Here is a 54,484-nt window from a genome sequence, read left to right on the forward strand (position 1 = left end):
CATACGCTTTGAAGTCACCGAAATACTTGGTGATCGCTGCGGTCAGCGTCGTTTTACCATGGTCAACGTGGCCAATCGTGCCGATGTTGACGTGCGGTTTTGTACGCTCAAACTTTTCCTTTGCCATTCCTCAGGCGCCCTTTTGCGATTTGGGGGACCCTTGGTCCCGTGGTTACATCTGCGCGCGCGAGATATTTGGTTCAAAGGGGAAAATCAAGCACATCCTGCCTTAAAATCCGTTTATGACGCCGGATTTTGCGTGACTTCGACGGATTCCAGCGGCTGGATCAGGTCTGGTCGCTTGTCGAACCAGCCATTGTCCTTGTGTTCTTCGGCCAACCACTCTTCGACACGGTCGGCAACTTTCAGTGCAAGACCGTCCATTTGCTCTTCCCGCGTGCGAGAATGACCCGAGCCGGCAAGGGCACTTTCGCCCGTGGTGTCTTCCAGAACCTGAAACTGTTTGCCCTTGGCCAGAAACTCTTTCTGGCGGACATCGTAGACATTCACGAGAACGATCGCCGTGCTCTTTGGGTTGTAGATCACAGGCACGCCGGGAGGTGCGAGCATGTAACCTTCCAGGCTGATGCCAATGTCGTATTCTTGTGCGCCCTCATATCGACCGAGACGGATGTTCACGGCGTTCTGAATCGCATCTTCCCATTCTTTAGGGGTCGCATCCCGCGACACCGGACCCTGCCGGGCCTTTTCCGCAAAGGCGTAGTTGACGCGCAATTTGAACTCGCCCAGCGACTCAGGTGCTTCATAAACCTGCGTCTGAGCGCAGGCGCCCATCAGGGCCAATCCGGTAATCAGGGTGAATGCTCGCAACATGTCTCTCGTCTCGATAGGCCTGTTTTTCTTTGATCTAGCGCACCGATACGGCCTGTGCCAAGCCGTATCGGCAGAAATCCACCCGCAAGCGTGGCTTGCTCACGAGAATTTATAGTCACGCGGGAAGCCGTAGGGGGCCTTTTTCCCGACGCTGGCCCGCTTGGCCAACCACTGGGACATATCAGCCTCGTGCCGGGTCTTGTCACCGCCCATAGACCATTTCAGGCCATCTTCCCAGTTGAAGGTGGTGATGTCGGACAGGCCGCCATCCAGTTCCAGTGTCCCCTGTCGGCCGCGCGCCATATTGTATTTCTGCAGACGTACGCCCTTGCCGCGCCCCATTTCGGGCAGTTCCTCAGTCGGGAAGACCAGGAATTTGCCGTTCTGGGACACCACAGCCACGTGATCGCCTTCAACGGGCTTACAGATCATCGCCGTCTCGTCGCCTTTGACGTTCAGCACCTGTTTGCCGTTCCGGGTCTGGGCCAGCACGTCATCTTCGGGCACCATAAAGCCGTTGCCTGCATCCGAGGCGACCAGCAACTTGCGTCCCGGCTGGTGGATCAGAATGTCGATGATCTGCGCTTCGTTCGGCAGGTCAACCATCAGGCGCAGCGGTTCACCCATGCCCCGCCCACCAGGCAGGTTGGCAGCGCTGACCGTGTAGAATCGCCCGTTCGAGGCGAAGACCAGCAGCCGGTCTGTCGTTTCTGCGTGGAAGATGAAGCGCGGGCCGTCGCCGTCCTTGAACTTCAGCTCACGCTTCAGGTCGATATGACCGGTCATGGCGCGAATCCACCCCATCTGAGAGCAGACGACCGTGATCGGTTCTTTGTCGATCATCGCCTCAAGCGGAACTTCTTCGACCTGCCCGGCTTCGGCAAACTGAGTCCGACGCGCGCCGCCTTCGTAGTCTTTGCCGAAGGTCTTCTTGGTCTCTTTGAGCTGCTCGGCAATCTTGGCCCATTGCAGACCTTCATCGGCCAGCAGATCTTCAAGGTTGGCGCGTTCCAGCATCAACTCGTCACGCTCACGCACCAATTCCATCTCTTCGAGACGGCGCAGGCTGCGCAAGCGCATGTTGAGGATGGCGTCGACCTGCACCTCGGACAACTCGCCCTCACCCGGTTTGGGCGAAACATAGTCGGATTCGTCGGTCGCACGGACATGGTCAATGCCCCAATCCTCGCGCATCAGCGCGGCTTTGGGGTCATCGTCATAACGGATAATGTCGATCACGCGATCGAGGTTGAGGAAGGCGACGATAAAGCCCTCCAACACTTCCAACCGGTGGTCGATCTTCGCCATGCGGTGGCGCGAGCGGCGCAGCAGCACCTCTTGCCGGTGATCGAGGAAGGCGCGCAGCACTTCCTTCATCGAGCAGACCTTGGGCGTCACGCCGTCGATCAGCACGTTCATGTTCAGGCTGAACCGCACCTCAAGGTCCGAGTTGCGATAAAGCATGCCCATCAGCACCTCGGGGTCCACGTTCTTGGAGCGTGGTTCGAGGATCAGCCGGATGTCATCGGCGGATTCATCGCGTACATCGGCGAGGATCGGGATTTTCTTGGTCTGGATCAGTTCCGCGATCTTTTCGATCAGCTTGGATTTCTGAACCTGATACGGAATTTCGGTGACCACGATCTGCCATTGGCCGCGACCCAGATCCTCGACCTCGAACTTACAGCGCAGACGGAACGAGCCACGTCCGGTGCGATAGGCCTGCGCGATGTTCTCGGGCGGCTCGACGATCACACCGCCGGTCGGGAAGTCCGGTCCGGGGACGTAGTTTAACAGCGTGTCGTCGCGCGCGTCCGGCGTTTTGATCAGGTGCAGACATGCATCACAGAGTTCAGCGATGTTATGCGGCGGAATGTTCGTGGCCATACCCACCGCAATACCGCTGGCACCATTTGCCAAAAGGTTCGGGAACTGCGCGGGCAGCACAACCGGCTCGGTCAGTGTGCCGTCATAGTTGTCTCGGAAATCGACAGCGTCTTCGTTCAAACCCTCAAGCAGCGCCTCGGCCACAATGGTCATCCGCGCCTCGGTGTATCGCGAGGCCGCCGGGTTATCGCCGTCGATATTGCCGAAGTTCCCCTGCCCGTCGACCAGCGGATAGCGGACGTTAAAGTCCTGCGCCAGACGCGCCATCGCATCGTAAATCGCAGCGTCGCCATGCGGGTGATAGTTACCCATCACGTCGCCGGAAATCTTCGCGGACTTCCGGAATCCGCCCGTCGCACTGAGTCGCAGCTCGCGCATGGCATAGAGGATTCGCCGGTGAACCGGCTTCAACCCGTCGCGGGCATCGGGCAAAGCCCGGTGCATAATGGTGGACAGCGCATAGGTCAGATAGCGTTCGCCAATCGCGCGGCGCAGCGGTTCAGCTACCTCGCCCCCACCCTCGGGGGCCTCCATGTTGGGGTCGTCGATCGTATCGTTCATATATGATGTGATACGCCGCAAGAGCGCGCTGGTAAAGCAACCAGCAGGTATTTTGCTGGGGACAAGTCGCGCTTTTTGCAACAGGGGGAGGCAAGTCCCGGATTTCCCCCATTTTTCGACTCGGACCCCGAATTATGCTAGGCTGTCTTCATTAGACTGCTGCCTATTTCTTGTACCTTATGATTGCCGGGGGATGCGCCATGACGCGCCTTATTGTTTTGACTTTCGCTGCACTGGGCTGGTGCTTTTACGTGATGAGCGGCGGGCCGAATTTCGAACCGCGTGGCCTGCGAACCGAACAACCAGAGCGCGTAGCCTCGGTGCCGAAACCTGCGCCTGTTGCACCGGCGCGGGTCGAAGAGTTGGTCACCAATGTCGCCGTGCGCACCCCGTCAGAGCGTGTACAAACGCCCCTGCAAACCGAAGAGGTCGTTCAGATCGTCACCGAACCGGCCAATCTGCCCAGCTTGTCCGGTGTGTCGGTCTTTGACGATCAGAGCGCCACCATCACACTGGCCTCACTGGAAGACGGTGTGGCAGGTCTGCGGCAAGTTGCCGAAGAGCCTGTGGAAGTCGAAGCGACACCCGAGCCCGCGCGGGATATCCGCGAAATCACTGGCACACGGGTCAATATGCGCGACGGACCGGGCACGATCTATCCGATCATTGGCAAGGCTACCATTGGACAGCAGGTCGAGGTGCTGAGCGAATCCGGCACCGGTTGGTTGCGCCTGCGCGTGTTGCCCGAGCAACAGGTCGGCTGGATTTCCGCCTCGTTGGTTCGAAAAATCGAAAACTGACGTAGTGCCATCATTGTCCTGCCCCAATCCCCACAATAGCTTTGACGTGGGTTAACGGTCAGGAAGATCATGCAGAAAACCATTCTTATCACCGGCTGCTCGTCCGGTATCGGCCTGGACGCAGCACACGGTATGCGTGCGCGCGGCTGGCGTGTTTTTGCGTCGTGCCGACAGCAGCGCGACTGCGACCGTCTGCGGGCGCAGGGTTTTGAAAGCCCGCGCATTGACTATACCGACGCCGAAAGCATCACCGAAGGCCTGGCCGAAGTCCTAGAGGCCACCGGTGGCACGCTAGACGCGCTGTTTAACAATGGGGCGCATGGCCTGCCCGGTGCGGTCGAAGATTTGCCGACCGAGGGGCTGCGCCAGATTTTTGAGGCCAACTTTTTTGGCTGGCACGAGCTGACCCGGCAAGTGATTCCAGTCATGCGGGCGCAGGGGCATGGGCGAATCGTTCAGAACTCGTCAGTGTTGGGATTTGTCGCGTTCCCATGGCGGGGTGCCTATGTCGCCACGAAATACGCGATCGAAGGTCTGACCGACACCCTGCGGCTGGAATTGGCCGATACGGACATCAAGGCGATCTTGATTGAGCCCGGTCCGATCACCTCGAAAATCCGCGAAAACTCGATCCCTTTCTTCGAGCGGTTCATCAACTGGGAGTCCTCGGCCCTGCGGGACAGGTACGAGTCTTCGCTATTGAAAAGACTATACGAATCCTCCGGACCCGACCGTTTTGAGCTTCCCGCATCTGCTGTGACCGACAAGCTGGCCCATGCGGTCGAATCCAAAAGACCGCGACCGCGTTACTACGTGACCACGCCGACCTATATCGCCGGTTACCTGCGCCGCCTTTTGCCGACCCGGACCATCGACCGCATCTTGTCCGACGTCTGAGGCGAAATTACCCGTTCGCTTTTCACACGTGGGGGTCTAGATGGTACCCTCAGGAAACAAGAGAAGCGGACGGTGTACCCATGGACCTTTTGATGGTCGTTTTGTTGTTGGCCATGGCGGCGGTTGTCGTTGTGCTGGTGATTGGCATCTCGAACTTCGGCAAAGCCGGTAAAAGTGCCGCGCTCAAAAGCAACAAGATGATGCAACTGCGAATTCTGTTCCAGTTCATTGCCGTGGTGCTGATCGTGCTCTACGTCTGGCTGCGCGGACAAGGAGTTCAATAAATGGTCGTACTCAACAAGATCTACACGCGCACCGGCGATGACGGGAAAACTGCTTTGGGCAATGGCGAGCGTGTCGCCAAGTATTCTGGCCGTGTGACGGCCTATGGGACGGTTGACGAGCTGAACGCCTTTGTCGGCGTGGCCCGGACCGAGGCCGAGGGCGAAGTGGACGCCGCACTCGCCCGTATTCAAAACGACTTGTTCGATTTGGGCGCGGATTTCTGCCGTCCAGACATGGAAAAGGACGCCGAGGCCGATTACCCGCCGCTGCGGATCGTTGCAGCTCAGATCGACCGGCTGGAAGCCGAGATCGACGTGATGAATGAAACGCTGGAACCTCTGCGCAGCTTCATCCTGCCCGGCGGCTCCCGCCTGGCGGCCCATCTTCATGTCTGCCGGACCGTGTCGCGCCGAGCCGAACGCTTGGCCGTCGAATTGACCAATATGGAACCCGTGAACGAGGTCGCGGTGAAGTACCTCAATCGGTTGAGCGACTGGTTTTTCGTGGCCGCGCGCTGCGCCAACGACAACGGCACGGCGGACGTTTTGTGGGTTCCCGGCGCGAACCGCTGAGCCGTGGCAAAGCAATTTAGTTTCGCGCCGTTGCGTCAAAATATACGAAACGCGACGTCTCAAGTTCATGACGTGACGATTTTGCCCTGTTGCAGCGTGAATTGAGACGCTATTCAGTCGTCCGAGAGCATTGGTGGAGTCGCAACGCGGCTTACCGTTATTTGTGAGGAGCAAGCGCAAAATGAAGGTACTCGTGCCTGTCAAACGCGTGATTGACTATAATGTGAAGGTCCGCGTGAAAGCGGACGGTAGCGGTGTCGATCTCGCCAATGTCAAAATGTCGATGAACCCGTTCGACGAGATCGCCGTCGAAGAGGCGATTCGTCTGAAAGAAGCTGGCAAGGCTGACGAAGTCGTTGCGGTTTCGATCGGTGTGAAGCAGGCGCAGGAAACCCTGCGTACCGCGCTGGCCATGGGCGCCGACCGCGCCATTCTGGTTGTTGCCGCCGATGACGTGCACACTGATATCGAGCCTCTGGCCGTTGCCAAGATCCTGGCCAAAGTGGTCGAGGAAGAGCAGCCCGGTCTGGTTCTGGCCGGTAAGCAGGCAATCGACAACGACATGAACGCCACCGGTCAAATGCTGTCGGCCCTGCTGGGCTGGTCGCAAGGCACCTTTGCCTCCGAAGTCGACATCGAAGGCGACAGCGCCAAGATCACCCGTGAGGTAGATGGCGGTCTGCAGACCATCAGCGTCAAGATGCCGACCATCGTGACCGTTGACCTGCGCCTGAACGAGCCGCGCTATGCGTCGTTGCCGAACATCATGAAGGCGAAGAAAAAGCCGCTGGACGAGAAAACCGCCGCCGATTACGGCGTCGACGTCACTCCGCGTCTGGAAGTCGTCAAGACCGAAGAGCCGCCGGCACGCGCCGCTGGTATCGTCGTGGGCTCAGTAGACGAGCTGGTCGAGAAACTCAAAGAAGCGGGGGCTGTGTAATGGCTGTTCTTCTTCTCGCAGAAGTCAACAACGGCGAACTGGCGCTGGACGCCACCGCCAAGGCTGTCACCGCCGCCAAGGCGCTGGGTGATGTGACCGTTCTGGCCGCAGGCGGTTCCGCCGCTGCTGCCGGTGAAGCCGCCGCCAAGATCGATGGCGTTTCCAAGGTTCTGGTTGCCGAAGACGACTCGCTGGGCCATCGCCTCGCGGAATCGACCGCAGCCCTGATCGTCGGACTGGCCGACGGGTACGAGCACATCGTTGCCCCCGCCACCACCGACGCGAAGAACGTGATGCCCCGCGTCGCGGCTCTGCTGGATGCCATGATCATCTCGGATGCATCCGGTGTGGTTGACGGTTCGACCTTCGAGCGTCCGATCTATGCAGGCAACGCGATCCAGACCGTAAAGTCGAGCGACGCCAAGAAAGTCGTCACCTTCCGTACTGCTTCGTTCGACGCGGCTGGCGAAGGTGGTTCGGCTGCGGTTGAGACCATCGCAGTTGGTGACAACCCCGGTCTGTCTTCGTGGGTCGAGGACAAGGTTGCCGAAAGCGATCGTCCGGAACTGACTTCGGCTGGCGTTGTTGTTTCGGGCGGCCGTGGGGTTGGCTCGGAAGAAGACTTCAAACTGATCGAAACACTGGCCGACAAGCTGGGTGCCGCTGTTGGCGCGTCGCGTGCCGCTGTTGACTCGGGCTATGCTCCGAACGACTGGCAGGTTGGTCAGACCGGTAAGGTTGTTGCACCTGACCTGTATGTTGCGGTCGGCATCTCGGGCGCGATCCAGCACTTGGCTGGTATGAAAGACTCGAAAGTCATCGTTGCGATCAACAAAGACGAAGAAGCCCCGATCTTCCAGGTTGCGGATTTCGGCCTCGTCGCAGACCTGTTCCAGGCTGTTCCTGAGCTGACCGAAAAACTCGGCTGATCCTGGCCCAGGAAACTCTTTTGAAGAAAATGGAAAGGCCCGCCAAATGGCGGGCCTTTTTCAGTTCAGGTTCCGTACTGAAGCGACCAGTTCATCAGCAATGGCCCTATGCGCCGCCGGGCCTATCATGTGTTCGGCCATCGGCTGCTGCAGCGTTCCAAACAGCATGTCCTCAATCTCATCCGACTGGCCGCAGACCCGTGTTGTAACGTCAACGCATTGGGCACAGAACGGGCGGACATCCTCGATCATCGCATCCGTCACATTGAGGTCTAGAAGATCTGCACCATCGGGATCGCGAAGCACCTGAAGCCTTAGCAGGATCACCGGTACGTCTAAACGGCGAAGAAGGTCGCCGACCTGACGCACCCAGTTGCGGCGCAGCTCATCCAGAACAACCTCGACACGTGCGTCCGGAAACCTCTGAAGGCTTGTCATCAGGTGGCGCACAAAATGCACTTCGGTAAAATCAACCTCGGGATAGAGGCGGATCAGATCACCAGTCGGTTCAAGAAAGCGATCGTTGCGCCTGGGATGCACGCGATAAAAATGATTGGTCTGCCCCAACAATCCAGGCACCTGCAAGACGCATAGATCGGCCGTTTTCAGCAAATCGAACAGCCCGCTGTCCAGACATAGGGCATCCACCCCGCTGAACAGGCAACCAAGGTTCAGAACCCGCCTGTCAGTGCGCTCCTCCAGCAGGGTTGCAAAGGGGCGTTGTACAAACCGCCCAAATGTCTCATCCCCACCGGCGCAAGCCATATAGGGCTGATCCAATACACGCCGTGTGCCCCGAAACCACAGCCGCGACCCGTCATATTGACAGACTTCATGCCCGGGTTCCCCCGAGCCTGTTTGATGATAGCTCATAACACTCACCCATTTTCACCCGGTTGCCATCTTGCAGCCGCAAATCTTGAGAAATTCCTAATGTGCGCATTTGAAGCAAATTCGAACGGACTGATCCCCTTGCCGCCCGCCCCGATCTGTCGATACTGTCGCCATATCGCGGGACACAAAGGCACCTGAACATGGATGTAAAATCAGTCGGAGTGATTGGCGCAGGTCAGATGGGCAATGGTATCGCCCATGTTCTGGCCTTGGCGGAGTATAACGTTCTTCTGAACGACGTTTCCGAAGACGCGCTCGGCAAAGCGTTGACGACGATTGAGGGCAACCTGGCACGACAGGCATCGCGCGGAAAAATCTCGGACGACGAGATGCGCGCGGCGCTGAGCCGGATCACCACGACCCTGGAATTGCCCCAGCTTGGTCAGACTGACCTGGTGATCGAAGCCGCAACCGAGCGTGAGGCGATCAAACAGGCCATCTTTGAGGATCTGCAGCCCCACTTGCTGCCACACACGATTCTCACATCCAACACGTCTTCAATTTCGATCACACGGCTCGCCAGTCGGACCGACAGGCCCGAGCGTTTCATGGGGTTCCACTTCATGAACCCTGTGCCTGTGATGCAGTTGGTCGAATTGATCCGCGGCATCGCCACCGATGAAGAGACGTTCAAATCCTGCAAGGCCGTGGTGGACCGTTTAGGCAAAACGGCGGCCAGCGCCGAAGATTTCCCGGCCTTTATCGTGAACCGCATCTTGATGCCGATGATTAACGAAGCCGTCTATACGCTTTACGAAGGCGTGGGCAGCGTGCAGTCGATTGACCAGTCGATGCGCTTGGGTGCAAATCACCCGATGGGTCCACTGGAGCTGGCGGATTTTATCGGGCTAGACACCTGTCTGGCGATCATGAACGTGCTGCATGATGGTCTGGCGGACACCAAGTACCGGCCGTGTCCCCTGCTGACAAAATATGTCGAAGCCGGGTGGCTGGGGCGCAAGACCGAACGCGGGTTCTATGACTATCGCGGTGAAACCCCGGTTCCAACACGGTAAAAGGGGGCCAGCCCCCTCGCCCGGATTTCATCCGGGCTCACCCCCGGGATATTTTTAGCCAGATGAAGAGCGGATCAACGCTTGAGCGTTTCACCCAACGCCATGGTGCGTTTTCTGAGCCATGACATAAAGCCGCGCGGATCGCGTTCCAGCAGTTTCATGTCTTCGTCCGAGATTGGCTCTCCGATCACTGGGGACTGCGGTTTATTGCAGGAGCGAACGATTTCATGAAGCAGCAGGCCCTGCCGCAGGATCGGTGACAGCTTGTTGGCAATCTGATAAGCGCGCGAGTTTCTTCCGGGGAAGAAAATCGGCACCACCTGAGCGCCGGACCGACGGATCATTTTGGCGGTGAATACATTCCATTCACGCTCTTGCGCAGGGCCAAACCAGTCGTCTGAGGACATGACCACGCCCGACGGGAACAGCGCGACAACCCCGCCGTCCTTCAGATGGTCCATCGCCTTGCTGCGCATTTCCAGCATCTTGGTCTGCGCCTCTGGGTCGTGTGGGAATGGTACCGGAATCATGAACGATGTCGCAGCCTCATCCAGCCCGGTCAGGACCGAGCGGGTCAGAATGCGATAATCACTGCGAACCTGTCCAATCAGTTCGGCCAGTATCATGCCGTCGACCATTCCGTGCGGATGGTTTGCTACGACGACCACAGGCCCCTTTTTGGGAATTCGCGCGATCTGTTCCTGCGGCGTGGTGAGGTTGATTCCCATAACCTCAAGCGCGCCGCCCCAGAACCGTTGGCCCCGATAGTATTCATTCTTTTTTTCGAACTTATTGACCATGCGCAGAATGGTCAGCTTACCTGTGCACCATTCAATGGCCCGAATGGCCGTGGACGTCCAGGCGTCGTCGAACGAGTTCGCATAGGTCAGGGTTCTACGGTCGTAGACTTCACCCTGGTCATCTGTCCCATCCACAACCGGGCCTGTCTTGGTCTCGTGCGTTGTTTCCGCCAATTCCTGGCCTTCCCGTTTTTCGTGTCGCGACCGAGCCGTTCAGAACCCTTCCCCGAACTTGTCGTTCACCAGGGTTTCCAATGCATCTGCCAACGCCTCAGCATCCGGTCCGGACGTCTCGACGTCAATAGTCGTTCCGCGCGAGGCTGCCAACATCAAAAGCCCCATGATACTGTCCCCTGAGGCAGAAAGTCCGTCTTTGGACACCTCTGCCTGCGCATCAAAGCCCTCAACCACCTCAACCAGCTTAGCCGAGGCGCGGGCGTGCAAACCCTTTTCGTTTATTATTTTCAAGCTTCGGTTGGTCATTCTTAATCAATCCGGTCTTAGTCCAACGTCACATTTTGCGCGTTAATATATTTTCGTCCAGCCTCCATCGCGCGGCGCACGGCATCCCCGATCGGCAGGTGGCGACTTTTGGCCAGTTTAATAAGCATAGGCAAATTTGCACCGTAAAGAATACGGCGATCCTGCGGCGTGCAGGCTTTCAGACTCAGATTCGAAGGGCTGCCACCGAACAGGTCCGTGACAACGACAACACCATCGCCGGCATCGACGTTATCCGCAGCGGCGCATATCTCTGCCTGTTTCGCTTCGCGATCGTGATCCGCCTCGATCGAGATTGCGACCAGCCCAGGTTGTTTTCCGACCACATGCTGCATGGCTGCCAGATACTCCTGGGCCAGCCCGCCATGTGCTACGAGTACGATCCCGATCAATCCGGCCTCACATTCAACGATCGACGTTCCATTTCGCGGTGCCTAACTGCCACTTGCTGCCCCTCCTCTGCAAGGGCCTTTGCAACCGCTTCTGCCATTGCCACCGACCTGTGTTGCCCTCCAGTACACCCGAATGCCACAGAAAGATGCGCTTTGCCTTCGGCGCGGAACGCTGGGAGCAGCAGTTTCAACAGATCGACGACGCGGTCGAAGAACGGTGCATAATTATCGTCTGACTGTACATAGCGCGCCACGTCCGGGTTTCGACCATCTTCGGCGCGCAACTCTGGTCGCCAATATGGGTTGGCAAGAAAACGACAATCGAAAACCATATCCAAACCGCGCGGCAATCCGCGTTTATAAGAGAAGGACTCGATCGAGACGGCCAGATGTCTTCCGCTTTTTGGGGCGAACCAACGCTCGACCTCTTCGCGCAACTGATGGACGTTCAGAGCACTGGTATCGATCAATGTGTCGGCGATTTCGCGGATCGGGGCCAGCAGTTCCTTTTCCTGCCGGACACCAGTTTCCGGACTTGCATCTACCGCGACCGGGTGACGTCTTCGCGTTTCCGAGAAGCGGCGCAACAGGACGTCATCAGTACAATCGAGGTAGAGTATCGTCAGATCCGCCTGATCCATGCCCCGCAGGCGCGCGGCCAGTTCGATAAACCCTATGGTCGAGAAATCACGATTGCGCGCATCAATCCCCAGCGCCATGGGTTGGTCACTTTCAGGGCCGTCCAAAAGGCGCGTCAGCAGGCCCATGGGCAAGTTGTCGATAGCCTCAAACCCCAGATCCTCAAGCACATGAATGGCCGTCGTCCGCCCGGCCCCCGAAGGACCGGTGACCAGGACAATGCGCCGTTGTTTTTTCATTTGCCGGACCATTCCGAGCCCACGCGCCCCATTTTCATCAATTGCATCAGTGCTGCGGCCAAATTGGGAACGCCGAGTCCCCGAAACAAGGGAACAGATTGCCTCAGGGCGCGGATCACATTTGCTTCCGGAAACCGTTTTTGTTCTTGTTGGTCCAGATCCACCACGCAGGCCAGGGGCACAAGCCCCACGGCGGAAGCTCTCAAAATTCCGATACCCCGCGCTTCGATCATTCCGCGAATGTTCGGGGCTGCATCGGCCAAGATCTGATCACCCTCAGCGCGCAGTTCGACCCGGTCATCCCCGACCAGGTCGGCCCCCAGCGCCATCATCTGAAGCGCCAGAGCGGACTTGCCAGAACCCGAGGCACCCACAATCAGCAAAGCTTGCCCCGCAACCGCAACGCAACTCGCGTGAATGATGGCGCTATCGTGTTCGGCCAGATCATAGACGGACGGGCCGCTCATGGATCAAACAGGCAGCCCGACAACAAAGCGCGCGCCCAACGGGTCCGAGGTGATGTCAGCCTCGGTCGGGCGGATGTTCTCGGCCCAGATTACGCCGCCGTGAGCCTCGACAATCTGCTTCGAGATCGCCAGCCCCAGACCCGAGTTATTCCCGAAATGCTCGGCAGGTCGCTGCGAATAGAACCGTTTGAAAACTTTGGTCAGCGCCTGTTCGGGGATGCCGGGACCTGTGTCTTCGACCACAACCAGAACGCGGTTTTGGCGCCGGCGCACCCAGACGCGGATTGCATCTTTTTCTTCGCAGAACGAAATCGCGTTGGTGATCAGATTGACAAAGACCTGAGCCAGACGCGCCTCGAGCCCGTTGATGATGATCGGGTTTTCAGGCAGGTCGGTGATATAGTCGATCCCCTTGGATCGCGCGTCTTCGCCCAGATACTGGCTGATATTGCCAACCAGTTTCAAAAGGTCAAAGGGCTGTTCTTCTTCCTTGACCAGTTCCGCATCCAAGCGGGACGCGTTCGAGATGTCGCTGACCAAACGGTCCAAGCGGCGCACGTCGTGTTCGATTACGCCCATCAGTTTCTCGCGCTGATCCTCGCGCTTGACCATTCGCAGCGTACCCACGGCAGATTGCAGACTGGCCAGCGGGTTCTTGATCTCATGGGCGACATCAGCGGCGAACTGTTCATTCGCATCGATCCTGTTATACAGCGCTGTCACCATGCCCCTTAGTGCGCGACTGAGCAGGCCGATTTCGTCCGGGCGCGCGGTCAGATCGGGGATACGGATCCGTCCCGGATTCACGCCCGCGCCTCGGTCCTTGCCCAGTTCAGCCGCAGCGGCCAGATCGGCAAGCGGGTTGGCGATCGTCGAAGCCAGCACCAGACTCAACCCGATGGAAACCAGCAGGGCGACGACAAACATTTGCAGAATACGCTCCTGCTCGCGACGAGCCAAAGCGTCGATTTCCCCCGAAGGTCCGGCCATAGCCACGGCGCCGACCGCGGCGCTGTCCAGCAGAATGGGTGCTGCGGCTACAATCACCGTTTCGCCGAAATCATCCTTAACCGCCTGTACCTGCACTTCACCCTGCAGCGCGCTGGGCACAATCGCTTGAACCCTTTGTGCCAGTGTCGGTGCTTCGCCGGGTTCACTGCCGGAAAACACGCGTGACAAGCCCGTCCACACTGCATTAAGCGCGTCGCTGATCACGGTGCTGCCCGTCTGAAGCTCTGCTTCTGATGCCAACAAGGCCGGCGTTTCCGATGCTGCGCCCCGCGCCCACCCAATCAGCGTACCCCGCGCATCGTATACAAAGACCTCTCCACCTTCAGGCAGGCTGAGACCGGCCAGAGTATCTTTCACGTCCAACGCGCTTGAATCCTGCGTCAGCCCGGACGCCGTCTGTCGTAGCTGAGCCTCGAACACGTTGCTAACCAACTGCGCGTCGCCAACCAAATTGCGGGCCGTTTGCCGCAGCTGTTCCCCCCGCGAGTCGTCGAGATACAGCAAACCCGTCACCAAGATGACCAGAGCGATCAGGTTCAGGGTGATGATCTTGCGCGCCAGAGGCGAACCGCGCAGGGAAAACAGGTTGCGACGACGACGGGAAGCGCGAAGCTCGGCAGACTCGGGGTCTTGCGGGATGACCCAGTCATCCCCCAGAACGACATCACCGTCCCGCAATTCGCTGGCTTGTTCCGTATCGCGCACGAGACCCGGTTACCCCTGATTAATGGCCACGCTTATTCTTCGTTGTACCTGTACCCAATGCCGTACAGCGTTTCGATCGCCGAAAACTCGGGGTCTGCGGCGCGCATTTTCTTGCGCAGGCGCTTGATGTGGCTATCGATAGTGCGGTCGTCCACATAGACCTGATCGTCATAGGCAACGTCCATCAGCTGATCGCGGCTTTTGACAAAGCCCGGTCGCTGCGCCAACGCTTGAAGCAATAGGAACTCAGTCACGGTCAGGGACACGTCCGACCCTTTCCAGCTGACCGCGTGGCGCAGCGGGTCCATCCGCAGATCGCCACGCTCCATTACTTTGGCGTCGCCGGTGCTGGCGGTGGTCGCATCTCCCGTGGTTGCCTCCTGCCGGCGCAGTAGCGCGCGGATGCGCTCCACCAGAAGACGCTGCGAGAACGGCTTTTTGACATAGTCATCCGCGCCCATGCGCAGACCAAGAACCTCGTCGATCTCGTCATCTTTGGAGGTTAGGAAAATCACCGGCATCTGGGTTTTCTGCCGCAACCGCTGCAACAGGTCCATCCCGTCCATTCGCGGCATCTTTATATCCAGAACAGCCATGTCGGGCAGTTTCTTGTTGAAAGCGTCCAGCGCTGCCTGTCCATCATTATACGTCTCAACCTCGAACCCTTCGGCTTCGAGTGTCATGGAAACGGACGTCAGGATATTTCTGTCGTCGTCCACCAGTGCAATCTTTGACATCGGGTTAACCCCTATTCCTGCTCACTCACGCAATTATTCGCTTATTAGTAAGGCATCTTTGTCGTTTTTATGGCCCCGAATCAATCCGTATCTGCGAATCGTGCGATTGTTGTCACACAGATGCGGCAAAAAAGCCGTTAACATGCGCGTAAAAGCGCCTTGTTTTCCGACAGGAAATTATTGGTGGCGCTAAACTTTGACTTGGTTGCGCTAACTACGTCAAACCGTGCTGTTCATGCCCTAAACGACCGTGATAAGACCCGCCCATCCGCCGGTTTTTCCCGGCATACTGCCCCAAGAGCGCACCCCGGCCCAACCGCCGACGCGCCGCCACAGGAGAAGACACACATGACATCTGGACGGGTTAACCCGCAATTCCGCCTCGAAGATCAGGGCATCGAGGGTCTGGGCAATGTCTATTATAACTTCATGGAACCGGCGCTGATCGAAGAGGCGCTGAAGCGCGGCGAAGGCACCCTTGGCAATGGCGGAGCCTTCCTGGTAACCACCGGCAAATTCACCGGTCGTTCCCCCAAGGACAAACACGTCGTCAAGACCGACAGCGTTGCCGACACCATCTGGTGGGAAAACAATGCCGCGATGACCCCCGAAGGGTTTGACGCACTGTACGAAGACATGCTGGCGCATATGAAAGGCCGCGATTACTTCGTGCAGGACCTCGTCGGCGGTGCCGATCCAGCCTATTCGATCAACGTGCGCATGGTCACCGAACTGGCCTGGCACAACCTGTTCATCCGCCACCTGCTGCGCCGCCCGGATCGCGAAGATCTGGAAGAGTTCGTGGCGCACTTTACCGTCATCAATTGCCCCAGCTTCCAGGCTGATCCAGCCAAGCATGGCTGCAAGAGTGAAACCGTGATCGCGCTGAACTTCGATCGCAAGCTGATCCTGATCGGCGGCACGGAATACGCGGGTGAGAACAAAAAGTCCGTGTTCACTTTGCTTAACTACATGCTGCCGGAAAAAGGCGTGATGCCTATGCACTGCTCGGCCAACCACGCCGTTGGCAACCCGGTCGACACGGCCGTATTCTTCGGCCTGTCCGGCACCGGAAAAACCACTTTGTCGGCCGACCCCTCGCGCACCCTGATCGGGGATGACGAGCACGGCTGGTCGGACCGCGGCACTTTCAACTTTGAAGGCGGCTGCTATGCCAAGACGATCAACCTGAACGCCGAGGCCGAGCCGGAAATCTACGCGACCACCAGCAAGTTCGGCACCGTGATCGAAAACATGGTCTTTGACCCCGAAACCAAAGAGCTGGATTTCGAAGACGACTCGCTGACAGCGAACATGCGCTGCGCCTACCCGCTCGAGTACATCTCAAACGCGTCCAGCAGCGCTTTGGGTGGGCATCCGAAGAACATCATCATGCTGACCTGCGATGCGTTTGGCGTTCTGCCTCCGATCGCGCGTCTGACACCGGCACAGGCGATGTACCACTTCCTGTCGGGCTTCACCTCGAAGGTCGCCGGAACCGAGCGTGGCATTACCGAACCACAGCCCACATTCTCGACCTGCTTCGGCGCGCCATTTATGCCGCGTCGCCCGGAAGAGTACGGCAATCTGCTGCGTGACAAGATCGCCCAGCACGGCGCGACCTGCTGGTTGGTGAACACCGGCTGGACCGGCGGTGCCTATGGCGTTGGCAGCCGCATGCCGATCCGCGCGACCCGCGCCCTGCTGACGGCTGCCCTGGAAGGATCGCTGCGCGATGCCGAGTTCCGCAAGGATGCGAATTTCGGCTTTGACGTTCCGGTCTCGGTTCCCGGCGTGGCCGAAGTTCTGCTGGACCCGCGCCGCACCTGGGATGATCAGGCCGCGTTTGACAAGCAGGCTGAGAAACTGGTGCAGATGTTTGCCGAGAACTTTGAACAGTACCTGCCCTTCATCGACGATGACATCAAAGCCGTCGCAATCGGGTGAAGAGATCAGGGGGCGGCTTCGCCCCCTTTTCTTTTGAGGCGACACAAAAAGCTTTAGTCGCCCAATGGTTGTAATATGCGCAATGCGCATACAAATTTATTGCCCGTTTCGCCAGTTTAGAGTACTCAACGGTGTCATAATGACGAAAATGCCCGGCGCTTTCGCACCGGGCGGAAAGTAAAGACCTTGGGGATACTCAATGAGCGCGCACTCACATTCGCGATTTGAGCAACCTAATCAGATATCTAGTGTAATCCATCGGGGATGGGTGTCAATATGAGACTTGCAAATCACCACTGAAAACGAATGCATCTCTCACCTTTGTATTTTGGCAAGGGGCGACACGGAAAACTACAGGTAAAGAAATGACAGAAATCTCGAAACTGACCGAACTTCGCAAATTGATGCAAAGTATGGAACAGACCCTTGGGCTCGAGCAACTCTCTCCGGTTGAGCGTGACATTTACTACGCCGCCGAAGAGCTTTCCAAACAGGATCAGGAAGTGCGGACTTTTGGTCTGATTGAACACACTCTGGTCAAAAGCGTTTCGCGCCCGACCTTCTTTCGCGCGCTGAAATCGCTGGTGCAAAAAGGCTATCTGTCCCAGAGCGGCAACTCAAACCGGGGGCGGTATATCGTACATGCGCCCAGATGATGTCTCCAACCTGCGCGTCGTTGGCTGAACACCGTGCGCAGATGGGCTTCTGACACATTCTTCGCCTCGCTGGCTTATGTGGTTGCGTCATTCCTCACGTTTGAGGTGCTGATGCCGCTGCAGAACATGTTCTTCCCGGAATACCCAAGCCGGGCCAGCCTGCTGTTTTTGCCGCACGGCGTGCGTGTACTTGCCGCATGGCTATTGGGATGGCGCGCGATTTTCGCGCTGCTGCCCGGGGTCTTTTTGGTTTTTGCCTTTCTTGGCGGGGCGGACGTATTCCTGCCTAGCCGCCTGTTGGCGATTGCCATCGCTGTCACCACCGTTCCGGCCGTGTTCTATATATTCAAATGGATTGGATGGGATTTGTTCCCAAGGCCTGATCGCAAACCCTGCTGGTTGTGCGTGATGGGTGTCGGCGTCATCACCTCGATCCTGGCATCCGCGCTAACGAACATGAGCTTTGGCAGTGCAGGCATTGAGTATATCGCCTTTCTGATCGGCGACATCTCGGGGCTGTTCTTCCTGATGTTGGGGCTGTATTTCACGTTTCGCTTCATGGACCGCAGGGCCTAACCCATCAACCCGCGACGCAGCAGGTTCAGCCCAGCGACCAGCAGGACAACCAACGTCACCTTGCGAAACAGCGCCTGATCGATCCTAGATTGCAATTGTAGCCCCAGCCACATTCCAACCACCGCAGGAACGATCAGAACCGCCGAAAACGGAGCAGTCTCTGCCCGCAGGATACCCGAGCCGAGATGCGCCAGCGTCAGGGCAACTGCACCCAGCCCGTAGATGACACCCTGAACCCGCATCTGCACAGCCTTGGGCGTATTCAACGCCGTCAGGTACGCGACAGTCGGCGGCCCCCATATCCCGGACATCCCACCGACAAAGCCCGCGACTGAGCCGATCAGTGCTTCCATCCGCACCGACGGTTTTGCAAGAACAAGCTTTACACCCAGCACTTGGATCAAGGCAAAGAGCGTGACTGGCGCACCGATCATCAGCAAAAAGGTCGATGGCGGCACCAAAGTCACAAGCTGGGCCCCTGCCAGCAGAAACACCAGCCCGACAATCAGAAACACGCGGAATTGCCTCATCGACGACACAGCTGCCTGCACACCCTGTCCAAACGCCTGGAGAACATTAGTTACCAATGTCGGAAGGATAAGGCCTGCGATGGCAAGTTCGGGCGGCAAAAAGACACTTAATCCCGAAACCAACACCATGGGCATCGCAAACCCGACCATTCCTTTGATGGAACCGGCCAGAAACGCCACACCTAAAGCCAGCAGCAGGTCCTGCGGAGTCAGTAAGGAAAACAATGTCATGCACCCCTGATAGCATTCCTGACGTGCGCTGCACCGCAAAAACGTTCGAGAAATAATTGAACTTTTTCGCAACGTAATAAGTATTTTTGTTGCGCTGCACGTGCAGCATGATATGACCAGACGATACCAGAAAAGGACACGATTCATGGCTCATGACGGACAGGATATGACCCAGATGACGACACCCGCTGTTTTGCCCGATCTTCTGACATTGACCCGCGTGGCAGTGCCCGCTGTCAACGAAGTGTTCGAGCGCGCGCGTGAGTCGGTTCGCGGTATGGTCACCGCAGATGACCGCATCTCGGGCGCATTGATCGAAGCCAATCAGACAGCTGCCCATGGTCTGGCATGGCTGGCGACGTATGCGCAGTCGCTTCAACAGATGCAGCGCTGGGCCGAGGCGCTGGACGCAGACGGCAAGTTCGGCGAGGTCGAACAGCTGTTGCACCAGATCGCGTTTGGTGAGTACCTGCATCAGGTTGCAGGTGGCATTCCGATGAATCAAGGCGAGGTTGTACGCCTGCAGGATATGGGTCTGGGCTGGGACGCTCTGTCCGGCTTCCAGTCCTCGGAAATTCAGACCCTGATGGCGCAGGCTAACTCTCAGGCTGCGCGCAGCCGTCTGGTCGCACTGATGGAAGATCAGGCTGGCGCCACCATGTTCGGCGCGTCAGGTCTGGATGAAGAGCTTGAGATGATCCGCGACCAGTTCCGCCGTTACGCGGTTGAAAAGGTCGAACCTTATGCCCACGAATGGCACCTCAAGGATGAGCTGATCCCGATGGACGTCATCGAGGAACTGGCCGAGATGGGCGTCTTTGGCCTGACCATCCCCGAGGAATTCGGCGGTTTTGGCCTGTCCAAAGCCTCGATGTGCGTGGTCTCTGAAGAATTGTCGCGCGGCTATATCGGCGTTGGTTCGCTGGGCACCCGCTCCGAAATCGCAGCCGAGTTGATCATCGCAGGCGGGACCGACGAACAGAAAGCCAACTGGCTGCCAAAACTGGCCAGCGCCGAGATTCTGCCAACCGCTGTCTTCACCGAGCCAAACACCGGATCGGACCTTGGCAGCCTGCGCACCCGCGCGGTCAAGAATGCCGACGGCGACTATGAGATCACCGGCAACAAGACCTGGATCACCCACGCGGCGCGGACCCATGTGATGACCCTGCTGGCCCGGACCAACCCAGACACCACCGATCACCGTGGCCTGTCCATGTTCCTGGCCGAAAAGACGCCGGGCACGGACGAGAACCCCTTCCCGACCCCCGGTATGACCGGTGGAGAGATTGAGGTTCTGGGCTATCGCGGCATGAAGGAATACGAGCTGGGCTTTGACGGGTTCAAGGTCAAGGGCGAGAACCTGCTGGGCGGCGAAGAAGGCAAAGGCTTCAAGCAGCTTATGGAAACCTTTGAGTCCGCCCGAATCCAGACCGCCGCCCGCGCCATCGGTGTGGCCCAAAGTGCGCTGGATATCGCCATGCAATACGCGCAGGACCGCAAGCAGTTCGGTAAATCGCTGATCAACTTCCCCCGCGTGTCCGGCAAACTGGCGATGATGGCGGTCGAGATTATGATCGCCCGTCAGCTGACCTATTTCTCGGCCTGGGAAAAGGACCACGGCCAGCGCTGCGACCTTGAGGCTGGTATGGCCAAATTGCTGGGTGCCCGTGTGGCATGGGCTGCGGCAGACAACGGTCTGCAGATCCACGGCGGCAACGGTTTTGCATTGGAGTACAAGATCAGCCGCGTTTTGTGTGACGCGCGCATTCTAAACATTTTTGAGGGGGCTGCCGAAATTCAGGCACAGGTTATTGCACGGCGTTTGCTGGGCTAACCAGAATTAGGCATCCCGTTTCCCCAACTGGACCCGGCCTTCGTGTCGGGTCTTTTTCTTTCTGTGGCGACATTCCTCCAATCGTCACCGAACAAAAGAACTTCCCCTTTGCTTTTAGTCCGAACCCTTTTAGGGCAGGCTGCACGATGAACGAGGCACAAGGGAAGCTGCACAGAATGACCCGACTGGTTTTTGCGCTTTGGGCAACACTTGCGGCCCTCCTCGTGGGCGCTTGCGCACCCTCTCAGCCCTTCGTAGGGCAAACCGAAGTTGACGCGCTGGCCGAGGCCATCAGCGATCTTGGGCCACAGGTCGACCCGGCCGAGGCGCAGAGGGCCGCCTCCATTGCTTACGCGTATTCCAAACAGCTGAAAAAAGACTGGAACGTCACAGACTCGGCCATCATCCACAACGCCAAGGTCATCAACGGCTTTCGCGAAAAAGGCCTGTGCAACGACTGGGCGCAGGCCATGACCCAGCGCTTGCAACAGGAAAACTTCCGAACGCTGGACCTGCACTGGGTAACCTCACCCCCAACGGCGTTTCGGATCATCCACCATTCGGCCCTGATCAGCGCAAAAGAAGATTCCATGTATGATGGCATCATCCTGGATCCGTGGCGCAACAGCGGGGCGTTGTTCTGGGCACCTGTGCGCGAGGACACGCGGTACAACTGGCGACCTCGCATGGACGTCCGCGCCGAACTTATCAGTGGCGAGAACCCATATTAACCTGAGAAAAGGTCACAAACGATGATGCGCCTGATCCTCGCCCTGCCTCTGATGACCCTGTTTCAATGCGACAAGGACGAATCTGTCGCCGCATACGGCGCAGGCGATCGCACCTGGGAACTACAAGAGGTTGACGGTCAGCCGTTCGAGGCCAGCGCGACGCTACGCTTCCCGGAAGAGGGCAAGATCGCAGGCAACGCCCCCTGCAACAGCTACAGCGGTACCTTGAACGCGCCCTACCCCTGGTTCGAGATCATGGATCTGACCGCCACACGGGCGGCCTGTGCGGGGCTTGAAGCCGAAGGGTTTTACTTCGCCGCCCTGATCGCAATGACGCAGTCCGAAGTCTCTGGCGACGTGCTGGTCCTGCGCAATGACGACGGCCACGAGATGGTATTCAAAGCCGCCGAGTAAACTGATCCACAAACCGCGCCCGCGCCTCGGGCACGGGGTTGTGTCCCAAAGACGGCGCAAGGTGGTGTTCCAGAAAGTACCCGGTGGTTTTTAGCCCAGCAACGATCTCGTCATCTGGCGCGGTCCCTTCCCCGCGCAGGCAAGGTGGCAACGGCAACAGCTTGTCAGCCCATTCTCCGGCCCCCTCAGCGCTGACGGCGCGGCCGGTTTTGGGCGAGACATAAACCAATCCTTCGGTCGCCCCGGTGACTGCGCAGGCCGATAAATCCAAGCCGAACCCCAGTTCTTCAAGCAGCGCCAGTTCCCAGCGCAGATAGGCCAACGGCCAAATCTCGTCTTGCCCCAAGAGGTCCATCAACTGTTCAGTTTGCCGGTAAATCGCCGGATGCGGCTCGCGCTCGGGCAGGCAAAAGGACAATAGTGCTACCGACGCGTTCAACCCTGCCAAAGCCAGGCGTCCCGAAAAGGCAGCCGCTGCGCGCGAACGCAAAGGCTCGACCTGAAACGTACCCAGATGTTCCTCAAGACGCGCGCGCCACAGAACGTCCAACTGCGCGCCGGGTTGCAGGATTGGCGCGATCTTGCGACTGGTGCCGCCGCGCACGACGCCCGCATGCCGCCCGTGGTCTTCTGTGAACACTTCAATGATCGCCGCAGTTTCCCCGTGCCGACGAGTGGTCAGAAGGATGCCGTGATCGCGCCAGTCCAAATCAGGCTCCTTTAACTCTGCGGGCCGCTACATACCCGTAACAGACCGCAAGGCGACCCTGTCCGCAAGTGGTGTGATGACCTAGAACCGGGCCCGGAAGGCAACGCCGATCAAGGGGGCTGTTTCATAGCTCTGCCGGCTCAGTTCAGCGCCGTTTGCATCATCCAGAGTCAGACGGCCATCGAACTCGGCCCCTGCAAATACGTTCAGAGAAACCCCGGGGTTGGGATTGTAACCGAAGGACACGACCACGGGGATGCTTTTGTCCTCGCCGACGCCATTCGGGGCCAACCCGTCGCCATCCAGCCGGAACCGAATGCGTTCGGACCGAGCCGATAGCCCAAGTGTCATTGTGTCGCTCAGCGCATAGTTCAGCGTCAGACCCGGCCCCTGCGTCGCCCCCACACCCGAGCCGGTGTTCAGGTTCCACCGATCATTGATGTCCCAATCGACCAGTAATGCCGGGAAGAAATCAGTGCTGTCGTCTTCAAGCTGCGAGAACGCCCCAAAGGCTGGGCCGATGGTGAGGCTCTCGCTGACCTGCCACGCGATGCCGGCAAATACGCCATAGGTTCTGCCATCCGAGGCTTTGGCACCGCTTTGATAGTCCCACCGGACCTGCGGCGACACGAACACACTGGCCTTATTGCCCACGCGAAACCGCACAGGCACCGAAACGCGAATATCGCGAATATCCCGCCACGGCTGATTGTCGGCCTGACTGAAATCATAGTCGAACCTGCCAACGCTGGCGGATAACCCGACCGAAGTTCCACCACCCAGATTGTTCAGCGCGGTGGCGCGCAGAAACGCACGACTGGCCGAGAACTCTCCGCCGCCGCTCAGGTCCGTGTTCCCCTGATAGGCCGCCAGCCCATCAATCTGATAAACCCACCCCGACCGTTGTTGCGCGGCTGAGGGTACAGCACTCAGGCTCAGACCAATGGCCGCCAAACTACAAGCAATTGCAAAGCTTTTCATGATTTTCAACTCGATAGGGGACGCTCACCTCCTGAGATAGCATGCCACCCGATACGATCAAACGCAGGTACGAAATTGAATTTCGAAATGTGTCAGCAAAGCCGAAACCGGAGCGCGCCTGCGGTGTGCTAAACTGCTTGGCAAGCGCCCTGCACCATTTGGAGTTTCGCATGAAGAATTCCTTTTTCACCTCTCCATCCAACTACCCAGAGCCCTTGAATGTCCTGGGCGACCGGATCACCGTTCTGGCGCGGCTTGAGCAAATCGGAGATTACGCCGTCACACTCAACTACGGCCACGAAGGCAACGGCCCGCCGCCCCATTCGCACCCGTGGGACGAAACATTCTTCGTCGTCAAAGGCGAGGTCGATTTCGTTATGGACGGAGAGCAGCGGATCGCGACCGAAGGCACCCTGGTCCATTTTCCCGCGGGCACGGTGCACAGTTTCAAATTCGGCCCGGGTGGAGCGCATCTGCTTGAAATCAGCGGTCGCGGTTCGCAAGCGGTTGAGATGTTTACCGCTCTGGATCATGAGGTACCCGGACCGGTTCAGGACGGTGTGAAACTCGCCGAGGTTCTTCGGAATAACGGTGTTGAACTGGCAGGGTGAGCAAATTTGGTCTGCCCGATTGGTCCGTTCAATGGGCTACGACTACTCCAGCCCGTCTTCGCCCAGCAAATGTCGACCTTGCCGGTCTTCGACTTCGATCACCCACAGGTCAGGATCGAAGCTGCGTTGACGAGAGATCGCCTCATCCACGTCAGTCTCGGCACCGGACGACAGTTCCACCCATTTACGCTCACCGCTCATCAGATCAAAGCTGCGCTGAAAGGCGACGGCTTGCCCGTCCAAAGTGTTGAGCTTGACCAAAACCGCACCCGCCGTGTCGTCACCGTGGGTCACGACAAAAGCCGGAATTTCCTGAAACCGCAGCCGGGCCAGATAGGCGTGAACCCAGAATTCGGCAGTCAGGCGCGTCATGCGTTTCCGTCTTTGAAATCCAGACCCATTTCCGAATAGCGCTCAGATTCCTCGAGCCAGTTCGGGCGGACTTTGACCTGCAGGAACAGGTGGATCTTGCGGTCCAGGAACTCTTCCAACTCGGCGCGCGCGGCTTGGCTGACCGCCTTGATCGTCTCACCGCGTTTACCCAGCACGATGCCTTTATGGCCATCGCGCATGACATAGATGACCTGATCGATCTTGGCAGAGCCATCCTTACGCTCTTCCCAGTTCTCGGTCTCGACCGTCAGCTGATAGGGCAGTTCCTGATGCAGGCGCAGGGTCAGCTTTTCCCGTGTCATTTCGGCGGCAATCATGCGCAATGGCAGATCGGCGATCTGATCCTCGGGGTACAGCCATGGGCCTTCGGGCAGCTCCTGCGCCAGCCACGCACGCAGGTCGTCCACGCCATATCCCTTTTCGGCCGAGATCATGAAGGTTTCAGCAAACGGATAGCGCGCGTTCAGGTCGCTGGTCAGAGCCAGCAGCGCTTCGGACGGCACCTTGTCAATCTTGTTGATTGCCAGCGCGATGGTGCGGCCCTGACCGATCTCTTCCAGACCTTCCAGAATGCGCTCGACCCCTTCGGTGATGCCACGGTGCGCTTCAACCATCAGTACGACCAGATCCGCATCCGCAGCACCGCCCCAGGCTGCCGCGACCATGGCGCGATCCAGACGGCGGCGCGGTTTGAAAAGGCCGGGCGTGTCGACGAACACCAGTTGCGCATCACCCTCCATCGCCACGCCACGAATGCGGGCGCGGGTGGTCTGCACCTTGTGCGTCACGATCGAAACCTTTGCCCCCACCATGCGGTTCAGCAGGGTGGATTTGCCCGCGTTGGGCTCTCCGATCAGGGCGATAAATCCGGCGCGTGTGGTCATGTCTCTGGCGATCCTGTTTGCAGGTGCGCACCCCTATAGCAGAAAGCCCCCGCGGGCCAGAGGCATTTGTCGCATTGCGGCCATGCAAAAACGGTGGCACCCCATCCCTAGCCACGCCAAAACCAGCCAGGCACCCGTTCGGAATATGAGGCAAAAGATGAAACGTCGCGAGTTTCTTTTGAGCAGCGGGGCCACAGCCGGTGCGCTGGGTCTGGGAGGGTTTGGATTTGCGCAGGGTGCGCAGGAATTGACGATCCAACCGGCAAGCTTTGCCCTGCGTGATCAGGTAACGACCGGCATGGTCAGTTTGTCTGCAGACGCGCCACCCCCGGTTTTGTATGGCAAACAGGGAGAGGTGATGCGGTTGCCGGTCCGCAACACGTTGCCCGACTATACAGCGATGCACTGGCACGGGCTGCGGATCGCCAACAAAATGGACGGTGTACCCTACTTGACCCAGATGCCGATGGGCGAAGGCGAGTTGTTCACCTATGAGTTCACGCCGCCGGATGCGGGTACCTACTGGTACCACCCGCACTGCATGACGATGGAACAGATGGCCCACGGTCTGACCGGCGTCATGGTGATCGCCGAACCTGAAGATGTCGGATTCGACAGCGAACAGGTCATCAACCTGCGTGATTTCCGGCTGGACGAGGACGGAGCCTTCTTGCCCGCTCACACCCAGCGTGGCGCAGCGCGGGCAGGAACTTTTGGCAATGTCCACACGGCCAACTGGCTTCAAAGCCCGGTCTATGATCATGCGGCAGGGAGCCTGGTTCGGCTACGTGTGGTGAACACGGACACGACGCGGATCTACAAACTGCATCTGGACGGCGGCGCAGCGCGGATCATTGCCTGGGATGGCCACCCGGTTGAGATCGACCTCCCGATGCCCAGCGCGGATGAGCCGCTTTTGGTCGGCCCCGGGCAGCGCGTGGACTTTGCAATTGCCATGCCCGGCAGTGAAGGAGAAAGCGTGGCTATGATGGCGAAGCTGCCCGGTCAACCGGCCAAAGCCATGGCCAGCCTGCGCGCGATTGGGTCATCGGCGGGACGCGACCTGAAAGACTTACGCCCGCTCCCCTTGAACCCAGTGGCAAAACCCGATCTTAACAACGCCGAATTGCACGAGTTTGTATTTGGGTGGACCCCCGAAGGCGGTGAGCCAAACAACGGCTTCTGCGGATCGTTGGGGTATAATTTCTGGTCGATCAACCGCACACCCTGGCCCGGCGATGCGGCAGAAGGGGCTGGACCATTGGCGACGTTGGACCTGGGAAAAAGCTACGTGCTGCGGCTTCGCAACGAGTCGCCCAACCTGCACCCGATACACCTGCATGGACTAGCGTTTGTGCCGCTGCGGTCGAACTTGCGAAAGTTGCCTCGGCTGATGACCGACACGATGTTGTTGCTGAAAGACGAGGTGGTCGAGATCGCGCTGGTCGCCGACAACCCAGGCGATTGGGCATTTCACTGCCATGTGATCGAACACCAGAAAACCGGGTTAACCGGGTTTATCCGGGTGGTTTGACGGGCGCATTTAGCGCCCGCTCTGGGGATCAGCCGTTTTGACGCGCGATCAGGCGCAGGATGGCGACCATGACGATCCCGTAAAGAACATGTCCGATCAGTGCGACCCAAGTGATCGCCGAAAAGTTCAGGAATGTCGGCAGACCCGACAGGGTGGTGATCCCACCGAGGGCAAAGACCCACAGACCAAACCCATAAATCGCCGAAGCGGCAAACAAGTGAACGGGGCCAAGGACCTTAACCCAGATTGGTTTGAAGATCAGGAACCATCCCAACGGATAGGCGATCAGGCCCACAAGATAGAAATGAACAAAAAAGCCCAGAAACGCATTGCTGGGCAGGCCGAGGCTGGACAGCAGGCTTTGGGCCAGCCCTTCGGGCGACAGATTAGCCCAGCCGATACCGGGGCTGACAACCTGCCCCCAAAAATCGAAGGCGATCGTGGCGATAAAACCGGCGATGAACAGAAAGCCGATATTCACGGTAGTCAGTTTTGCGTTTTGCATGGGAATGCCTCAACTCGTTGTATCCGTTCCGCTTTGGCCCCTTGCCAACAGGTCAGTACCAATGCGGATGAGACTCAGATACGAGCGCGGCCCGAGGTCTGCCATAAGCCTCAAGTTAGATTGAGAATTGTGACATTTGCCAGCGGACGAGCAATGCTAGTTCAGCTGCTCCAACAACGCCTTCGCGGCGGCTTGTTCGGCCTGACGTTTCGACCCTGCCGTCGCTTGCGCTTCGGTCCCGTCCTGCAGCCGGGCCGCAATGGTGAACACCGGCGCATGGTCCGGGCCGCTGCGTTTCACCTCTATGTATGAAGGCGGCTTTTGCCCCCGTGCCTGCGCCCACTCCTGCAGCGATGTTTTGGCGTCCCGCGCGTCCGCTTCGACATTGTGAATGCGATCTCCCCACAGGCGCAAGATCACGTTGCGCGCGTCCTCAAACCCGGCGTCACGGTAAACTGCGGCGATCACCGCCTCCATCGCGTCACCCAGCAATGCCTGTTTTCGGCGACCACCCGACAGCATCTCGGACCGGCCCAGCTTCAGGACGGCGCCCAGATCAATCTGCCGCGCAACATCGGCGCAGGCTTCCTTGCGCACCAAAGCGTTGAAACGCGGGGCCAACTGCCCTTCTGAGGCTTTCTTGTCGGCTTCTAACAGCGCGGTGGCCATGACCAGCCCCAGAACGCGGTCGCCCAGAAACTCCAGCCGCTGATTGTCGGGACGCGTGGCTGAGGACACCGACCCGTGGGTCAGCGCACGCACCAGCAGTTCGGGCTTTTTGAATTCATACCCAAGCCGCTGTTGGAAAGCCTTTATCTCAGACGACAGCTTCAATTGACCGCCTTGAAGAAGCGATCACCGCGCCATGTCCAGAAGAACAGCATCGAGCGGCCAGCAGATGAGAACAGAATGCGATCCGCGCGCCCGATCAGATCTTCGTAAGGCACATAGCCAACCCCACCCGCAGATTGCGGAAGGCGACTGTCGCTGGAGTTGTCGCGGTTGTCACCCATGAAGAAGAAATGGCCTTCGGGAACCGTGTAGATGCCGGTATTGTCGGCGGCTTGGTTGCCGATATTGAGCACTTCGTAAGACACTCCGTTCGGCAGGGTTTCGATCATACGCGACTTTTCGCAGACACCACCAAAACCAACAGGCCCGTTTTCACAGCGCGGACGCAAACCTTGTGAACCCTGCGGCTCAGCAACCTCGGTAAACACGCCATCCGGTTGTTGCGGCACAGGGGTGCCGTTCAGGATGATCTGTCCGTCGCGCACCTGAATGCGGTCACCAGGCAGGCCAATCAGGCGTTTGATGTAATCACGTCCGGTGACAGGGTGGCGGAAAACGATGACATCACCGCGCTCTGGCTCACCACCCCAGATCCGCGTGTTCTCATCGCTTTTCATCCAACCGCAGATATCCTGCGCATCCACGTTCAGCCCGACGCTGGGGATGATCAGACTTGGGCAGGACGCGTAGGAATAGCCATAGGACATCTTGTTGACGAACAGGAAATCCCCGATCAGCAAGGTGGGCTTCATCGACCCTGACGGAATCCAAAACGGCTGAAACAGGATGGTTCGGAACACGCCCGCAATCAGCATAGCATAGACGATGGTTTTGATCGTCTCCCACACGGGGTTACCTGTTTTGGCTTCCTCGGCCATGCTGCTCTCCGGTCGTTAGGTTGTTGGGGTGCTACATGCGGGTCGGTTCGGGGCAAGTCAAGGCTGCGTCGCCGCATCTTTAAGCGGCAGCGCTTCGATCACCACGAATGCCTGCGCCCAAGGATGATCATCGGTCAGCGTGACGTGGATGGTGGCCTCGTGGCCTTCAGGCGTCATCTCACGCAGACGTTCCGCTGCCCAGCCGGTAACATGCATCACGGGCTGCCCGGTGCGCAGATTCGTCACCGCCATATCCTTCCACGCGATCCCCATGCGCAGCCCAGTACCCAGCGCCTTAGAGCACGCCTCTTTCGCAGCCCAGCGCTTGGCATAGGTTCCGGCCACGTCATGACGGCGTTCGGCTTTGCGCTGTTCAGTCTCGGTGAACACGCGATTGCGAAACCGGTCGCCAAACCGGTCGAGCGTGCCCTGAATACGTTCGATATTCGCGAGGTCTGTGCCGATGCCGAGGATCATTGCAACCGAACCGTCAATATTTTGTAGCTTGCCACCCCGAAGAAGCCGGCAAAGGCGAAGTCAAACCATCGGCGTGCGCGACGATAAACGCCGACCATACGTTCCGAGGAAAAGAGGAAGGCGTACCCGATAAAGATCAGCAAAGACCCCGCGTACAGCATGGCGAAATAGCCGAGCAGCAACGCTAGGCTGGCGCTACTCGGGGCCACGATGGCATAGATCGACCCCCAACTCAGGATCGCCTTGGGGTTGGTCAGGTGAATGGCCGCGCCTTTGGCAAAAACCGCACGCGGCGAACCGGTAACCGGCTTGCCTAAAGACACTTCGTCCGAAGTCAGTGCACGGCGCAGCGCCTTGAGCGCGAGCCAGCTAAGATAAGCCACACCCACGTAACGGATCACCTCGAACACCCAGACATTGGCCAGCATGATCGCCGATAGGCCTAGCGCGGCGGCGATACCCCAAGCGGCTGAGCCTGCGCAAATGCCCAGGGCAAATACCAAACCGGCTTGGCGGCCTTCGTTCATTGCTGTCCCTGCAATCCCCATTGTCGCGGGCCCCGGAGAGCCCCCGGCCATCAGCCAGGCAAACCAGATGGCGACAAAACCCGGAGTGATCATCCCCGCGCCTCGTCCATCAGACGACGCATCTCGGCAATGGCAGGCGTAAGACCGCGGAAGATGGCTTCACCAATCAGGAAATGGCCGATGTTCAACTCGCGCACTTCGGGGAAGGCTGCGACGGGTTGAACAGTATCATAGGTCAGGCCATGGCCCGCATGGACCTCAAGACCCAGCGAATGGGCAAACGTGGACATCTGGCGGAGGGCGTCCAACTCACGCTCGGCAACCTCGGTGTGTCCTTCGGCCATTGCATCGCAATAGGCACCGGTGTGCAGCTCGATCACCTCGGCACCGATGCGGTGGGCAGCTTCGATCTGGCGTTGGTCAGCGGCGATGAAGATCGACACCCGGCACCCCACGTCGCGCAACGGTGCGATGAAGTGGGCCAGCTTGTTTTCTTCGCGCGCGACCTCCAGCCCGCCTTCGGTTGTGCGCTCCTCGCGCTTTTCCGGGACGATGCAGACGGCGTGCGGCTTGTGGCGCAGGGCGATTTTCTGCATCTCTTCGGTGGCCGCCATTTCGAAGTTCAACGGAACGGACAGAACCTCCATCAGTCCGTCGATATCATCATCCGAGATATGACGGCGGTCTTCGCGCAAATGCGCAGTGATACCGTCAGCCCCGGCTTCTTCGGCCAGTTTTGCGGCGCGCAGCGGGTCAGGATAGGCCCCGCCGCGGGCGTTTCGCACGGTGGCTACGTGGTCGATATTTACGCCCAGGCGCAGGTGGTTGTCAGACATCGCTCGAATCCTTCTTGAACGCTCGGTCCGAACCTAGGGCATTCGGCTGCGGAACGGCAGGCTTTGTTTCTGCCAAGCGTTTGATTTCGTCAAACTTTGCTTTGATCTTGTCGCGGCGGCGCTGCTGGTAGGTTCGGATCAACGGCAAGCTGAGATAGTAACAGATCGCGCCCGCCAGCAGGCCCGGCAGGATGCCACCGACGAGGTAAGGGAAAAACACCTCATCATAGAAAACGGCCAGGCCGCGCCAATCCGCGACCCGGTCGGTAAACAACGCCATGAAGTTGTTCTTGAGATCCCCGAGGGCGTCGACGAAGTTCTTCATCAGCCCTTTGGTTTCTTCTTTTTCGAAATTACCGCCAAGAATGAAATGCCCGGTTTGCAGGCAGATCACACCGATGGGGACATAGGTCAGAGGATTTCCGAAGAACGTACCGCTGAGAGAGGCCAGGATGTTCCCGTTGATCAATCGGCCGATCAGGGCTGCCACAACAAAGTGCAGACCGTAGAACGGCGTAAAGGCGGTGAATACACCGGCACCCACGCCCCGCGCGATACGCTCTGGCGAATCCGGCAATCTGCGGACACGGTGCTTCACGTAGTGGAAAGCCCTCGTCCATCCTCCTTTGGGATAGACGAATTCAGACGCGATCTGGACGGGCGAGCGTCGGTCTCGGCGCTTGAATACCACTCCTGATCACCCCTTCTCAGCCAGCCGCAACTGCGGTTTTGGTCCTGTCTCTGTAGCGTTCCACCGCGGCAACGTCGCTTTCCGCCTCAAGCATCAGCATCAGCGAATGCAGCTGTTCCAGGTCACGCAGTTCGACACTGACCAGAAGGCGGTAAAAATCCGGTTTGCGGTCCACAAATTCCAGGTTCGAGATATTGGCCTTTTTCTCACCGATCAATGTGCAAATGCGCCCCAGTACCCCAGCGTCATTACCAATGGTGACGTCAAGCGTCGCACCGTAGACGGCCGGGTGGGTGCCCGAATGCCAATGCAGATCGACCCAGCGATCGGGTTCGCTTTCAAACTCGGACAAGCGATCGCAATCGATCGCATGCACCACAACACCTTTGCCGCGATAGGTGATGCCGACAATGCGTTCACCCGGCAAAGGCTGACAGCAAGGCGCTCGGTCGAATTTCTGCCCCGGTTCCAGGCCGATCACTGCACGGCGCGGTGAAATGGCATCGCCTTCATCCTGTGTCAGCTCGGGATAGACGGCGCTGACGACATCATGGGCTGTCAGTTCCGCACTCCCCAGTCGGGCAAGCAATTCGTGCCTGTCTTTCAGACGCAGGTGCTTTGCCGCTGTATCCAGTGCCTTGTCGGTGGCCTTACGACCGACATGCTCAAAGCCCGAGCGCGCAAGCTCTTTGCCCAGCTTGATAAAGCGCTCGCGATCTACTTCGCGCAAAGCCCGGCGGATCGAGGTGCGCGCCTTTCCGGTCACCGCAATCTCAAGCCATGTGACCTGCGGCGTCTGACCATCGGCGGTGATGATATCCACCGACTGTCCGTTCTTGATCCGGGTCCAGAGAGGCACGCGAATGCCGTCCACCTTGGCCCCCACGCAGGCGTGACCGATGCGGGTGTGGATCGCATAGGCAAAATCAATCGGTGTCGCGCCACGCGGCAGTTTCACCACGTCGCCCTTTGGCGTGAAGCAGAATACCTGGTCCGAATACATCTCGAGCTTGACGGCTTCGAGGAAGTCTTCGTGATCCTCTTCGCTGTCGAACTGTTCGGTCAGGTTGGCAATCCACTTGGCCGGATCGACCGCGAACGGGTTTTCCGAACGCACGCCGTCTCGATACGACCAGTGCGCAGCGACGCCTGTTTCGGCCACATCGTGCATCTGCCGGGTGCGGATCTGTACCTCGACCCGTTTACCATCACGTCCTGACACCGTGGTATGGATCGAGCGATACCCGTTCGATTTCGGCTGACTGATGTAGTCCTTGAACCGCCCCGGCACCGCGCGCCAGCGTTGGTGGATCGCACCAAGAGTTCGGTAACAGTCTTCCTCGGTCTGCGTAATGATGCGGAACCCGTAGATATCGGACAAGCGCGAAAAGCCCTGATCCTTTTCCTGCATCTTGCGCCAGATCGAATAGGGTTTCTTAGCGCGCCCGAACACTTCGGCCTCGATACTGGCTTTTTCCAGCTCGTGCCGCATGTCACCTGTGATCCGGTGGATCACATCGCCGGTTTCGCGCTGCAACGTGATAAAGCGCCGAATGATCGACTGTCGGCCTTCGGGGTTCAGCACGCGGAAGGCGAGGTCTTCCAACTCTTCACGCATCCATTGCATACCCATACGGCCCGCAAGTGGCGCGTAGATATCCATCGTCTCGCGCGCTTTGACGATCTGCTTTTCTGGGCGCATCGCCTTGATCGTGCGCATATTGTGCAGACGGTCCGCAAGCTTGACCAGAATGACCCGCAGGTCCTTGGACATGGCCATGAACAGCTTGCGAAAGTTCTCGGCCTGCTTTGTCTCGCGGCTGGAAAGCTGCAGGTTGGTCAGCTTGGTGACACCATCGACCAGCTTTGCAACTTCTTCGCCGAACAGCTCGGAGACTTTGCCATAATTGGCCTTGGTGTCTTCGATCGTGTCGTGCAGCAGCGCCGTAATGATCGTCGCATCATCCAGACGCTGTTCGGTCAGGATGGCGGCAACTGCAACAGGATGCGTGAAATAGGGTTCGCCCGAATGTCGATACTGACCCTCATGCATCTGCTTGCCGAACCCATAGGCCCGGGCGATGCGGTCAGCATTTGTCTTGGGGTTGTAGTTGCGGACCAGCGCAATCAGATCGTCTGCAGAAATCATCCGGTCCGCACCTTCATCTTTGGGGCTTACCCCTGGCCTTGAGCCTCCATCAGAGCGCGCAGCAGCTTCTCTTCGGACATGTCGTCATCTGCAGGCTTGTCCGATTCCGCACCCATTAGCAGAGCCATCTGATCTTCTTCCGGCTCGTCCACCTCGATCTGGGTCTGGTTGGCCTCGATCAGGCGCTCGCGCAGTTCGTCGGCGCTCTGGGTTTCGTCGGCAATCTCGCGCAGCGACACAACGGGGTTCTTGTCGTTGTCACGGTCAACAGTGATTGCCGCTCCAGCGGAAATCTCGCGCGCACGATGGGCGGCAAGCATTACCAGTTCGAACCGGTTTGGAACCTTGTCTACGCAATCTTCAACCGTCACGCGGGCCATTGGGCGCTCTCCGTTACTGAATCTATGTCAGGAAGACGTTTATCTAAGCGCGAATCCCTGCCTTGACAAGCAAGAAATGCTGCAAATGCACCCTTCACGCGGCCGTTACCGCCGCAATTTCCTCGGGCGGCAGGTCGGCAAGCATTTCCCGGACCGTACGACCCAGCACCGGATGCCGCCAATCCGGGGCCACATCTGCCATTGGAACCAGCACAAACGCGCGATCCTGCAAACGCGGATGAGGCAGGATCAACTGCTTGGGCGCGCGCTGCCTCTGTTCTTCGGGCGAGAGGGTCAACCAGCGGTCGAATTCGGCGCTATCTGGCAAGATATGATCGTCAAAACAAACCAGATCAAGATCCAACGTGCGCATACCCCAGCGCTGAACCCTTTCGCGACCAAACTCGTGCTCGACCTGGTGCAGCACCTCCAAAAGATCTTCCGACGACTTTTCTGTCTCGATTAAGGCCGCTGCATTCACGTAATCCGGCCCTGCCCCGGCGGGAAAACAAGGGGTCTCGTAGAACCGACTGATAGCCCGAATCACCACCCCATGACGCGAAATCGCGTCAAGTGCGTCACGAAGTGTCACCTTGGGCTCATTACCTCTCAATTTGAGATTGGCCCCGAGCGCGATAACCGCGTTTGACATGAAATTGTGCCTTCTACTCGCTATATTCGGCGAATTGCATACTTGCGATACGGCCGAAATAGCCTAATTATAGGGATACCAGCGCGCCGCCTATTTCCAATATCCACTCACGTAACACCACGGCGCTCTGTATTGTACCGGAAGGACCTATTTATGTTCTACAAAGACGAACGGCTAGCGCTGTTCATCGACGGCTCGAATCTTTATGCAGCCGCAAAAGCACTGGGGTTTGACATAGACTACAAATTGCTGCGCCAAGAATTTATGCGTCGCGGCAAAATGCTTCGGGCTTTTTACTACACAGCGCTTCTGGAAAATGACGAGTATTCGCCGATCCGTCCACTGGTTGACTGGCTGCACTACAACGGCTTCACCATGGTTACGAAACCGGCCAAGGAATACACCGACAGCATGGGGCGTCGGAAAGTCAAAGGAAACATGGATATTGAACTGACCGTGGACGCCATGGAACTGGCACCACGCGTCGATCATATCGTGCTATTTTCGGGCGATGGGGATTTCCGCCCGCTGATTGCCAGCCTGCAGCGTCAGGGCGTGCGCGTGTCGGTCGTCTCGACCATCCGCAGCCAGCCGCCGATGATTTCGGACGAGCTGCGCCGCCAGGCGGACAACTTCATCGAGCTGGAAGACCTGCGCGACGTGATCGGGCGGCCTCCGCGGGAAATGCCGATGGAGCCGCGCAGCGTAGCCGCGGGCGGGCAATAAGACCGGGCCACTCACAAACCCGGGGGGAAGAAATAGACGCGGTCGGGTTTTCCAACCTGACCGCGTTTCTTTAACTAAGTACAGGTGCTGAAACACCTGTTGGCTAGCACCGATTCATGTCAGTTCAATGACGATGTCCTGTCTGGACCAAGGCCGGGAAAAGACTTACCTGTGCCTTATGGAGACCGAGACATGACCAAGCCACCGCTTACCCTTTATCTTGCCGCGCCGCGCGGGTTCTGCGCCGGAGTTGATCGCGCCATCAAGATCGTGGAAATGGCCCTGCAGAAATGGGGAGCACCCGTCTATGTGCGCCATGAGATCGTGCATAACAAGTTCGTAGTCGATGGGTTGCGCTCTAAGGGGGCGATCTTTGTCGAAGAGCTGGATGAATGCCCCGATGACCGGCCCGTTATCTTCTCGGCCCACGGCGTTCCGAAATCCGTTCCGGCGGCCGCGGCCGAGCGTGAAATGATCTATGTCGACGCCACCTGCCCGCTGGTGTCCAAGGTCCATGTCGAAGCGCAGCGCCACGCCGATGCCGGTCTGCAGATGATCATGATCGGCCACAAGGGCCACCCCGAGACCGTCGGCACCATGGGGCAGCTGCCCGAGGGCGAGGTTTTGCTTGTCGAAACAGTCGAAGATGTGGCCACGGTTCAGGTACGCAACCCAGACAAACTGGCCTTTGTCACGCAGACAACACTGTCAGTGGACGACACAAAGGACATCATCGCTGCGCTCGAGTCCCGTTTCCCCGCGATCGTTGGCCCGCACAAGGAAGACATCTGCTACGCCACCACCAACCGGCAAGAGGCCGTCAAAGCCGTGGCTCCGAAGTCGGATGCTTTGCTGGTTGTGGGCGCACCGAATTCATCGAACTCCAAACGTTTGGTCGAAGTCGCCTCGCGCGCCGGATGCACCTATGCGCAACTGGTCCAACGCGCGTCGGATATCGACTGGCGAGCACTGGACGGCATTTCATCCATCGCCATCACGGCAGGGGCGTCCGCGCCCGAGGTCCTGGTGAACGAGGTCATCGACGCATTCAGTGTTCATTATGACGTGACGGTCGAACTGGTGGAAACCGCCGTCGAAAACGTCGAGTTCAAAGTGCCCCGCGTTCTGAGGCAACCCGCATGAGAGGCATCCCAAACGCTCCGCTGGTTCTGGGGCTGGCCGGGCTGATCCCGTTCATATGGGGCGCATTGACCTATCTGAACGGCGACCTGCAGGATTGGGGCCGTCAGGCGCTGGGGTCGCGTCTGGTCGGGCCGTACGTTCAATTGTTCTATGGCGCGGTGATCCTGAGTTTTATGTCCGGTGTTCTGTGGGGCTTTGCCACAAAGACCTCGGGCAGCAAGGCCGCGACATGCTATCTGTTGTCGGTCCTTCCGGCGCTTTGGGCGTTCTTCATGACAGGCGGTGGCCCCGTCGAGGCGGGCGTAAACCTAATGTACGGGTTCGCCGGGCTTCTCATCCTGGACGCGGTTTTCGCCTATTGGCGGCTGACGCCGACTTGGTGGCTGCGGCTGCGGATTTTGCTGACGACCGTCGTCCTGATATGTCTTGCTGTAGGAGTGTACCTGTGACTGACCGCCAGACCATCGACGCCTACACCACCCATGTCGCCGAATACCTGAGCGTCCCTTTGCCCCGTGAACAGATCGAGGCGCGCATGGCCTTTGCCGAAGCGGTCGTGCCCGAGGGTTTTGTGCTGGACCTGGGCTCGGGGCCCGGTGCGGACAGTACGTTTTTCCAACGCCAAGGCCTAAGGGTCCGCGCGCTGGATGCAACGCCCGCCTTTGTAAACCACGCCCGGGAAAACGGCGTGGACGCGCATTTGGGTACGTTCGATGATGTGACCGAAGATGGCGTGTACGACGGTATCTATGCCAGCTTTTCGCTGTTGCATGCACCACGCGCAGACTTTTCGCGCCACTTGGCGGCCATTCAGCGAGCCATGAAACCCGGGGGCATCTTCTTTCTTGGACTAAAGCTGGGCACCGGTGAACATCGCGACGAGCTTGACCGCTATTATACCTATTTCTCACAAACCGAGATCGAAGAAGCGCTGGCACAGGCCGGATTCACCATCGACCAGATCACAACCGGCATGGGCACAGGCTTGGCCGGGTCTTATGACGGTTTCATTCTGGTGCTCGCCCATGCCTGATCTGTTTGCCTATACCGACGGCGCTTGTTCCGGCAATCCCGGCCCCGGAGGCTGGGGCGTATTGCTACGTGCAATGGACGGCGACACGGTCCTGAAAGAGCGTGAATTGAACGGCGGCGAGGCCGAGACCACCAACAACCGAATGGAGCTGCTGGCCGCGATCAGCGCGCTTGAAGCACTGGAACGCGCCTCGAAGATCACGGTGGTCACCGACAGCGCCTATGTGAAAAACGGCGTGACAGGTTGGATTTTTGGCTGGAAGAAGAATGGCTGGAAGACCTCGAACAAGAAACCGGTCAAGAACGTTGATCTGTGGCAGCGGCTGGACGAAGCTCAGATGCGCCACGATGTGACCTGGGAATGGGTCAAAGGCCACGCGGGCCATCCCGAAAACGAAAAGGCGGATGAACTGGCGCGGGCTGGCATGGCTCCGTTCAAACCTAAAAAGGCACAAGCGTGAGCGGTCTTGCGCTGCTCGACTATGCCTCGGTTTTTGTCTTTGCCCTGACAGGGGCGCTTGTGGCCAGCCGCGCCCAACTGGATCTGGTGGGCTTTGCTTTCATGGCCTGCCTTACGGCGGTCGGGGGCGGCACGATCCGAGACCTTCTGCTGGATCGGCATCCGGTGTTCTGGGTTGGACAACCGGACTACATCCTGATCGCTACAGCGGCGGCCGTACTGGTGTTTTTCACCGCACACCGGGTCGAAAGCCGATACAACTGGCTGGTCTGGCTGGACAGTTTCGCCCTGGCCATCGCCGCAGCGGCGGGTGCAGGGGCTGCCTTGTCTCTGAACCAGTCCGGCGTCATCGTGGTGCTGATGGGAGTGACAACCGGATGCCTGGGCGGGCTGATGCGCGACGTGGTCTGCAACGAGGTGCCGCTGGTCCTGAAACAAGGCGAGCTTTACGTGTCCTGCGCTTTTTCCGGCGCTGTGGTCGCCGTTCTTGCAAACAGACTGGGCTTTGACGAGCTGACCACGCTCGCGGCCTGCGCGCTGATCTGCTGGGCGCTGCGGGCGGGATCCCTAGTGTTTGGCTGGCGGCTTCCGGTCTACAAGGCGCGGCCACCACGCCACTGACACAATGGGCGGCCAAAACCGCCACACTTTTAGCGCCGAAAGTAAGTCTGCCAGATCCAAATCACCAGCAGCGCGCCAAGCACTGCCCCGACAAAGCCCGATAACCATCCCGCAACGGTGACCAATGCGCGCAAAACAATGCCGCCGACCAGTGCTCCGATGATACCAATCAGCATGGTCGCCGGGATACTGGCCTCAATCCGCATCAGGCGAGTGGCCAGGAACCCTGCTGCGGCTCCGATGATGATCAGGGCGATGACCGGCATATCACTTCCTCCAATGGGTCGGCACGATGATCAGCGCGCCGACAGATGACAGCACGGCGTCCAGACCGGGTGGGCCAAAGCTAATGCCGAACATGATACGCACAAAGTAAAACAAAAAAGCGCCGCCGACGCAGATAATGATCGACGGCAGGTACCCGTTATGGGTGAAGCCCGTTTTCTCGGACAGGTAGCCGACGATCCCGGCAATGACGACTGTGCCCATAAGCACCATGAACATCGGCTACTCCGCTGTCAGGCGGCTGCCAGCCGGAATGGGCCAGCCCCGCAAAAAGGTTTCCTTATCCTGCGCGCCTTTACCCGCCCGTTGCAAGCGCAGCAGGTCCACCGCGCCTTCACCACAAGCAATGGTCAGGGCGTCATCCAGAACCTGACCGGGCACGCCCTGCCCCTCGGCCATCCGAGAGGCCAGCACCTTGATGCGCGCGCCGTCGAACTCGGTCCATGCGCCGGGGAACGGGGACAGGCCCCGGATTTGCCGGTCGACCTCGACCGCGGGGCGGGACCAATCAATCCGGGCCTCGGCCTTGTCGATCTTAGCGGCGTAGGTGACGCCGACCTCGGGCTGCGGCTCCGGCGTCAGGTTGGGCAATTCGCGCAGAGCCTCAACGATCAGGCCTGCCCCCATCACCGAGAGCCGGTCGTGCAATTGGTCGGTGGTTTCCTCGATGCCGATATCCGTCGCCTCGCGCAGCAGAACAGGCCCCGTGTCCAGCCCGGCCTGCATCTGCATAATGCAAATACCGGTTTGCACGTCACCGGACATAATCGCGCGATGGATAGGCGCGGCTCCGCGCCAGCGCGGCAACAAGCTGGCGTGGATATTCAGGCAGCCCTGCGCAGGCGCATCCAGAATGGGTTGTGGCAGGATCAGACCATAGGCAACAACAACGGCCACATCCGCGTTCAGAGCGGCAAAGGCTTCCTGCTCTTCGGCCGATTTCAGAGACACCGGATGCCGCACGGTCAGGCCCAGCGCTTGGGCGCGAGCATGAACGGGCGTCGGGCGGTCCTTTTTGCCCCGCCCCGCCGGGCGTGGGGGCTGGCAGTACACGGCGGCGATCTCATGCCCCGCCTCGACCAGCGCATCCAGCACCGGAACCGAGAAATCGGGCGTTCCCATGAAAATGACGCGCATCTCTACCCCTGTTTCTTGGCTTTTCGCAGCAACATGTCCCGTTTGACCTTGCTGAGCCGGTCGAAATACATCCGCCCGTTCAGGTGATCGACCTGGTGCTGCACGCTGGTGGCCTCGATCCCGACGAAATCACGGCGGTCCACCATTCCCTGTTCGTTCAGAAACTTGACCGTCACCGCACGTGGCCGTTTCACCTTGGCGGAAACACCGGGCAGGTTCGGGCTGGCCTCATCATGTTCGCGCAGTTCGACCGAGCTGTGCAGGATTTCCGGGTTCGCCAACCGCACCGCCCGGCCCCGCTCGGTCGAGCCATCGACGACGGCAAGGCGCAGCATGACACCGATCTGCGGCGCTGCAAGGCCAACGCCGGGCATCGCCTCCATCGTGTCGATCATATCGTCCCAGATGGCGCGGATTTCATCGGTGATCTCGGCAACATCCTCGGCCTTGGTCCGCAGGCGTTTGTCGGGCCAAGGCAGGCAGGTACGAACGGTCATGCGCGGGCTTGCTCGCGTTTCAGCTTCTGCATCTTGCGCGTGATCATCTGACGTTTCAGCGGTTTGAGATAGTCGATGAACAGCTTGCCGTTCAGATGATCGATCTCATGCTGAACACAGGTCGCCCAGAGACCGTCAAAGGTTTCCTGCTGCAGGTTCCCGTCCTGGTCGATCCACGTCACGTCGACCACTTTGGGGCGCGTCACCTCGGCAAATTGCTCGGGGATCGACAGGCAGCCCTCTTCGTAGACATTTGTCTCGTCGGACGACGCGACAACCTCAGGGTTGAACATGATCAGCGGGCGCGGGGCTTCACCCTCTTCCTTTACGCAGTCCAGAACGATCAGCCGGTCAAGCACACCGATCTGAGGGGCCGCAAGACCGACACCCGGCGCGTCATACATCGTCTCCAGCATGTCGTCGGCCAGCTTGCGCAGCTCGTCGCTGATGTCGGCCACAGGCGCACAGACCTTTTTCAGGCGGGGATCGGGGTGGATCAGGATATTGCGTTTCATGGGGTTGATTTAGGGCATCCCGTCCCGCGCCGCAACGCCCCCCTTGCGCCTGCCGCAATAGTGGCTAGCTTTCGATCCGACAGATGGAGCAGACATGACTTTCAACGACCTGATCGACCGCCGGGGAACCAACAGTTCAAAATGGGACAAGATGGAGCAGCTCTACGGTGTATCACCGCAAGACGGGCTTGCCATGTGGACGGCAGATTCTGATTATCCGACCGCGCCTTGCGTGATCGCAGCCGTGCGCAAAGCCGCCGATCACGGTGTGTTCGGGTATTCTTGGATGCACCCGGATTATCTGGGCGCTGTCCAATGGTGGATGAAGAACCGCCACAACTGGGACATCGACACAGATTGGGTCCTGACCTCGCAAGGCTTGGGCAATGCAATCGCTTTGTGTCTGGATGTCTGGACAGAACCCGGCGACGGAGTGGTGATCTTTACGCCGGTCTACCATGAGTTCGCCCACAAGGTGAACAAATCGGGCCGCCGTGTGGTGGAATGCCCGCTGGTGCGGCAGGACGACACCTACGCTCTTGATCTGGAAGACGCGCAGTCCCGGTTGGACGGGTCGGAGAAGATGTTGCTGTGGTGTTCGCCGCAAAACCCATCCGGTCGGGTCTGGACCCCGGACGAGCTGCGCGCCGTTGCGGCCTTTGCCGAACGAAACGGCCTGATCCTGGTATCAGACGAGATTCACCACGATCTGGTCTATCCAGGAAACACCTTCGTACCGATGGACGTGGCAGCACCTGATGCACGGCCCTGGACGGTCACGCTGACGGCGGCGTCAAAGACCTTTAACATCGCTGGGCAGCGCACAGGGAACATGATCATACCCGATCCAAAGCTGCGCGCGGCCATGCGGCACCGTATCCAGACACTGGATTATGATCCCAGCGCGCTCGGCGTGGCCATGATCACTGCGGCCTATTCGCCTGAAGGGGCCGCATGGGTGGACGAGCAGATTGAGCATCTTGCTGGCAACCGTGCGATCTTTGACGCGGCCATCGCCGATATCCCAGGACTGTGGTCCATGCCGCTGCAGGCGACCTATCTGGCTTGGGTTGATTTCTCGGGCACCGGAATGAGTCACGACGATTTCATCCGCCGCTTGCGCGAAGATGCCAAGATCGCGACCTCGTCCGGCCCCGGTTTCGGAACAGGTGGAGAGACCTTCGAACGGTTCAATCTGGCCACGCAACGTGGGCGCGTCGAAGATGCATGCGCGCGACTGAAAGGCGCATTTGCCGATTTGCAGTGACGGCCTGAAACCAGTTGAGACTTATTCCTCGTGCCCCAACAGCGCAATCGGCGCGTCCGGGGCGCGATAGAAATCCAGCGGCGCCCTGTCGGCCGAAGCTGTACTGCGCTTGAACTCATAGCGCATTTCGCCCGCTTCATCCTGATCCGCAATAATCAGGCATTGATACAGGTGATTTGCGCCATCGTAGATATCGACAAGCCCCCGCAATTGCGGCGTGGTTTCGGCCTCGACCGTAAAGCCGTCTTTCCACAATCTCAGAATCTTATATGTATTGTCACCAATTTCGACACGAAGGCGGCTGGTTTTCTTCAAACCCGCGATTCGTGCCGCATCCAATTCGGCTGAAATTTCCTTTGATACATAGGTACTCATAAAACGTTCCCCTCGGCAGAGGCTATTATTGTGAAGGCCAAATCGTAAAAATCTAGTGAACCCGGACGCAGAGGTTGCCCTGATTTCAATCTGTTGCACAGAAATCTCAACCGAGCTGTGCATGAACGCAGGCATGCTGCGCGCCGTCCGGCATAGGATCACCAAATCCATCGAACTATGTTTGGCCAAACCGCTTTTCGGAGGACTAAGCATGGGCCTTTTGGTCGACGGTAAATGGCACGACACATGGTACGACACGAAATCCAATGGTGGGGCCTTCAAGCGCAGCGCCGCGCAGTTTCGCAACTGGCTGACGGCGGATGGCAGCGCCGGGCCTTCGGGCAAGGGCGGGTTCAACGCGGAATCCGGCCGCTATCACCTCTATGTCAGTCTCGCCTGCCCCTGGGCGCACCGCACCCTGATCTTTCGCGAACTCAAAGACCTGAGCGATCACATCTCGGTCTCTGTCGTGCATCCCGATATGTTGGACAATGGTTGGACGTTTGAAACGGACGATCACGGCGCAACCGGTGACACCCTGTATGGTCTGGGCTTTGCGCATCAGATTTACACCAAAGCCGACCCGAACTACTCGGGCCGTGTCACGGTACCGATCCTGTGGGACAAGAAGCAGCAGACGATTGTGTCGAACGAAAGCTCTGAAATCATCCGGATGTTCAACTCGGCCTTTGACGGGATCACCGGCAACACCGACGATTACTGGCCCGAGGCGATGCGCGAGGACATCGAAGAAGTGAACGCCCGCATCTATTCCGACGTCAACAACGGCGTCTACAAATCCGGTTTTGCCACGACCCAACAGGCCTATGATGCCGCGGTTGGACCGTTGTTCGACACGTTGGACTGGCTAGAGGATCGTCTGAGCGGGAACCGCTATCTTATGGGCGATCGCATGACCGAAGCCGATTGGCGTCTGTTTACCACGCTGATCCGGTTCGACCCTGTTTATCACCTGCATTTCAAATGCAACCGCCGCCGTCTTGTCGATTATCCGAACCTGTGGGCCTATACTCGCGAGCTATATCAGTGGCCGGGCGTCGCTCAGACGGTGAATATGCACCACATCGTGCGCCACTATCACTACAGCCACGACAGCATCAATCCGCACCGGATCATCCCCACGAACCCGGTCCTGGACTATATGGAGCCGCACGGGCGCGGTCAGCGACCCGCCGCGTAATGTTCGACCATCGCCGCCAGATCCTCTGGCGGCGTGCCGCTTTGGACGTAAGCGCATGCGTTCGGGCTGTGTGCAAAGATCGACCCGTCGGAAAAGAAGGTGGTGTTGGTTACAAAAATCACCCGTGCCTCGGGCCGGCGGTAGCTGGCGAAATCGGCCACAGCCAAGGCGCTGCCGGTTTCCAGAACCAGATCCAGCACAATGATATCGTAATCCGTGCCGTACAGGGCAAGGATCGCGGCCTCTTGACCGGCCACAAGCGTCACTTCGGCGCCTTGCCGTTCCAGATGCCTTTTCCAGACCCGACCAAGGTCGGGGTTACTCTCAACAATCAGTACTTTCATTTGCAACAACCTCGGCACTTGGTAGAGTGTGTGGTGCCGACCCCCGTTGTTTGTGATCACGCCTATTCCTTAACAAAGTGTTAATGGCGTCGCTCGACCGGGCTGATCACGCGGATTTGCTTGTAAAAACGGCAAAAATCCGCTTGAAGCGGGCTTAAACTGACGATTCCGGCGAGATCCCATATGGCAAGCCCAAACGACACTTTGGACCCCCGCGCCGCCCGCGACCATGGCGGCGGACTGGATGGCGCAATGACGCAGTTCGGAGGCGCGCGCGAGGACTGGCTGGACCTGTCTACCGGCATCAACCCGCACCCGTACCCCATCGCGCACCTGACCCAATCGGATTGGACCGCGCTACCCGATCACGGCGCGTTTGAACGCCTGTCTGCCGCCGCGCGACAGTTCTGGTCGGTGCCCGACGGTGCCGCAATCCTACCTGCGCCCGGCGCATCTGCGCTGATCGCCCGTATGCCTGCGCTTGCACCAAAGGGTCGGGTTCAGATCACGACACCAACGTATAACGAACACGCAGCCGCCTTTGTTGCGCAGGGTTGGACCGTTCAAGCGAAGGGCCCTGCCGAGGCGCGGGTTATCGCCCACCCAAACAACCCCGATGGGCGCATCTGGGGAGCAGCGGACGCCGATGCTCCGCTGACCGTGATTGATGAAAGCTTCTGTGACATCTGTCCCGAGAAGTCTCTGATCCATTTGGCCGACAACCCCGGCGTGATCGTACTCAAGAGTTTCGGAAAATTCTGGGGATTGGCCGGATTGCGGCTGGGGTTTGCAATCGGTCAGCCAAACCTGATTGCAAAGCTGAATGACCTGACCGGCCCCTGGGCGGTCTCTGGCCCGGCCCTGCGGATCGGAGAACAGGCCCTTCGGGATACCGAATGGGCCGCATCAACCCGTCAGCATTTGGCTGAGGCCACTGACCGGCTGGACCAGATGGTCACCGGCAAAGGCGCGAAATTGGTCGGTGGCACCACGCTGTTCCGGCTCTATGACGTTGACGACGCAACCGCCTGGCAGGCCAAACTGGCCAGCTCTCACATCTGGAGTCGCGTATTCCCCTATTCCCGCACCTACCTGCGGCTGGGCCTGCCCCCCGCCGACGCTTGGGACCGGCTGGAGGCCGCGTTGTGAGCACGGCCTTCCTGCTGGTGTGCGCCATGTGTCTGGACGCGGCACTGGGAGAGCCCGACTGGCTGTGGTCCCGCATCCGGCATCCGGCAGTGATGATCGGAAACGTCATCGGCTGGCTGGACAAACGCCTCAACAAGGGGACAGGAAAGCGGCTGAAAGGGATCGCTGTCGTGCTGCTGCTTGTTCTTGGCGCGTGGTTTCTGGGCCGCACGCTGGCCCTTCTGGGACCAGTGATCGAGATCATCCTTGCCGCAATTCTTCTGGCGCAGAAATCGCTGGTCTCCCATGTCCGCGCCGTGGCCGACGGGCTGCGCACCTCACTATCGGAAGGCCGTGCCAAGGTTGCGATGATCGTGTCCCGCGACACGCGTGACATGACCGAGGCACAGGTTGCGCGGTCCGCTATCGAAAGTGCCGCCGAAAACCTCAGCGACGGGGTGATCGCCCCGGCGTTTTGGTTCCTGATCGGGGGCCTGCCCGGAATTCTGATCTACAAGGCGATCAACACGGCCGACAGCATGATCGGTTATCGCACCGAAAAACATCGTGACTTTGGCTGGGCCGCCGCACGTCTGGACGATGTTCTGAACCTGATCCCGGCCCGCCTGACCTGCGTTATGATCGTGGGCCTTTCTGGCCAATGGGCGCGCTGGCCCGAGATGGTCGCGGACGCCCGCCGCCATATCTCGCCCAACGCAGGCTGGCCCGAGGCCGCTATGGCGCGCGCGCTAAACGTCGCCCTGGCCGGGCCGCGCAGCTACGACGGCAAGCTGCGCGATCTGGCCTGGGTCAATGGCGACGCGCCCCGCGAAATTGGAGCACAGGAGGTTTTCCGCGCATGTGACATGCTCTGGCGGGTTTGGGGGCTTGCGCTGGGGCTCGTGTCGGTGTGGGTTGGGGCAAGCTTCATTTTCTGACGGACCACACGAATGCGTTTTCTCTCGGGCATCCTTGCCGCCACCCTTTTCGCCTCACCCGCACTGGCCCAATGCGGCGGCGGGTTTAACTCTTTCGTGAATGGCCTGAAATCGGAGGCCGTGCAGAAGGGGTTCGAAGAATCCACTGTGGATGGCTTTTTCCAAGGCGTTCAGCAGGACGGGGCCGTTCTGCGCGCCGACCGGGCGCAGGGCGTATTCCAGAAACCGTTCATTGATTTCTCACGCCGTCTGATCTCGCAAAACCGGATTGATCGCGGCGCGTCCATGTCGCGCAAGTACGACGCAGTGTTTGACCGGATCGAGCGGGAATATGGCGTCTCGCGCGGTGTACTTCTGGCCTTCTGGGCGTTCGAGACCGATTACGGCGCGGTTCAGGGCGATTTCAATACCCGCAACGCGCTGGTCACTCTGGCCCATGACTGCCGCCGACCTGAACTGTTCCGACCTCAGATCTTCGCCGCCATCGAATTCTATAGCCAAGGCAACTTCGACCCCGCGCGCACGACGGGTGCCTGGGCCGGAGAGATTGGCATGGTGCAGATGCTGCCCCGCGATATTCTTGAAAACGGTGTGGACGGGGATGGCGACGGCAAGGTCTCGCTGAAGACCTCGGCACCGGATGCGCTGATGTCCGGGGGCAAGATGCTGTCGCATCTGGGATGGCGACCGGGTGAGCCATGGCTGCAAGAGGTGACCGTTCCGGCACAGATGGACTGGTCCCTGTCAGGCCCCGGTAAATCGCGCCCGGTGTCCGAATGGCAGGCGATGGGTATTCAGGCGCGCAGCGGGTCATTGGCCAACCTGCCAGCCTCACTGATCCTGCCACAGGGCCATAAAGGCCCCGCATTTCTGGCCTATCCCAATTTCGACGTTTACTTCGAATGGAACCAGAGCTTTGTCTACGTCCTGACCGCCGCCTATTTCGGCACGCGGCTTGAGGGCGCGCAGATCTATGACGCAGGCAATCCGCCGCAAGGACTGAATGCCGCGCAGATGAAACAGTTACAAACCAAGCTGCAAGCACGTGGCCACGACGTTGGCAAGATCGACGGCATTTTAGGCGCAGGTACGCGGGCGGCCGTGCAGTCCGAACAAGCGCGGCTGGGGCTTCCGGCGGATGCGTGGCCCACAGCGGAGCTGCTGAACCAATTGTAACAAGAAACGCTGGCTAACCGGGGCTGTCCTTGCCCCGGTCCTCTTACGTTTCGTCAAAAACCGGTCGCGGCGCACCATCGTCGTCAAGCGCGACAAAGACAAAGTCCGCGTCTGTAACTTTTTGGGCTTTCTCGGAATATCTTGGGCGGGCCCAGGCATCCACGTGAATACGCATCGACGTGCGCCCCACTTTCAACAGCGTCGCGTAGAGCGTAACCTCATCCCCAACCTTTACCGGTCGTAAAAACTGCATCGCTTCGACCGATACAGTCGCGCCGCGCCCTTGCGATACGCGGCCTGCCATATTCCCGGCCGCAAGGTCCATCTGCGACATGAGCCAGCCACCAAAAATATCCCCGGAGGGATTCGTGTCCGCTGGCATTGCAATAGTGCGGATCACCAGCACGCCGTCTTCCTGTTGACGCCCATGAGAGCCGCGCTGTTTTCCGAGGGCCAAAGTGTCTTTCGATGCTTCGCTCAAGTGTTTTTCCTTTGTTGGCCAGCACGGTCTGCCCATGCCAGCTGCCCCGTGAGCTTATTTCGATCGGTGGAAATCCCAAAACACTTTACCGGACGCAGCATTCAAAGCGCCGCATCCAAGCCGCGTTATTCAGGCCGGACCGGATACCGGTCGCCTTTCTCATCAATCAGGATCAAGCGTTCACCACTGCGCACATACAGGTCGCAACGACTGAACCCGTTTCGATAAGCGATACAGACGCTGCCATCGTCGGCGAATGAATAGGTGCCAAAGGCCGCATCTCCGCTGGCGTAGGTATAGGAATAAGCACCGCCGGCAGAAAACTTGGCCTGCCCATCGTCATAAAACGTCAGTGTTCGACCTGCCAGAGCGTCCAACTCCTCGGGTGACAACGGGGTATCGCCGGGTTTCGTGGGCCATTCAGCTGCCACAACCGGGCTTGCGGCCATCAAGGCTATGATCAGGTATCGGGTCATGGGGCCACCTTACCCCGCGAAGCAGGGTTTGAGGCATAACGTTGCAGTGAGCGGTCAGGCGACCATCTGCTCGGCTTTCTTGAGGTCGACCGAAACCAACTGGCTGACGCCTTGTTCCTGCATCGTCACACCAAACAAACGGTCCATTCGCGCCATCGTCACCGCGTGGTGGGTGATGATCAGGAACCGCGTATCCGTCTGGCGGCACATCTCGTCCAGCAGGTCGCAGAAGCGGGTGACATTGGCGTCATCCAACGGCGCATCGACCTCGTCCAGAACACAGATCGGGGCCGGGTTGGCCAGGAACACGCCAAAGATCAGCGCCGTCGCCGTCAAGGTTTGTTCACCACCCGACAGCAGGCTGAGGGTCGAGAGCTTTTTGCCCGGAGGCTGACACATGATCTCAAGGCCCGCATCCAGCGGATCGTCGCTTTCGACCATGACCAGGTTGGCTTCTCCGCCGCCGAACAGATGCTTGAACAGCATCGCGAAGTTCGAGTTCACTTGCTCGAACGCGGTCAGCAGACGTTCGCGCCCTTCACGATTGAGGCTGGCAATACCGCTGCGCAAGGCCTTGATCGCCTCTTCCAGATCGGCCTTTTCGCTATTCAGCGTATCGAACTCTTCCTGAACTTCCTTGCTGTCCTCTTCGGCACGCAAGTTCACGGCCCCCATCGCATCGCGCTGGCGTTTGTGGCGGTTCACCTCGGCCTCCAACGCGTCGGCTGCAGGCATCTGGTCGGGGTTCACGTCCAACTGATTCAGCAGCTGGTTGGGCGTCAGTTGCTGATCCTCGGCAATACGCTCTGCCGCAGCCACAACACCTTCTTTGGCCGCGTCACAGCGTGCCTCAGCCGCGGCGCGGCCTTCACGCGCTTCCGAGGCCAGACGTTCCGCTTCACGTTCCGCCAACACGACCTCGCGCTGCTGGGTCTCAGCCTCGGCCAATTTGTCGGCAGCCTCGGCGCGCCGCGCTTCGGCGGTTTCGATCAGTTCGTTCAGCTCTTCGCGGGCCTCGGCAATCTCACTGGGCGCCGCCATCGCCTCTGACAGTTCCTCTTCCGAGCTCTCCTTGCGGTCAGCCAGTTCGGAAATCCGCTTCTCTGCGGTTTCAAGCCGATGCCGCCATCCGCTCAGATCCTTGGTGACTTCTTGCGTCCGCCGGGTCCGCGCCTCGCCCTCGCGGCGCAGCTCATCATGGGTTGAGCGGTGGGTCAGCATCGTAATCCGCGCCGCCTCGACCGTCTGTTTGATGTCCTCAACCTGCGCCCGAGCACTGTCGAGGTCACCAAGGCTGGTCAGCGCGCCTTCGGCTTCACGCAACTGAGCGCGAGCGGACATCGCATCTTCCTTGTGCCGGTCAACAGCCAGGGTCAGTGTTTCCAGCTTGCCCTGTGCCAGATTGCGATCCGCCTCGGCCCGGCTCAACTGGCGCGCGCTTTCGGCCATTCGTTGATCGGCGGCACGCCGGGCTTCACGCGCGCGGCGGTCCGCTTCGGTGACATCGGCCAGCTGCTGCGACAGCGCCTCGTGCGCGGCACGAGCCCCGTCGGCCTGCGCCTCGGTGCGTGTCAGCTCCTGTTTCAACGCTTCCAGCTTGTTGAGCTGTTCCAGCCGCAGGGCGGCAGCACTCGGCGCGTCCTCGGCCCAAGCCCGGAAACCGTCCCAGCGCCACAAGTCACCGGACCGCGATACCAAGCGTTGCCCCGGCTTCAACAACGCCTGCAACCGCGCACCCTGATCCGCGTCGACCAACCCGATCTGAGCGATCCGGCGGCTCAGGCGATCTGGTCCAGACACGTGCAGCGCCAAAGGCTCAACCCCATCAGGCAGCGGCTGGTCCGCATCGTATCCGGCCACTTGCACCCACCCCGACGGGCCATCGCCTTCGACCAGCGGCGCGCGTAGATCATCGGCCAGCGCAGCCCCCAGCGCTTTTTCATAGCCGGGATCGACACGCAGCAGGTCCATGACCTGCCCACCTTCGGCCGTATCCCGTTCCACCAGTTTAGCCAGGGCGGATGTCTCGGCGCGGATCGCACCCAGCTCACCCTCGGCCTCGGACCGCTGCGCGCGGGCTTCGGCTTCGCGAGCCTGAGTTTCACCGCGCAGCTCGTCTGCAGCCGCCAATGCTTCTTCTGCGGCTTCTGCGGCTTCGCGGGCTTCTTCCTCGCCCGCTTGCGCCGCTTCGAATGCCTCACTCGTGCGGGTCAACGCATCTCGGGCCTCATCCACGGCGATGCGGGCTTTTTCTTCCTCGCCCTCAGACCGGGCCAGCGTCTTGCGGCCGTCTTCGACCAAGCGCTGCGCCGATTGGTGCCGCGCCACCAGACGCGCCATATCCTCGGTTTCTTGCGAGAGGTGATCTTCACGCTCCTGCAGCACCGCAGCAGCCTCGCGCGCGACCTCGGCAGCTTCTGCCACCTTGTCGTCATACCCGTCGGCCGCTTTGGCCAATTCGCGCGCTTCCCATTGCAGACGTTCGATCATCTGGCCAGCATCTCGGTTCAGGCCGGTTTCACGCTCGATATCGTTGCCCAACTGCTGAATGCGGTTGGTGAGTGTTTCAATCGTCTGGCGCGCGCGGGTTTCCTGATCCGTCAGCTGATCGCGTTGGACCTGCTGGCGCTGCAGAACGGCGGCCGCGATGGCCTCTTCCTCGCGCAGCGGTGGCAGTGTTTCTTCAATCTCGGCCCGTTTGGCACTGGCCGCGCGGGCTTCGGCCTCGGCACGCGAGGCTTCGGTGATCCGCTCGCGCAGAACGTCCTCAGCCTGCTGGCGGGCCATGTCAGCTTCTTTCCAGCGGCGGTATAGCAGCATGCCCTCGGCTTGGCGCAGTTGCTCCCCAATCTCGCGGTAACGCGCCGCCTGACGGGCTTGACGCGCAAGCTGGGCAAGCTGGGTTCCAAGCTGTTCCAGTACATCATCGACACGGGTCAGGTTTGCCTCGGTGCCCTTCAGCTTTAGCTCAGCCTCATGCCGACGCTGGTACAGACCTGAAATGCCCGCGGCCTCTTCCAGAATACGGCGGCGCGCACGGGGTTTGGCGTTGATCAGCTCGGCAATTCGGTTCTGCCCCACCAGCGCCGGCGAATGCGCCCCGGTCGAGGCATCCGCGAACAGCATCTGAACATCGCGCGCCCGCACGTCCTTGCCATTCGTCTTGTAAGCACTGCCGACATCGCGCGTGATGCGGCGAATGATCTCCAACTGGTCAGAGTCATTGAACCCCGAAGGCGCAAGGCGTTCGGAATTGTCCATGGTCAGGACAACTTCGGCAAAATTGCGCGCCGGGCGCGTTGCGGCGCCTGCAAAGATCACATCTTCCATCGCGCCGCCGCGCATGGATTTGGGTCGGTTCTCGCCCATTACCCAACGCAAAGCTTCCAAAAGATTGGACTTGCCGCAGCCATTCGGACCCACCACACCGGTCAACCCATCCGCGATGATCAGATCGGTCGGATCAACAAAGCTCTTGAAGCCGGTTAGTTTGAGTTTGCTAAAGCGCAAAGGCAATTGGTCCCGTGATTCCTATATCTGGAAGTCTGCGCAAGCTGTTGGGGTCGAGTCAACGGAGGAACGCAGGATATGGGATTTCACGCCGAGTTATCCACAATATCTTGCCAAAATACGCGAAAAAGCGCGTATTCTAATAGGGCGAGCATTCAAAAACCTGATAGCCGTAGTCTTCGTAATAGCCGTAATCAGTGCATTCATAGGGTCTGCGGAGAAGCGCACCGAAGATCAGCTTTTCCCCCAATTCCCGGTCACAACCCAAAATGCCCACGGTAACCGCTGCATCGCCCAGAACATCCAAAAGCGGGCAACCCGATACCTGTGCCATGGCCAGGGCGGCACGGTCCCGGATGGGACCAAGACGCGGGGCATATTGGGTATTGATCCGCACAGCCTCGGCCAGATCACCCCGCACCCGTACGTCAAAGACGCTGCCATTCACTGCCACCCGGGTTGCGGGTGCGTCCCGAAAATGGGGCGTGCCGGCCGAACATGCGGCCAGCACTAGGAGGGACAGATACCGGATCATGCCAACAGCTTTGCACCAGCGAGGTTAACAAAACCTTTCCAAGGCTCAGGTGCGCAGTACCTCGCCCAAACGGCGGATGCCTTCGCGGATCGTGTCTTCATCCGAGTTCGAGAAACTCAGCCGGATCGTGTTGGTCCCACTGCCATCGGGGAAAAAGGCCCCGCCCGGAACAAAAGCCACCTTGACCGTCTCCAAAGCCCGGGCCAGTAGGTCGGCCCCGTCTGTTCCAACCGGCAGGGTCATCCAGATGAACATACCCCCTTCGGGTTTTGTCCACTGAACACCATCGGGCATATGGTCCTGCAAAGCCTGCAGCATCGCATCCCGGCGTGCACCATAGACGCGGCGCAACATTGGGATGTGGGTGTCGAAACAGGCTCGTGCGACCTGATCAATGGCCATCTGATTGATCGTCGCCGAATGTAAATCGGCCGCCTGTTTCATCAACACCAATTGGGAAATCACCGGCTTTGACGCCACAACCCACCCGACCCGCAGTCCTGGCGACAGGGTTTTCGAAAAGCTGCCGCAATAGATCGTCCGACACTCTTCAATCGAGCCTTTGCGCGCCAGTTCCAATGCCAGAACCGGCGGAATTGCCACGCCATCATAGCGCAGGGCCTGATAGGCCCCGTCTTCGATCACAGCGCAATTCAACTCGTCCGTCAGATCCAGCAGAGCCTCTCGGCCACGAAGGTCCACGGTTTCACCCGTCGGGTTCGCGAAATCGGGTGAGAGATACGCGAATTTGACCGCCCCTTCGCCCGCGGCTTCCACGTATTCCGCAGCGCCCCGGTTGCCCACGATGCTGAGCTGGTCAAAACGCGGCTCATAGGCGTTGAACGCCGCCAGCGCGCCCAGATAGGTCGGCCAACCAACCAGCGCGGTATCGCCGGGGGACAGGTAGAGCTTGCCCAGATAGTCCAGAGCCTGCTGTGAACCCGATGTGATCAGGATATTGTCAATTCCACACTCCACCCCGATCTCGCGCATATGGTCCACCAACCACTCGCGCAGCGGCACATACCCCTCGCTGACCGAATACTGCAGCGCCTGTGCCTGCATTTGGGGGCTCAACGCAGCCTGAAACGCTGTCGCGAACCCTTCGGCAGGGAAAAGCGCGGGATCAGGAATTCCTCCGGCGAATGAGATAATGCCGGGTTGATCCAGCAGCTTAAGCAATTCGCGTATCTCGGACGCTTTCATCCGGGACGCCCGCGTGGCGAACAATTCGTGCGTAGACATACGCCTCCTCCGCATTGATGTGCAGTCAGCGTATTGTGGCATTTATTAAAGTCAATAATACTGACCCATTATTTCACTCATGTGACCGGGCTTGCTTGAACCACCCGGCGATCCGTGGTCATATGAATTGACCAATTTATGAAAATGACGCCCTGCATGCCCTTTCAAAAAGTTCAAACCGAAAAGCTGTCGATTGCCGTGGTCCGCCAGATCGAACTGTTGATCCTGCGCGGCATTTTGCGACCCGGCGAACGGCTGCCGGCCGAGCGTGAACTGGCTGAACGTCTTGGCGTGTCCCGCCCGTCCCTGCGCGAAGCCATTGCGGAACTGCAGGATCAGGGATTGCTGACGGCCAAAGCTGGATC

At 59.1% G+C, this 54,484-nt stretch carries 65 protein-coding genes (1 of these 65 cut by a window edge); 27 read left to right on the forward strand and 38 right to left on the reverse strand.

The window, feature by feature from the left end; genetic code table 11:
- From J7416_RS05895 to parC, 3 genes are all read right to left on the reverse strand, one after another.
- The coding region (locus tag J7416_RS05895; RefSeq protein ID WP_231739787.1) for a GTP-binding protein at positions 1–127 on the reverse strand (127 nt) is incomplete at its 3' end.
- 113 nt (positions 128–240) lie between these two features.
- Positions 241–834 (reverse strand): hypothetical protein, encoded by a 594-nt coding sequence (locus J7416_RS05900; protein ID WP_209223833.1) that lies wholly within the window; start codon positions 832–834, stop codon positions 241–243.
- A 99-nt stretch (positions 835–933) separates the two neighbouring features.
- The gene (parC, locus tag J7416_RS05905; RefSeq protein ID WP_209223834.1) at positions 934–3,282 is read right to left on the reverse strand and encodes a DNA topoisomerase IV subunit A; all 2,349 of its coding nucleotides are present in this window, start codon (positions 3,280–3,282) and stop codon (positions 934–936) included.
- A gap of 200 nt (positions 3,283–3,482) precedes the next feature.
- On the opposite strand from parC, the gene J7416_RS05910 reads away from it, so the two are divergent.
- The 6 genes from J7416_RS05910 (at position 3,483) to J7416_RS05935 (ending at position 7,705) form a co-directional block, all read left to right on the forward strand.
- Positions 3,483–4,082, forward strand: coding sequence for an SH3 domain-containing protein (locus J7416_RS05910; RefSeq protein WP_247744164.1), 600 nt, complete (start codon positions 3,483–3,485; stop codon positions 4,080–4,082).
- Between the two features lie 69 nt (positions 4,083–4,151).
- Positions 4,152–4,979 (forward strand): SDR family NAD(P)-dependent oxidoreductase, encoded by an 828-nt coding sequence (locus tag J7416_RS05915; protein WP_209223835.1) that lies wholly within the window; start codon positions 4,152–4,154, stop codon positions 4,977–4,979.
- A gap of 80 nt (positions 4,980–5,059) precedes the next feature.
- Positions 5,060–5,263, forward strand: coding sequence for a twin transmembrane helix small protein (locus tag J7416_RS05920; RefSeq protein WP_170428719.1), 204 nt, complete (start codon positions 5,060–5,062; stop codon positions 5,261–5,263).
- Entirely contained in the window at positions 5,264–5,836 is a 573-nt protein-coding gene (locus tag J7416_RS05925; protein WP_170428722.1) for a cob(I)yrinic acid a,c-diamide adenosyltransferase, read from the forward strand. It abuts the gene before it with no gap.
- A gap of 181 nt (positions 5,837–6,017) precedes the next feature.
- A complete protein-coding gene (locus J7416_RS05930) occupies positions 6,018–6,776 on the forward strand; it encodes an electron transfer flavoprotein subunit beta/FixA family protein (protein ID WP_209223836.1) in 759 nt (252 codons plus the stop codon).
- Complete coding sequence (locus tag J7416_RS05935; protein WP_209223837.1) at positions 6,776–7,705, forward strand: FAD-binding protein; 930 nt, start codon at positions 6,776–6,778, stop codon at positions 7,703–7,705. The genes J7416_RS05930 and J7416_RS05935 overlap by 1 nt, the downstream gene beginning before the upstream one ends.
- Before the next feature lie 60 nt (positions 7,706–7,765).
- Here J7416_RS05935 and J7416_RS05940 read toward each other — a convergent pair whose 3' ends face one another.
- On the reverse strand, positions 7,766–8,578 hold the full coding sequence (locus tag J7416_RS05940; protein WP_247744165.1) for a DUF6473 family protein: 813 nt from the start codon (positions 8,576–8,578) through the stop codon (positions 7,766–7,768).
- Between the two features lie 161 nt (positions 8,579–8,739).
- On the opposite strand from J7416_RS05940, the gene J7416_RS05945 reads away from it, so the two are divergent.
- Complete coding sequence (locus J7416_RS05945; protein WP_209223839.1) at positions 8,740–9,615, forward strand: 3-hydroxybutyryl-CoA dehydrogenase; 876 nt, start codon at positions 8,740–8,742, stop codon at positions 9,613–9,615.
- A 74-nt stretch (positions 9,616–9,689) separates the two neighbouring features.
- Here the strand turns inward: J7416_RS05945 and J7416_RS05950 are convergent, their stop codons facing one another.
- From J7416_RS05950 to J7416_RS05980, 7 genes are read right to left on the reverse strand one after another with little or no spacing between them, the layout of a single operon-like run.
- The gene (locus J7416_RS05950; RefSeq protein WP_209223840.1) at positions 9,690–10,589 is read right to left on the reverse strand and encodes a lysophospholipid acyltransferase family protein; all 900 of its coding nucleotides are present in this window, start codon (positions 10,587–10,589) and stop codon (positions 9,690–9,692) included.
- A 39-nt stretch (positions 10,590–10,628) separates the two neighbouring features.
- The gene (locus J7416_RS05955; protein ID WP_170428736.1) at positions 10,629–10,898 is read right to left on the reverse strand and encodes an HPr family phosphocarrier protein; all 270 of its coding nucleotides are present in this window, start codon (positions 10,896–10,898) and stop codon (positions 10,629–10,631) included.
- 17 nt (positions 10,899–10,915) lie between these two features.
- Positions 10,916–11,308: a PTS fructose transporter subunit IIA gene (locus J7416_RS05960; RefSeq protein WP_170428739.1), complete on the reverse strand. Its 393-nt coding sequence runs from the start codon at positions 11,306–11,308 to the stop codon at positions 10,916–10,918.
- On the reverse strand, positions 11,305–12,186 hold the full coding sequence (gene rapZ / locus J7416_RS05965; protein ID WP_209223841.1) for an RNase adapter RapZ: 882 nt from the start codon (positions 12,184–12,186) through the stop codon (positions 11,305–11,307). Before rapZ ends, J7416_RS05960 begins: the two co-directional genes overlap by 4 nt.
- A complete protein-coding gene (locus J7416_RS05970; RefSeq protein WP_209223842.1) occupies positions 12,183–12,653 on the reverse strand; it encodes an HPr kinase/phosphatase C-terminal domain-containing protein in 471 nt (156 codons plus the stop codon). Before J7416_RS05970 ends, rapZ begins: the two co-directional genes overlap by 4 nt.
- A 3-nt stretch (positions 12,654–12,656) precedes the next feature.
- Entirely contained in the window at positions 12,657–14,369 is a 1,713-nt protein-coding gene (locus J7416_RS05975; protein ID WP_209223843.1) for a sensor histidine kinase, read from the reverse strand.
- A 32-nt stretch (positions 14,370–14,401) separates the two neighbouring features.
- Positions 14,402–15,106: a response regulator transcription factor gene (locus J7416_RS05980; RefSeq protein ID WP_170428750.1), complete on the reverse strand. Its 705-nt coding sequence runs from the start codon at positions 15,104–15,106 to the stop codon at positions 14,402–14,404.
- A 348-nt stretch (positions 15,107–15,454) separates the two neighbouring features.
- On the opposite strand from J7416_RS05980, the gene J7416_RS05985 reads away from it, so the two are divergent.
- From J7416_RS05985 to J7416_RS05995, 3 genes are all read left to right on the forward strand, one after another.
- Positions 15,455–17,053, forward strand: a complete 1,599-nt coding sequence (locus J7416_RS05985) for a phosphoenolpyruvate carboxykinase (protein WP_209223844.1) — start codon at positions 15,455–15,457, stop codon at positions 17,051–17,053.
- Between the two features lie 365 nt (positions 17,054–17,418).
- On the forward strand, positions 17,419–17,709 hold the full coding sequence (locus tag J7416_RS05990; RefSeq protein ID WP_209223845.1) for a hypothetical protein: 291 nt from the start codon (positions 17,419–17,421) through the stop codon (positions 17,707–17,709).
- Between the two features lie 33 nt (positions 17,710–17,742).
- The gene (locus tag J7416_RS05995) at positions 17,743–18,285 is read left to right on the forward strand and encodes a hypothetical protein (protein WP_348540246.1); all 543 of its coding nucleotides are present in this window, start codon (positions 17,743–17,745) and stop codon (positions 18,283–18,285) included.
- On the opposite strand, the gene J7416_RS06000 is transcribed toward J7416_RS05995, so the two are convergent.
- A complete protein-coding gene (locus J7416_RS06000) occupies positions 18,282–19,046 on the reverse strand; it encodes a sulfite exporter TauE/SafE family protein (protein WP_209223846.1) in 765 nt (254 codons plus the stop codon). The two genes, J7416_RS05995 and J7416_RS06000, sit on opposite strands and share 4 nt — an antisense overlap.
- A 145-nt stretch (positions 19,047–19,191) precedes the next feature.
- On the opposite strand from J7416_RS06000, the gene J7416_RS06005 reads away from it, so the two are divergent.
- The 3 genes from J7416_RS06005 to J7416_RS06015 all read left to right on the forward strand — a co-directional run bounded on the left by J7416_RS06005 (position 19,192) and on the right by J7416_RS06015 (position 22,028).
- Entirely contained in the window at positions 19,192–20,883 is a 1,692-nt protein-coding gene (locus J7416_RS06005; protein WP_209223847.1) for an acyl-CoA dehydrogenase family protein, read from the forward strand.
- Between the two features lie 176 nt (positions 20,884–21,059).
- Positions 21,060–21,614, forward strand: a complete 555-nt coding sequence (locus J7416_RS06010; RefSeq protein ID WP_209223848.1) for a hypothetical protein — start codon at positions 21,060–21,062, stop codon at positions 21,612–21,614.
- A gap of 21 nt (positions 21,615–21,635) precedes the next feature.
- A complete protein-coding gene (locus J7416_RS06015) occupies positions 21,636–22,028 on the forward strand; it encodes an META domain-containing protein (RefSeq protein WP_209223849.1) in 393 nt (130 codons plus the stop codon).
- Here the strand turns inward: J7416_RS06015 and recO are convergent.
- Positions 22,012–22,737 (reverse strand): DNA repair protein RecO, encoded by a 726-nt coding sequence (gene recO, locus J7416_RS06020; protein WP_209223850.1) that lies wholly within the window; start codon positions 22,735–22,737, stop codon positions 22,012–22,014. The genes J7416_RS06015 and recO overlap by 17 nt on opposite strands.
- A gap of 81 nt (positions 22,738–22,818) precedes the next feature.
- On the reverse strand, positions 22,819–23,718 hold the full coding sequence (locus tag J7416_RS06025; RefSeq protein WP_247744166.1) for a hypothetical protein: 900 nt from the start codon (positions 23,716–23,718) through the stop codon (positions 22,819–22,821).
- Positions 23,719–23,888: 170 nt separating this feature from the next.
- Here J7416_RS06025 and J7416_RS06030 point away from each other — a divergent pair, with 170 nt between their 5' ends.
- Positions 23,889–24,329, forward strand: a complete 441-nt coding sequence (locus J7416_RS06030; protein ID WP_209223851.1) for a cupin domain-containing protein — start codon at positions 23,889–23,891, stop codon at positions 24,327–24,329.
- 42 nt (positions 24,330–24,371) lie between these two features.
- On the opposite strand, the gene J7416_RS06035 is transcribed toward J7416_RS06030, so the two are convergent.
- Together J7416_RS06035 and era are read right to left on the reverse strand one after the other, a co-directional pair.
- Positions 24,372–24,701, reverse strand: a complete 330-nt coding sequence (locus J7416_RS06035; RefSeq protein ID WP_209223852.1) for a DUF1491 family protein — start codon at positions 24,699–24,701, stop codon at positions 24,372–24,374.
- A complete protein-coding gene (gene era, locus J7416_RS06040; protein WP_209223853.1) occupies positions 24,698–25,606 on the reverse strand; it encodes a GTPase Era in 909 nt (302 codons plus the stop codon). The genes J7416_RS06035 and era overlap by 4 nt, the downstream gene beginning before the upstream one ends.
- A gap of 157 nt (positions 25,607–25,763) precedes the next feature.
- On the opposite strand from era, the gene J7416_RS06045 reads away from it, so the two are divergent.
- A complete protein-coding gene (locus J7416_RS06045; RefSeq protein ID WP_209223854.1) occupies positions 25,764–27,140 on the forward strand; it encodes a multicopper oxidase family protein in 1,377 nt (458 codons plus the stop codon).
- A gap of 28 nt (positions 27,141–27,168) precedes the next feature.
- Here J7416_RS06045 and J7416_RS06050 read toward each other — a convergent pair whose 3' ends face one another.
- The 10 genes from J7416_RS06050 to folK form a co-directional block, all read right to left on the reverse strand.
- Complete coding sequence (locus J7416_RS06050; RefSeq protein ID WP_209223855.1) at positions 27,169–27,645, reverse strand: hypothetical protein; 477 nt, start codon at positions 27,643–27,645, stop codon at positions 27,169–27,171.
- A gap of 156 nt (positions 27,646–27,801) precedes the next feature.
- On the reverse strand, positions 27,802–28,479 hold the full coding sequence (rnc, locus tag J7416_RS06055) for a ribonuclease III (protein WP_209223856.1): 678 nt from the start codon (positions 28,477–28,479) through the stop codon (positions 27,802–27,804).
- Positions 28,476–29,315 (reverse strand): signal peptidase I, encoded by an 840-nt coding sequence (gene lepB / locus J7416_RS06060; RefSeq protein WP_209223857.1) that lies wholly within the window; start codon positions 29,313–29,315, stop codon positions 28,476–28,478. The genes rnc and lepB overlap by 4 nt, the downstream gene beginning before the upstream one ends.
- 57 nt (positions 29,316–29,372) lie before the next feature.
- The gene (gene acpS / locus J7416_RS06065) at positions 29,373–29,792 is read right to left on the reverse strand and encodes a holo-ACP synthase (protein ID WP_209223858.1); all 420 of its coding nucleotides are present in this window, start codon (positions 29,790–29,792) and stop codon (positions 29,373–29,375) included.
- Entirely contained in the window at positions 29,789–30,412 is a 624-nt protein-coding gene (locus tag J7416_RS06070) for a LysE family translocator (RefSeq protein WP_209223859.1), read from the reverse strand. Before J7416_RS06070 ends, acpS begins: the two co-directional genes overlap by 4 nt.
- A complete protein-coding gene (locus J7416_RS06075; RefSeq protein WP_209223860.1) occupies positions 30,409–31,155 on the reverse strand; it encodes a pyridoxine 5'-phosphate synthase in 747 nt (248 codons plus the stop codon). Before J7416_RS06075 ends, J7416_RS06070 begins: the two co-directional genes overlap by 4 nt.
- On the reverse strand, positions 31,148–31,846 hold the full coding sequence (locus J7416_RS06080) for a DUF2062 domain-containing protein (protein ID WP_209223861.1): 699 nt from the start codon (positions 31,844–31,846) through the stop codon (positions 31,148–31,150). Before J7416_RS06080 ends, J7416_RS06075 begins: the two co-directional genes overlap by 8 nt.
- A gap of 16 nt (positions 31,847–31,862) precedes the next feature.
- Positions 31,863–33,995, reverse strand: coding sequence for a bifunctional (p)ppGpp synthetase/guanosine-3',5'-bis(diphosphate) 3'-pyrophosphohydrolase (locus tag J7416_RS06085; RefSeq protein ID WP_209223862.1), 2,133 nt, complete (start codon positions 33,993–33,995; stop codon positions 31,863–31,865).
- Positions 33,996–34,021: 26 nt separating this feature from the next.
- A complete protein-coding gene (gene rpoZ / locus J7416_RS06090; protein ID WP_155142277.1) occupies positions 34,022–34,375 on the reverse strand; it encodes a DNA-directed RNA polymerase subunit omega in 354 nt (117 codons plus the stop codon).
- Positions 34,376–34,469: 94 nt separating this feature from the next.
- The gene (gene folK, locus J7416_RS06095; protein ID WP_209223863.1) at positions 34,470–35,027 is read right to left on the reverse strand and encodes a 2-amino-4-hydroxy-6-hydroxymethyldihydropteridine diphosphokinase; all 558 of its coding nucleotides are present in this window, start codon (positions 35,025–35,027) and stop codon (positions 34,470–34,472) included.
- Between the two features lie 153 nt (positions 35,028–35,180).
- On the opposite strand from folK, the gene J7416_RS06100 reads away from it, so the two are divergent.
- From J7416_RS06100 to J7416_RS06125, 6 genes are all read left to right on the forward strand, one after another.
- On the forward strand, positions 35,181–35,753 hold the full coding sequence (locus J7416_RS06100; protein ID WP_058278950.1) for an NYN domain-containing protein: 573 nt from the start codon (positions 35,181–35,183) through the stop codon (positions 35,751–35,753).
- Between the two features lie 192 nt (positions 35,754–35,945).
- Positions 35,946–36,896 carry a 4-hydroxy-3-methylbut-2-enyl diphosphate reductase gene (gene ispH, locus J7416_RS06105; protein ID WP_209223864.1) on the forward strand — a complete coding sequence of 317 codons (951 nt, stop codon included), beginning with the start codon at positions 35,946–35,948 and terminating at the stop codon, positions 36,894–36,896.
- The gene (locus J7416_RS06110; protein WP_209223865.1) at positions 36,893–37,345 is read left to right on the forward strand and encodes a DUF3429 domain-containing protein; all 453 of its coding nucleotides are present in this window, start codon (positions 36,893–36,895) and stop codon (positions 37,343–37,345) included. The genes ispH and J7416_RS06110 overlap by 4 nt, the downstream gene beginning before the upstream one ends.
- Positions 37,342–37,929 (forward strand): class I SAM-dependent methyltransferase, encoded by a 588-nt coding sequence (locus J7416_RS06115; RefSeq protein ID WP_348540247.1) that lies wholly within the window; start codon positions 37,342–37,344, stop codon positions 37,927–37,929. Before J7416_RS06110 ends, J7416_RS06115 begins: the two co-directional genes overlap by 4 nt.
- The gene (rnhA, locus tag J7416_RS06120) at positions 37,922–38,389 is read left to right on the forward strand and encodes a ribonuclease HI (RefSeq protein ID WP_170428820.1); all 468 of its coding nucleotides are present in this window, start codon (positions 37,922–37,924) and stop codon (positions 38,387–38,389) included. Before J7416_RS06115 ends, rnhA begins: the two co-directional genes overlap by 8 nt.
- Positions 38,386–39,009 carry a trimeric intracellular cation channel family protein gene (locus J7416_RS06125; RefSeq protein WP_209223867.1) on the forward strand — a complete coding sequence of 208 codons (624 nt, stop codon included), beginning with the start codon at positions 38,386–38,388 and terminating at the stop codon, positions 39,007–39,009. The genes rnhA and J7416_RS06125 overlap by 4 nt, the downstream gene beginning before the upstream one ends.
- Before the next feature lie 29 nt (positions 39,010–39,038).
- On the opposite strand, the gene J7416_RS06130 is transcribed toward J7416_RS06125, so the two are convergent.
- The 5 genes from J7416_RS06130 to def (J7416_RS06150) are packed head-to-tail and all read right to left on the reverse strand — an operon-like array spanning position 39,039 to position 41,443.
- The gene (locus J7416_RS06130; RefSeq protein WP_209223868.1) at positions 39,039–39,275 is read right to left on the reverse strand and encodes a GlsB/YeaQ/YmgE family stress response membrane protein; all 237 of its coding nucleotides are present in this window, start codon (positions 39,273–39,275) and stop codon (positions 39,039–39,041) included.
- A 1-nt stretch (position 39,276) separates the two neighbouring features.
- Positions 39,277–39,513: a hypothetical protein gene (locus J7416_RS06135; RefSeq protein ID WP_209223869.1), complete on the reverse strand. Its 237-nt coding sequence runs from the start codon at positions 39,511–39,513 to the stop codon at positions 39,277–39,279.
- Positions 39,514–39,516: 3 nt separating this feature from the next.
- Complete coding sequence (gene fmt, locus J7416_RS06140) at positions 39,517–40,431, reverse strand: methionyl-tRNA formyltransferase (protein ID WP_209223870.1); 915 nt, start codon at positions 40,429–40,431, stop codon at positions 39,517–39,519.
- Between the two features lie 2 nt (positions 40,432–40,433).
- A complete protein-coding gene (gene def / locus J7416_RS06145; protein ID WP_209223871.1) occupies positions 40,434–40,928 on the reverse strand; it encodes a peptide deformylase in 495 nt (164 codons plus the stop codon).
- Complete coding sequence (def, locus tag J7416_RS06150) at positions 40,925–41,443, reverse strand: peptide deformylase (RefSeq protein ID WP_209223872.1); 519 nt, start codon at positions 41,441–41,443, stop codon at positions 40,925–40,927. Before def (J7416_RS06150) ends, def (J7416_RS06145) begins: the two co-directional genes overlap by 4 nt.
- Positions 41,444–41,537: 94 nt before the next feature.
- Between def (J7416_RS06150) and J7416_RS06155 the strand changes: the two genes are divergently transcribed.
- Positions 41,538–42,710, forward strand: a complete 1,173-nt coding sequence (locus tag J7416_RS06155; RefSeq protein ID WP_209223873.1) for a MalY/PatB family protein — start codon at positions 41,538–41,540, stop codon at positions 42,708–42,710.
- Positions 42,711–42,731: 21 nt separating this feature from the next.
- Here J7416_RS06155 and J7416_RS06160 read toward each other — a convergent pair whose 3' ends face one another.
- A complete protein-coding gene (locus J7416_RS06160; RefSeq protein ID WP_170469661.1) occupies positions 42,732–43,085 on the reverse strand; it encodes a hypothetical protein in 354 nt (117 codons plus the stop codon).
- Between the two features lie 211 nt (positions 43,086–43,296).
- Here J7416_RS06160 and J7416_RS06165 point away from each other — a divergent pair, with 211 nt between their 5' ends.
- Positions 43,297–44,286, forward strand: a complete 990-nt coding sequence (locus J7416_RS06165; RefSeq protein WP_209224516.1) for a glutathione S-transferase family protein — start codon at positions 43,297–43,299, stop codon at positions 44,284–44,286.
- Here the strand turns inward: J7416_RS06165 and J7416_RS06170 are convergent.
- Positions 44,268–44,630 (reverse strand): response regulator, encoded by a 363-nt coding sequence (locus tag J7416_RS06170; protein WP_209223874.1) that lies wholly within the window; start codon positions 44,628–44,630, stop codon positions 44,268–44,270. The two genes, J7416_RS06165 and J7416_RS06170, sit on opposite strands and share 19 nt — an antisense overlap.
- Positions 44,631–44,813: 183 nt before the next feature.
- On the opposite strand from J7416_RS06170, the gene cobD reads away from it, so the two are divergent.
- Genes cobD through J7416_RS06185 form a run of 3 tightly spaced genes read left to right on the forward strand, consistent with a single transcriptional unit; the run spans position 44,814 to position 47,872 of the window.
- Positions 44,814–45,779 carry a threonine-phosphate decarboxylase CobD gene (cobD, locus tag J7416_RS06175; protein ID WP_209223875.1) on the forward strand — a complete coding sequence of 322 codons (966 nt, stop codon included), beginning with the start codon at positions 44,814–44,816 and terminating at the stop codon, positions 45,777–45,779.
- Positions 45,776–46,696 (forward strand): adenosylcobinamide-phosphate synthase CbiB, encoded by a 921-nt coding sequence (gene cbiB, locus J7416_RS06180; RefSeq protein WP_209223876.1) that lies wholly within the window; start codon positions 45,776–45,778, stop codon positions 46,694–46,696. The genes cobD and cbiB overlap by 4 nt, the downstream gene beginning before the upstream one ends.
- 12 nt (positions 46,697–46,708) lie before the next feature.
- Positions 46,709–47,872, forward strand: coding sequence for a lytic murein transglycosylase (locus J7416_RS06185; RefSeq protein WP_209223877.1), 1,164 nt, complete (start codon positions 46,709–46,711; stop codon positions 47,870–47,872).
- 43 nt (positions 47,873–47,915) lie between these two features.
- Here J7416_RS06185 and J7416_RS06190 read toward each other — a convergent pair whose 3' ends face one another.
- The 5 genes from J7416_RS06190 to J7416_RS06210 form a co-directional block, all read right to left on the reverse strand.
- Complete coding sequence (locus J7416_RS06190; protein WP_247744190.1) at positions 47,916–48,254, reverse strand: acyl-CoA thioesterase; 339 nt, start codon at positions 48,252–48,254, stop codon at positions 47,916–47,918.
- A gap of 224 nt (positions 48,255–48,478) precedes the next feature.
- Entirely contained in the window at positions 48,479–48,829 is a 351-nt protein-coding gene (locus J7416_RS06195; protein ID WP_209223879.1) for a hypothetical protein, read from the reverse strand.
- 54 nt (positions 48,830–48,883) lie between these two features.
- Positions 48,884–52,339: an AAA family ATPase gene (locus tag J7416_RS06200; RefSeq protein ID WP_209223880.1), complete on the reverse strand. Its 3,456-nt coding sequence runs from the start codon at positions 52,337–52,339 to the stop codon at positions 48,884–48,886.
- 139 nt (positions 52,340–52,478) lie between these two features.
- Positions 52,479–52,874 carry a hypothetical protein gene (locus tag J7416_RS06205; RefSeq protein ID WP_209223881.1) on the reverse strand — a complete coding sequence of 132 codons (396 nt, stop codon included), beginning with the start codon at positions 52,872–52,874 and terminating at the stop codon, positions 52,479–52,481.
- Positions 52,875–52,919: 45 nt separating this feature from the next.
- Positions 52,920–54,119: a PLP-dependent aminotransferase family protein gene (locus J7416_RS06210; RefSeq protein ID WP_209223882.1), complete on the reverse strand. Its 1,200-nt coding sequence runs from the start codon at positions 54,117–54,119 to the stop codon at positions 52,920–52,922.
- Between the two features lie 156 nt (positions 54,120–54,275).
- Here J7416_RS06210 and J7416_RS06215 point away from each other — a divergent pair, with 156 nt between their 5' ends.
- A protein-coding gene (locus J7416_RS06215; RefSeq protein WP_209223883.1) for an FCD domain-containing protein crosses the window boundary here: on the forward strand, positions 54,276–54,484 show its start. Its footprint extends 562 nt past the window's final position; the window shows 209 of its 771 coding nt (coding positions 1–209); its start codon is at positions 54,276–54,278; the stop codon falls past the right edge of the window.

Origin of the sequence: Ruegeria sp. R14_0 (assembly GCF_017743975.1) — a bacterium.
In the GTDB taxonomy this organism is placed as follows: domain Bacteria; phylum Pseudomonadota; class Alphaproteobacteria; order Rhodobacterales; family Rhodobacteraceae; genus Ruegeria.

What these genes read in the sequence shown, in the direction of transcription:
- J7416_RS05900 (WP_209223833.1), bottom strand. Translation starts at nt 834, where the DNA reads ATGTTGCGAGCATTCACCCTGATTACCGGATTGGCCCTGATGGGCGCC.
- parC (WP_209223834.1), bottom strand. Translation starts at nt 3,282, where the DNA reads ATGAACGATACGATCGACGACCCCAACATGGAGGCCCCCGAGGGTGGG.
- J7416_RS05910 (WP_247744164.1), top strand. Translation starts at nt 3,483, where the DNA reads ATGACGCGCCTTATTGTTTTGACTTTCGCTGCACTGGGCTGGTGCTTT.
- J7416_RS05915 (WP_209223835.1), top strand. Translation starts at nt 4,152, where the DNA reads ATGCAGAAAACCATTCTTATCACCGGCTGCTCGTCCGGTATCGGCCTG.
- J7416_RS05920 (WP_170428719.1), top strand. Translation starts at nt 5,060, where the DNA reads ATGGACCTTTTGATGGTCGTTTTGTTGTTGGCCATGGCGGCGGTTGTC.
- J7416_RS05925 (WP_170428722.1), top strand. Translation starts at nt 5,264, where the DNA reads ATGGTCGTACTCAACAAGATCTACACGCGCACCGGCGATGACGGGAAA.
- J7416_RS05930 (WP_209223836.1), top strand. Translation starts at nt 6,018, where the DNA reads ATGAAGGTACTCGTGCCTGTCAAACGCGTGATTGACTATAATGTGAAG.
- J7416_RS05935 (WP_209223837.1), top strand. Translation starts at nt 6,776, where the DNA reads ATGGCTGTTCTTCTTCTCGCAGAAGTCAACAACGGCGAACTGGCGCTG.
- J7416_RS05940 (WP_247744165.1), bottom strand. Translation starts at nt 8,578, where the DNA reads ATGAGCTATCATCAAACAGGCTCGGGGGAACCCGGGCATGAAGTCTGT.
- J7416_RS05945 (WP_209223839.1), top strand. Translation starts at nt 8,740, where the DNA reads ATGGATGTAAAATCAGTCGGAGTGATTGGCGCAGGTCAGATGGGCAAT.
- J7416_RS05955 (WP_170428736.1), bottom strand. Translation starts at nt 10,898, where the DNA reads ATGACCAACCGAAGCTTGAAAATAATAAACGAAAAGGGTTTGCACGCC.
- rapZ (WP_209223841.1), bottom strand. Translation starts at nt 12,186, where the DNA reads ATGAAAAAACAACGGCGCATTGTCCTGGTCACCGGTCCTTCGGGGGCC.
- J7416_RS05970 (WP_209223842.1), bottom strand. Translation starts at nt 12,653, where the DNA reads ATGAGCGGCCCGTCCGTCTATGATCTGGCCGAACACGATAGCGCCATC.
- J7416_RS05980 (WP_170428750.1), bottom strand. Translation starts at nt 15,106, where the DNA reads ATGTCAAAGATTGCACTGGTGGACGACGACAGAAATATCCTGACGTCC.
- J7416_RS05985 (WP_209223844.1), top strand. Translation starts at nt 15,455, where the DNA reads ATGACATCTGGACGGGTTAACCCGCAATTCCGCCTCGAAGATCAGGGC.
- J7416_RS05990 (WP_209223845.1), top strand. Translation starts at nt 17,419, where the DNA reads ATGACAGAAATCTCGAAACTGACCGAACTTCGCAAATTGATGCAAAGT.
- J7416_RS06000 (WP_209223846.1), bottom strand. Translation starts at nt 19,046, where the DNA reads ATGACATTGTTTTCCTTACTGACTCCGCAGGACCTGCTGCTGGCTTTA.
- J7416_RS06005 (WP_209223847.1), top strand. Translation starts at nt 19,192, where the DNA reads ATGGCTCATGACGGACAGGATATGACCCAGATGACGACACCCGCTGTT.
- J7416_RS06010 (WP_209223848.1), top strand. Translation starts at nt 21,060, where the DNA reads ATGACCCGACTGGTTTTTGCGCTTTGGGCAACACTTGCGGCCCTCCTC.
- J7416_RS06015 (WP_209223849.1), top strand. Translation starts at nt 21,636, where the DNA reads ATGATGCGCCTGATCCTCGCCCTGCCTCTGATGACCCTGTTTCAATGC.
- J7416_RS06025 (WP_247744166.1), bottom strand. Translation starts at nt 23,718, where the DNA reads ATGAAAAGCTTTGCAATTGCTTGTAGTTTGGCGGCCATTGGTCTGAGC.
- J7416_RS06030 (WP_209223851.1), top strand. Translation starts at nt 23,889, where the DNA reads ATGAAGAATTCCTTTTTCACCTCTCCATCCAACTACCCAGAGCCCTTG.
- J7416_RS06035 (WP_209223852.1), bottom strand. Translation starts at nt 24,701, where the DNA reads ATGACGCGCCTGACTGCCGAATTCTGGGTTCACGCCTATCTGGCCCGG.
- era (WP_209223853.1), bottom strand. Translation starts at nt 25,606, where the DNA reads ATGACCACACGCGCCGGATTTATCGCCCTGATCGGAGAGCCCAACGCG.
- J7416_RS06045 (WP_209223854.1), top strand. Translation starts at nt 25,764, where the DNA reads ATGAAACGTCGCGAGTTTCTTTTGAGCAGCGGGGCCACAGCCGGTGCG.
- J7416_RS06050 (WP_209223855.1), bottom strand. Translation starts at nt 27,645, where the DNA reads ATGCAAAACGCAAAACTGACTACCGTGAATATCGGCTTTCTGTTCATC.
- lepB (WP_209223857.1), bottom strand. Translation starts at nt 29,315, where the DNA reads ATGGCCGAGGAAGCCAAAACAGGTAACCCCGTGTGGGAGACGATCAAA.
- acpS (WP_209223858.1), bottom strand. Translation starts at nt 29,792, where the DNA reads ATGATCCTCGGCATCGGCACAGACCTCGCGAATATCGAACGTATTCAG.
- J7416_RS06070 (WP_209223859.1), bottom strand. Translation starts at nt 30,412, where the DNA reads ATGATCACTCCGGGTTTTGTCGCCATCTGGTTTGCCTGGCTGATGGCC.
- J7416_RS06075 (WP_209223860.1), bottom strand. Translation starts at nt 31,155, where the DNA reads ATGTCTGACAACCACCTGCGCCTGGGCGTAAATATCGACCACGTAGCC.
- J7416_RS06085 (WP_209223862.1), bottom strand. Translation starts at nt 33,995, where the DNA reads ATGATTTCTGCAGACGATCTGATTGCGCTGGTCCGCAACTACAACCCC.
- rpoZ (WP_155142277.1), bottom strand. Translation starts at nt 34,375, where the DNA reads ATGGCCCGCGTGACGGTTGAAGATTGCGTAGACAAGGTTCCAAACCGG.
- folK (WP_209223863.1), bottom strand. Translation starts at nt 35,027, where the DNA reads ATGTCAAACGCGGTTATCGCGCTCGGGGCCAATCTCAAATTGAGAGGT.
- J7416_RS06100 (WP_058278950.1), top strand. Translation starts at nt 35,181, where the DNA reads ATGTTCTACAAAGACGAACGGCTAGCGCTGTTCATCGACGGCTCGAAT.
- ispH (WP_209223864.1), top strand. Translation starts at nt 35,946, where the DNA reads ATGACCAAGCCACCGCTTACCCTTTATCTTGCCGCGCCGCGCGGGTTC.
- J7416_RS06110 (WP_209223865.1), top strand. Translation starts at nt 36,893, where the DNA reads ATGAGAGGCATCCCAAACGCTCCGCTGGTTCTGGGGCTGGCCGGGCTG.
- rnhA (WP_170428820.1), top strand. Translation starts at nt 37,922, where the DNA reads ATGCCTGATCTGTTTGCCTATACCGACGGCGCTTGTTCCGGCAATCCC.
- J7416_RS06130 (WP_209223868.1), bottom strand. Translation starts at nt 39,275, where the DNA reads ATGCCGGTCATCGCCCTGATCATCATCGGAGCCGCAGCAGGGTTCCTG.
- J7416_RS06135 (WP_209223869.1), bottom strand. Translation starts at nt 39,513, where the DNA reads ATGTTCATGGTGCTTATGGGCACAGTCGTCATTGCCGGGATCGTCGGC.
- fmt (WP_209223870.1), bottom strand. Translation starts at nt 40,431, where the DNA reads ATGCGCGTCATTTTCATGGGAACGCCCGATTTCTCGGTTCCGGTGCTG.
- def (WP_209223871.1), bottom strand. Translation starts at nt 40,928, where the DNA reads ATGACCGTTCGTACCTGCCTGCCTTGGCCCGACAAACGCCTGCGGACC.
- def (WP_209223872.1), bottom strand. Translation starts at nt 41,443, where the DNA reads ATGAAACGCAATATCCTGATCCACCCCGATCCCCGCCTGAAAAAGGTC.
- J7416_RS06155 (WP_209223873.1), top strand. Translation starts at nt 41,538, where the DNA reads ATGACTTTCAACGACCTGATCGACCGCCGGGGAACCAACAGTTCAAAA.
- J7416_RS06160 (WP_170469661.1), bottom strand. Translation starts at nt 43,085, where the DNA reads ATGAGTACCTATGTATCAAAGGAAATTTCAGCCGAATTGGATGCGGCA.
- J7416_RS06165 (WP_209224516.1), top strand. Translation starts at nt 43,297, where the DNA reads ATGGGCCTTTTGGTCGACGGTAAATGGCACGACACATGGTACGACACG.
- J7416_RS06170 (WP_209223874.1), bottom strand. Translation starts at nt 44,630, where the DNA reads ATGAAAGTACTGATTGTTGAGAGTAACCCCGACCTTGGTCGGGTCTGG.
- cobD (WP_209223875.1), top strand. Translation starts at nt 44,814, where the DNA reads ATGGCAAGCCCAAACGACACTTTGGACCCCCGCGCCGCCCGCGACCAT.
- J7416_RS06185 (WP_209223877.1), top strand. Translation starts at nt 46,709, where the DNA reads ATGCGTTTTCTCTCGGGCATCCTTGCCGCCACCCTTTTCGCCTCACCC.
- J7416_RS06190 (WP_247744190.1), bottom strand. Translation starts at nt 48,254, where the DNA reads ATGCCAGCGGACACGAATCCCTCCGGGGATATTTTTGGTGGCTGGCTC.
- J7416_RS06195 (WP_209223879.1), bottom strand. Translation starts at nt 48,829, where the DNA reads ATGACCCGATACCTGATCATAGCCTTGATGGCCGCAAGCCCGGTTGTG.
- J7416_RS06205 (WP_209223881.1), bottom strand. Translation starts at nt 52,874, where the DNA reads ATGATCCGGTATCTGTCCCTCCTAGTGCTGGCCGCATGTTCGGCCGGC.
- J7416_RS06210 (WP_209223882.1), bottom strand. Translation starts at nt 54,119, where the DNA reads ATGTCTACGCACGAATTGTTCGCCACGCGGGCGTCCCGGATGAAAGCG.